Origin of the sequence: Planktotalea sp., assembly GCF_018607995.1 — a bacterium.
In the GTDB taxonomy this organism is placed as follows: domain Bacteria; phylum Pseudomonadota; class Alphaproteobacteria; order Rhodobacterales; family Rhodobacteraceae; genus Planktotalea.
Genome location: NZ_JABBAL010000015.1, coordinates 1 through 55,151, shown reverse-complemented (window position 1 = coordinate 55,151; position 55,151 = coordinate 1). Strand labels below are relative to the sequence as shown.

Genomic DNA, 55,151 nt, shown 5'->3' with positions numbered 1-55,151 from the left:
CCGTTTTGCAGCTCTGTAATTTCATCGATGTTCAAAGGCGTCGCCGTGCTTTCCGCTGCGATGTCGAGCGCTTGACCGTAAACCATTCCTGCAGCACCACTCGCGCGTGCAAGCGTCAAAGCCAGGGTTGAACGAACAAACGGGTCATCATGGCAGGCAGGATCGCTCACCAGCTCAAACGCCAGCGTTTGCAAAGCATCTCCACACAGGACCGCCGTGGCATCATCCCACTTCACATGAACCGTAGGCTGACCCCGACGCAGATCATCATCATCCATACAAGGCAAATCATCGTGCACCAATGAGTACGCATGAAGCGCCTCAATCGCACAGGCCGGCGCAATCGAGCACGCAACATCAGCGCCGCACACACGCGCACTTTCGCGCACAAGGAACGCACGCAAGCGTTTGCCACCTGTCGTCGCATAGCGCATCGCTTGCACGATTGGAACATCCGCGAAACCGCTAAGAACGCGCATAAAATGTTGGTCCACCTCCGCAGACCAACCTGCCATTTCAGATTTAAGTGTCACAGCCCTTCGACAGGCGTTGTCCCTTTGGCCGCGCCATCACCATCAAACGTGATCGCAGCAACCTTTTCTTCGGCCTCTTTCAGCTTGGCCTCACAGCGCTTTTTAAGCTCCGCGCCACGCTCATAAAGGGTAATGGATTGTTCCAAAGGCACATCGCCGCGCTCTAGCTGGCTGACCACTTGCTCCAGCTCGCCCATGGCTTGCTCAAAGCTCATTTCACTTACGTTAGTGTCGCCCATCCGCTGGCCTCCCTCAATGCATCCACATGCGCGGCCACAGCTTCGGCCAACGCATCCAAATCATAGCCCCCTTCGAGTGCAGAGACCACACGCCCTTCGCATATTTCGCCCGCTATTTTGCACAGCTCGTGTGTGAGCCATTTGAAATCGCCTGTGGACCAGTTGAGGTTCGCCAAAGGGTCGTCTTGGTGCGCATCAAAGCCAGCGGAAATGAAGATCATTTCAGGCTTGAACGCACGTAAACGCGGAAAAACTTCAGCCTCATAAAGCGCGCGCATTTGATCGCCTTTGCTTTCGGGCGCGATGGGCAAATTCACAACATTGTCGAACCCGCCTTTGTCAGAGCGTTCCCCAGTGCCCGGCCAAAGCGGCATTTGCTGGGACGTTATCGTCAAAGCACGCTTCTCGTTCCAAAGCAGGTCCTGCGTGCCATTGCCGTGATGTACGTCAAAATCAACGATCACTACACGTTTCAAGCCATGATGTTCAAGCGCATATTTCGCGCCAATCGCAACATTTCCGAACAGGCAGAACCCCATGGGCGTGGAGATTTCGCAATGATGCCCAGGGGGTCGGATCGCTGCGAAAGCATTCCCTGCCTCACCGTTCATCACCATATCTACGGCTTTGGTGACAGCGCCAACAGCACGAAAGGCGGCGTCGAGCGAACCAGGCGACATATGTGTATCTGCGTCCAGCTGACGATGCCCCACATTCGGCAGCGCGCTGCGCAAATCGGTGATGTGGCTCGCAGGATGGCAACGCATGATGTCATCTTCGCTACCCAACGGCGCTTTGACAAGAAGGAGGTCTTTGTCCTTGAGCGCACGTAGGATGTATTCGAGCCGAGCCACCTGTTCAGGGTGACCTGCGGGTGTGACATGCTCAAGGCATGCGGGATGTGTGATGAGGGCTGTGGTCATAGCGCTCTCCTAAAAGGGACGTTTAATCAGGCGCCAACATATACCCAGCGCCGCGCACGGTTTGCATGTAACGGGGTTGCTTCGGGTCCATCTCGATTTTACGCCTTAACCGCGTGATCTGAACATCCACCGCACGCTCTTGCGCTTGGCCGCGATCACGGCCCAAGTCTTCGACCAATTGCACTCGGCTAACAGGCACGCCCACATGTTTGGAAAAAATGCGCATGAGTTGAGACTCGGTCGCCGTTAGGCGGACAAGTTCATCGCCATGCCACATCCTACCATGCTCGATATCATAGCGCACAGGGCCTAGATGCAGGACTTTAGGGGTAGTATCTACTGCTTCCATTTCAGGCATGCGGCGCAGGATTGCGTTGATGCGGAGCAACAGTTCCTTAGGTTCAAACGGCTTGGCAAGGTAGTCATCGGCGCCCGCCTCAAGCCCTTCAATCCTATTCTCCGTCTCGCCCTTCGCGGTCAGCAGCAAGATCGGTGTGGTTGAGGTTTTACGAATATCACAGGTGAAGCTCACACCATCTTCACCCGGCATCATCACGTCCATCACTATCATATCGAAATCAAGGCCAGCCAATATGCGCCGCGCATGGGCAGCATCGCGTGCGGCGGTGACAAGAAACCCGTGTCGCATCAAAAATTTTTGCAAAAGCCCGCGAATGCGCTCGTCGTCGTCTACGATCAAAAGATGGGCGTCGGGATCATTCATGTGCAGCTTTCCTTAAGCGCACACGATTTGCGGCGCATGTCTTTGTCCATCATTGCCTCAAGTACGGCGCGAAATCCAGTGACGGCTTCCGCCCCCACATCACGATAAGCGGCGCGCATGCGGGCACGTTGCGCATCGGAGAGTTTGCGTTCCAGTTCCGCCCCTGCATCGGTAAGAAACAAATGGCGTTCACGTTTGTCAGTGCGACCCACTTTGCTTTCAACCAAGCCATCTTCGATCAAGGTTCGCAAAACCCGGTTCAGCGACTGCTTGGTCACGCCCAAGATACCGAGCAGATTGTTCACAGTCGTGCCTGGCGCGCGGTTGATGAAATGCACGGCACGGTGATGCGCGCGCCCGTATGCCATCTCTGAGAGGATGCGGTCAGGATCAGCTGTAAAGCCCTGATAGGCAAAGAACATCGCCTCAATCCCTTGGCGCAATTGTTCATCTGTGAGGAACAAAAGCATATCACTGTGTTGAGCTGCGCTGCGTTCGGACATGGCACACCTTTCCTTGGCTTTCGCAAATTATATGTCAGCTTTGTTGACTTTCCAACAACAGACTGCTAGCGATTCACAGTTTCGGCGCAATATTATGTCCGCTTCGGACATAATTTGCGCAACAAATGAAAAAATGGAAAGAGCGCACTATGACTGGATCTTATGCAGATCGCGACGGTAAAATCTGGATGGACGGCAAACTCGTCGAATGGCGCGATGCCAATGTGCATATCCTGACCCATGCGATGCACTATGCATCTTCGGTTTTTGAGGGCGAGCGCTGCTACTCAGGCAAGATTTTCAAATCGCGCGAGCACTCAGAGCGTTTGATCACCTCTGGCAAGTTGATCGACTTTGACATCCCCTACACGGTGGACGAGATCGAAGCAGCCAAGCAATCGGCACTTAATGCAAATGGTCTGAAAGACGCTTATGTGCGCGCAGTTGCGTGGCGCGGTGCGGGCGAAGACATGGGTGTCGCGTCGTCCAAGAACCCTGTCCACATGGCTGTGGCCGTTTGGGAATGGGGCAACTACTACGGCGACGCAAAGATGAAGGGCGCAAAGCTCGACATCGCCAAATGGAAGCGTCCATCGCCTGAAACAGCACCCTCGCAAGCCAAGGCTGCCGGCCTCTATATGATTGCGACCATGTCCAAGCATGCGGCGGAAGCCAAAGGATGTTCAGACGCGATGATGTTTGATTACCGTGGATACGTGGCAGAGGCGACAGGTGCGAACATCTTCTTCGTAAAAGACGGTGAAGTTCATACGCCAAAGCCTGATGCCTTCCTCAATGGGATCACGCGCCAAACGGTGATTGGCATGCTCAAAGAACGTGACATCACTGTGAATGAACGTGTGATCATGCCAGAGGAAGTTGAAGGGTTTGAACAATGCTGGCTAACAGGCACAGCAGCAGAAGTGACGCCAGTTGGCCAGATTGGCGATTATAATTTCGAAGTTGGCGCGCTGACGCGTGAGATTTCAGAAGCGTATGAGAAGCTTGTACGCGATTGATCAACCCGGAGAGATAAAATGAAAAAGCCGGCTCCTTACGGGATGCCGGCTTTTTTGATTTTGCGATAAGGCAGGATTAACCTGGGCTCATACCGCGTAACTTTTCGGAGCGGCGGCGCAGCAGTTCCACGACTGTCAGCAAGGCTATCGAGATAATAACAAGGATCGTCGCGACCGAGAGGATCGCGGGGCTGATCTGTTCGCGAATACCATTCCACATCTGACGTGGGATAGTTTGCTCATCGAGCCCCCCAACAAACAGGACGACGACAACTTCATCGAACGAGGTTACAAAGGCAAACAAGGCACCAGAAATTACGCCCGGCAAGATCAATGGCATTTGCACCTTAAAGAAGGTGCGTGTCGGGCTTGCGCCCATGTTAGCTGCCGCCTTGGTCAAGGAATGATCAAACCCAACCAGCGTTGCCGTTACGGTGATGATCACAAAAGGAATACCCAAGGTCGCATGCGCAAGGATCACCCCAAGATAAGGAATGCCCCAGTCTTGGATTTTGATCGCTGAGTAGAAGAAGAAAAGCCCCGTCGCCGTAATGATGATCGGTACAATCATAGGTGAAATCAGGATCGCCATAATGATACGACGGCCGGGCATCTCAGGGCGCGACAGACCTAGGGCCGCGATTGTACCCAAGGACGTCGCAATCACGGTTGAGAAGAAACCAATGATCACAGAGTTCTTAGTAGCATTAATCCACGCCGCATTGTTCCAAGCGTCCGCCCACCAGCTTGAATCGCGCGGGGCGTCGGGTTCGTTCATGCCAAACGTTAGCAGCAAATCATACCAACGGGTCGAGTAACCCGTCGGGTCAAACTTCAACATCTTTTCAGTGAAGGTGAAATAGGGTTCCGCGTTAAAGCTCAGCGGGATCACAATCAGGATCGGCAAAATCAGGAACAGAAAGATCAGCGCGCAAATTGTCAGATAGGTATAGTGCCAGACGCGTTCGAGCGTGGACGTATGTAAAGGAAGAGCCATATCGCGTTACCCCAGTTTCAGGTTGTCGATGCCGATAAGGCGATCATAGAGCCAATAGAGCAGCAGAACCGCCCCCAGCAGAATTGCAGCCAAAGCAGCGGCCAAGGACCAATTCAGCGACTTGGTCATGTGGAAAGCAATCAAGTTCGAGATCAGCTGACCATCCGCGCCACCCACCAACGCAGGGGTGATGTAGTAACCAACAGACAAGATAAAGACCAAGAGCGCACCCGCTCCAATCCCTGGAACTGTCTGTGGGAAATAGATTCGGCGAAACGCGGTCCAACTGGTCGCGCCCATAGAGCGTGCCGCGCGCACATAGCTAGGGTTGATCATGCTCATCACAGAGTACAAAGGCAGTACCATGAAAGGCAGCAAAATATGAGTCATCGCAATCACCGTACCTGTCTGATTGTACATCATCTGAATACGATTTTCATCTGCGAGGATACCCGTCGCCACCATAGCATCATTCAAGACACCCTGACTTTGCAAAACGATCATCCAACTCGTCGTGCGCACTAAAAGTGATGTCCAGAAAGGCAGCAAAACAAGGATCATCAACAAATTGGATTTGCGCATCGGCAACGTGGCCATCAAATGTGCTATTGGGAACGCCAGAAAGAAACAAATGACGGTGATCATCAGCGACAAGATCAAGGTACGTTTGAAGAGCGTCACATAGACCTGACGGTTCTCAGGCACCATTTCAACAGAGCCATCATCAGCCCGTTTGCGATCCAAAGCAGCAAGGTAGAAATTCACCGTCACAGCACTTGAGGCCGTGCGCATCGCTTGCCAAAGACTTGGGTCAGCCCAGTCCTCATCAAGATCAATGATCGATTCTTTGAATGGCGGTGCCAGTTTTTTAGCCTTACGCGCAGCTTTAGTGAACATGGAGCGCGAGCCAGACAATTCGTAATTGATGCGCGTGCCGGCTTGGCCCGGCGCTTTCAACTCACGCAGGACCAACAAGTCAGCAGCAAGAGCGGCATAAGCCGTTTCATCAGGGTCCGTGCCTTGGGGGTTTTCCTCAAACCATTCAGCAAGATTGGTCATGATCGGCGTACTGACGCCTGTGCCAAAGTCTTTAGAAATTGTGAAGCCGGTGTTGCTCACCGACTTATAGAGCATCTGCCCAATCGGAAAGATGAAGCTGACAACGATGAACGCCAACAGCGGCAACACCAAAAGGAATGCGCGTCTTTTGGCTCTGGATTGAGCATGCGCCAGCGCTTCTTTAAGCGGCTTGCCGCCTACAGTTGTCAGCATGCTAGGTCCCATCGTGTTGTAAAATTCTTTTGCTCAGCGTTTATATCGCCGAAGGAATAGCCCCGCCTGTCCAGTGCAGACGGGCGGGGCCAAAGATCGCTTACTTCGCCAACCAAGCGTTGAAACGCTCGTTCAGCTCTGCGTCTTTGTCGACCCAGAACTCGAAGTTGTTGACAAGAGCGTTGCCGAGGTTTTTAGCAGCCGTTGGCATGTGTGGTGCCATGTCTGTTATACCATCGGAGTACTTGCCAACCAAAGCGCCAGAAGACTTACGTGCTGGACCATAGGAGATCCAAGACGCCTGATCCGCCAAACGCTGAGTGTCTGTGGAAAACGCGATGAACTTCAAAGCTTCTTCTTTGTTTGGCGCACCCTTTGGGATGACAAACAAATCGAAGTCGAGGATCTGACCGTCCCAAACAACTTCCAATGGCTGGTTCTCAGCAATTGCCGCGTTGAAGATACGACCATTATACGCAGTGGACATCACAACTTCGCCGTCTGCAAGAAGCTGTGGTGGCTGTGCGCCTGCTTCCCACCAAACGATGTCAGCTTTGATGCTGTCGAGCTTAGCGAATGCGCGATCTACGCCTTCGTCTGTGTCGAGTACTTCATAGACTTCTGCCGCAGGAACGCCGTCCGCCATCAAAGCCATCTCAAGTGTTGCTTTTGCAGACTTGCGCACGCCGCGCTTGCCTGGGAAGCCAGCTGTGTTGAAGAAGTCATCAATGCTGTCAGGTGCTGTTGGGTTGTTGTCTTTGTTATACGCAAAAACAGTGGACCAAACGATGTTCGCAACTGCGCAATCCTGAAGCGCGCCTTCGATGAAGTCGTCTGCTGCAGATGTGCCGTCAGGTGCTGCTGGCAGCATGGACAGGTCGATCTCTTCCAAAAGGCCTTCGTCGCAAAGACGTACAGCATCAGAGAATTCAACGTCAGCCACGTCAACTGTGACGTTGCCCGCTTCAACCTGAGCTTTGATAGGTGTCGCTGGGTTGTCGGAATCAACAGAATTGATCGCGATACCTGTCTCGGATGTGAAAGGCTTGTGATATGCCTCGACCTGGCTCTTTGTATACGAACCACCCCAAGACATAACTGTGACTTCCTGAGCGGACGCCGCGAAAGCTACGCTGGTCAGGGCTGTCGCCAAGAGTGCTGTTTTAAGTTTCATTATAGTCTCCCTAGTTACCTATTCATTTATTCAAGGTTTGCGTCATAGGTGTTACTCAAACCCTTTGAAAACCGCGAGGCGCGAAGCGCTCCGCGGCACATCGAAAATTTATGCGTCCAAGGCGCGGCAGTCCTCTGCCATCCAGCCAATTTCCACTTGGCTACCCGGCTCAAGACGCACTTGATCCGGCGCGTTGCGCGATTTGATGATGAAGTCATCTTTGCCAGCAACCCGCAGACGTGTGCGGAAAATGTCGCCCATGTAGATAAACTCAAGCACTTCAGCTTTGAGCGTATGCGCTTCGGCACTCAAACGATCTTTGTTGAATTCAACGCGCTCTGGACGGATAGACACGCGCGTGCGCTCGCCTGCTTTGGTCACATTCACTGGTTTGCAATCAATCAGACCACCGCCATCAAGTTGCACTAATGCGATACCGTTCTTGATCTCTTTGACAGTCCCCTCAAGCGTGTTGTTTTCACCGATGAACTGCGCCACGAAACTGTTTTGCGGACTCTCATATAACTCATCCGGTGGCGCTAGTTGTTGAATACGGCCATCCTCAAACACAGCAACGCGGTCTGACATTGTCAGCGCTTCAGTCTGATCGTGCGTGACGTAGACCACGGTAATCCCTAGATCATCCGCAATGCGCTTTATTTCGAACTGCATCGTTTCGCGTAACTGCTTGTCGAGCGCACCAAGCGGTTCGTCCATCAGAACCAACTCGGCCTCAAACACCAGCGCACGCGCAAGGGCGATACGCTGCTGCTGGCCACCGGACAATTGCGCGGGACGGCGCCCGCCGAACTCACCCATTTGAACTAATTCGAGCACTTGCTTTACCTTCGCTTCGCGCTCTGTCTTTGGAATTTTGCGCACTTCAAGCGGGAAGCTCAGATTTTCGGCAACCGTCATATGCGGGAACAGCGCGTAGTTTTGGAACACCATACCGATGCCGCGCTTGTGCGGTGGAATATTGTTAATCGGCTGTCCATCAAGACGAATGTCGCCATGCGTTGCCGTCTCAAAACCCGCAAGCATCATCAGGCAAGTCGTTTTACCAGAGCCTGATGGCCCAAGCATCGTAAGAAACTCGCCCTTTGGCAGTGATAGATTTAAATCTTTAACTACGAGGTTTTCCCCATCGTAGCTTTTCTGTACGCGATCAAATTCAACGAACGCGTCTTTCGTATGACTATCAGCCAAAAGTGGCTCCCCATGTCTCTCCAGCAGGTTTTCCCTGCCTTTTGCGTTCACGATTTAAAACGCGACTCGCAGCGCAACGCAACCAATTTGCTGACTCGGTGTTCGATTTCACTGAAACGAGACCAATTCGACTGAAATTACGGCAAAACCGAAGTGAATCGCCTATGAATTCGACCGAATCAGGAGTTTATATTATAGTATGTGATATCAGTTCTGATGATTTAATCTGCCATGCTCTGCCCCCAAAGAGCACAGGTGCGCGCGCTTGGATGAAACCCGTCAGACACCATCGCCCCGAGGGTGAAAGGCAGATCGATCGTAACCAAATGCGTGTCAGCTTCGTTTGCAATATCTTCCTGCAAAGCGTCGTTCATGCGGGCAGCCTGCGCCCCTAAAATCCACTGCAACAGCGACGGAAGCACTGGGAAATGTTGCAGTGGATGCACTGCAGTTACAAAAATCTTGCGTACCTTGAAGCGCGCGTGCAATTGGTTGCGTAACTGCGATTGGTTCGCGCACCACCACGACACAAACAAAAACCGCACCACGTCATTCGCGCCAAGCGCAAGGACCGCGACATCATATGCAGTATCAGGTCCAGAGCCGAGCAGCGCGGTGGTAGATTTGGTTGTCGAACCGGTCTTCGCAACGAGCTTCCAGCTTACACGATGCGTCTTTTCCAAAGCTGCCACTAACTGACCACTCAGTGCATCCTTTTGACCCGAAACACCAACACCCGTGCCAGAGGAATCGCTAACGATCAAAACGCGCAAATCTGACCCTTTGCCGCTGCATCCCTCGCGCAGGCCGGCAGCCTCTGGCAGGATCAATGCTTTGCGTTTGATACACAGGCCGTGAAATAGCAGCCAAGGCGCCAGAGGCAGGCGCACTAACACGTCTAAAGGTGGCAGAAACCCCATCTAACCGCACTTTTTTCGCGCCCGAATGAGCGGGCCAATCCGCAGGCTTGTCCCCGTCTCTGTACGTGTGCGCGTACGCAGGACTGGCGTGTTCTCAGATGCATTCGCGCGCCCTTCGCGCAGCGTGATGTAGATACCACTGCCAATGATAATTGCTGCGCCCAAGATCGTGGCGCTGTCCATGGTTTCGTTGAACATCAGAACTCCAAAAACGCTTGCCCAGATGATCTGCGAATATTGCATCGGCGCGACCACCACCGCCTCCCCTTCCCTATAAGCTGCAATCACTAAGGAGGACGCAAGCAGCACCATAAGTGACATCAACGCGATGCTGCCCATGTGCTCAACCGGCATGGGTTTGTAGACAAACCCCAATAGCGCGCCCATGAGCACGAAATTTGCCATCATCGGGAAAATAAGTAACACAATGCTGCGTTCATCCTTGCCAATCTTGCGCACAATAATGGACGCAAATGCACTCCCGAATGCAGCCACCAAAGCCGCCGCATGGCCAAGCGTCGGATCTTGCGCCCCAGGTTTCAGCACGACCAGAACGCCGCCAAGCCCCACGAGAACAGCAACCCAACGGTGCGTTCTAACCGTCTCCCCAAGAATCGGAATAGCGAGAATTGTGATCAACAAAGGCGTCGCAAATAGGATCGCATAGACCTGCGCAAGCGGCAGCGTCGAGAAAGCGTAATAGGCGGACACACCCGTGAGGGTCGTCGCGAATGTGCGAAAGGCGGTCCAATAGGGATGACGCGGGCGCAAGTTTCCTGAATTTGCATCACGGATCAGCATCAATGTGACCCAAGGAAAGGCGAAAAGGACAGAGAAGACGATGATCTGGATCGGCGAATAATCAGCGCCAAGGATTTTCACGATCACATCATGCGTGGCGAAGATCGCGAACGCGAGCAACGCAAGCAATGCGCTTGTTATGTTGCTGCCCATGTTCCGGCCTCGTTCGCTAAATCGGAATTACCACAAACATCACGAGATTGGGATACTAAGGCAAGCGCTTAAGCCCGCCTTAGCTGCTTTCATTAACGAAACGCTTATAGCGATGCGTCGAGTGCTGCGAGGATCGCATCGCCCATTTCTGTTGTGCTCACAGGCGTGCCATCGTTGGCCTGCATCAAGTCCGCAGTGCGCACGCCATCGGCGAGCACTTTTTCAACAGCCGCTTCCAAACGATCCGCCTCTGCGCCCTGATCAAAGCTGTAACGCAGCGCCATCGCGAAGCTCAGGATACAGGCAGATGGGTTGGCTTTGCCTTGACCTGTAATGTCCGGTGCGGAGCCGTGTACCGGCTCATACAATGCTTTCGGACGACCATTTTCCATCGGCGCACCAAGGGAAGCGGATGGAAGCATACCAAGAGAACCCGTCAACATCGCTGCGCAATCGCTCAAGATGTCGCCGAACAGATTGTCCGTGTAGATCACATCGAACTGTTTAGGGGCACGCACCAGCTGCATCGCACCGTTGTCGGCATACATGTGGGACAGCTTTACCTCTGGATAATCCTTGGACACCTCTGTGACGACCTCGCGCCAAAGAATGCCGCTCTCCATCACGTTGGCTTTCTCCATGGAGCAGAGCTTTTTGTTGCGGCGCATCGCCAGCTCAAACGCAGAACGCGCGCCGCGCTCAATCTCAGCTTCCGTATAGCGCTGCGTGTTGATGCCAACGCGCTCGTTACCAACTTCAAAGATGCCGCGTGGTTCACCAAAATAAACACCGGACGTCAGTTCGCGTACGATCATGATATCCAGACCCGCGACCAATTCTGTCTTCAAAGACGAGAAATCCGCAAGCGCATCAAAGCACTGTGCGGGGCGCAGGTTGGAAAAGAGATCCATTTCCTTGCGAAGACGCAGCAAACCACGCTCAGGCTTTACGGAGAAATCCAGATCGTCGTATTTCGGACCACCCACAGCACCGAGTAGGACCGCGTCCGCTTCTAGCGCTTTGGCCATCGTGTCGTCGTGCAAAGGCATGCCGTGTGCATCATACGCTGCACCGCCCACAAGGTCTTCGCTCACGTCAAAATTCAGACCACGCTTGTCGCCGTACCATCCAATGATGCGCTGAACCTGCGCCATAACTTCGGGACCAATGCCGTCACCGGCCAGAATTAGGAGAGATGGGTTGCTCATAGCGTTGTTCCTGAATGGGTTAATCTGTTGCGCATCGCCCTAGCGAGTAGGGCGCGTCGGGTCAAGCTTTGGCCAGCTCGAAGCGCGCAGTGATCCCTGCCTCCAGCGAGTCCCAAACCCGTTTGATCCGAGGGGTAGATCGCATGGCCTCAGGTGCTGCAAGCCAGATAGGCAGCGTGGGCAAGTCCACCTCGGGCAACAATCGTTGTGCCGTTGGATCCGCACTCGCAAAGGACTGTTGCGTGAAGCCGATGCCGCATCCAGCACGCACCAATGCCCAATAGGTGTTCTGATCATCGCGATCATAGACAACGACCGTATGATCGAGTCAACTTCTCAAGCTGTGACATCAACATGCTTAATCAAATAGGCCAAATGAGGGAGAAACTGGTGCGAGATTGCGTCACTTTCAGTGCGTAAAAAAGGCGATTTAAAATCAATGCACTACATGTTTTATTTCATGTAGAAGTCATCCCTACAGCCTCGGCTTTCTGAAATATATGAAAAAAATCGCGAGGTGGTTTTCCTTAAACACGGTTAACCAAGGTAGGCTTGAGAGAGGCCACGCGCGGCAGCCTCTTTCTAAATTACTTCACTTAATGTGCGCTTAGACCCATGGGCGTGCAGCAGATGCCGACGCCTCAAACGTGTCAATTGCGCTAGCCTTTTCCATGGTCAGGCCAATGTCATCAAGGCCTTCCGCAAGGCAGTGCTTTTTGAAGCTATCAAGCTCAAACGAGAACACTTCGCCATCAGACGTGGTCACAGTCTGTGCAACCAGATCAATGTCCATACGCGCGTTCGCGCCTTTCTCCGCGTCCTTCATCAACACGTCCACTGCCTCTTGTGGCAGAACGATTGGCAAGATGCCGTTTTTGAAGCAGTTGTTATAGAAGATGTCCGCGAAGCTGGTGGAGATCACGGATTTAATACCGAAATCCGCCAGAGCCCATGGCGCGTGCTCACGCGAGGAGCCACAGCCAAAGTTGTCGCCAGCCACGATGATCTGCGCATCGCGGTAGGCTGGCTTGTTGAGAACGAAGTCCTCAATCTCGTTACCTTGGCGGTCAAAGCGCATCTCGTCAAAGAGGTTCACACCAAGGCCAGAACGTTTGATCGTTTTCAAGAACACTTTCGGAATGATCATGTCCGTGTCGATATTCACCAGCGGCATGGGTGCCGCAATACCTGAGAGGTTTTCGAATTTTTCCATTGTCGTTTCCTTTGTCGCATCTGCGCGGTCCGCAGTGCTGTTTGGAGTATCTTGTGTGCGTGGTTGCATGGCCTCTTTCAGATCGCGCGCTGCCGTTTGACTTGCTACGATGCTGCCCTCAGGACGTTGCCAAAACTGGCTCCGCGCCCAGCACCCTGATTTGGACGCCCTTGGATCGGACCAACAACACCTTGCTTTGACAGATTAACCATCAACGCATTCGCCTGATCAATTCCGAGGCCCAATTGCTGCGCCATGCTAAACACCGAGAAATTCACGCGGTGTTTAGCTTGATCCAGTGCCATCTTCATCGCCAAAGCAGGGTAAGCTGCTTTAGAAGCCATTCCCACAGCAGCCGCGCCCGCTGGTAGAGCAGACATAAGGGGCGCACTCATCGCACTCCCCAGCAATTGAAGAAAACCACGCCGTTTCATTTAGACCAGCTCACGAATGTCAGTGAGACGACCCGTAAGTGCAGCAGCCGCAGCCATCGCAGGCGATACAAGATGCGTGCGCCCTTTGTAGCCTTGACGGCCTTCAAAGTTACGGTTGGAGGTTGCGGCACAGCGCTCATGCTCAGAGAGCTGATCCGGGTTCATCGCGAGGCACATAGAACAACCTGCGAGACGCCAATCAAAGCCAGCTTCACGGAAAATATCCGCGAGGCCCTCTTCCTCAGCTTGAGCACGCACGAGGCCGGAGCCCGGCACGATCATCGCGCGCATGCCTTCTTTGATCTTCTTGCCTTTGACAACTTCCGCAACTGCGCGGAAATCCTCAATACGGCCGTTGGTGCAAGAGCCGATAAAGACTGTATCGATCTCGATATCCGTCAGCTTTTGTCCGGGTGTAAGGCCCATGTAATCAAGCGCGCGCTGCGCCGCTTCAACCTTGCCACCCTCGAAATCGGACGGGAACGGAACCACACCAGAGATTGGCAAAACATCCTCTGGGGATGTGCCCCAAGTCACACTAGGCTCGATATCCGCACCGTTCAAAGTCACGACTTTATCAAAGTGCGCACCTTCATCGGTAAAGAGCGTGCGCCAGTATGTTTCAGCCGCTTCCCACTCTGCGCCTTTTGGGGCGTGGGGGCGTCCTTTGCAATATTCGTAGGTTTTCTCATCAGGCGCGATAAGCCCTGCACGCGCACCGCCCTCAATCGCCATGTTGCAAACAGTCATGCGGCCTTCCATGGAAAGGTCACGGATCGCTTCACCGCAATACTCGATGACGTAGCCAGTACCACCAGCTGTACCAGTTTCACCAATCACGGACATGGTGATGTCTTTCGCGGTCACACCCGGCTTCAATTTGCCTGTGATCTCGACCTTCATGTTCTTGGATTTCTTCTGGATCAGCGTTTGCGTCGCCAGAACATGCTCCACCTCAGACGTGCCGATACCATGTGCCAAAGCACCAAACGCGCCATGCGTCGCTGTGTGGGAATCACCACAAACAACAGTCATCCCAGGAAGGGTCCAACCCTGCTCTGGTCCAACGATATGCACGATCCCTTGACGCACGTCAGAGACAGGATAGTAGTGAATGCCGAACTCTTTCGCGTTCGTATCAAGGGCGGCGACCTGAATGGCGCTGTCTTCTGTCATGTTCTTTGGATCATCACGACCTGCGGTTGTCGGTACGTTGTGATCCGGCACAGCGATTGTCTTGTCAGGTGCGCGCACCGTACGGCCCGTCATGCGCAAACCTTCAAAGGCCTGCGGCGAGGTCACTTCGTGCACAAGGTGGCGGTCGATATAAAGAAGGCATGTGCCATCTTCCGCTTCATGCGCGACATGCGCATCCCAGATTTTGTCATAGATCGTTTTGGGGGACATTTGGTCCACTCCCGTCATTGTTAGCTATAGGAATTTGGCGCAGCGCAAAAGCTGCCAGATCAAAGCGGACTTAGGGTAGTCGGGCCAGCACAGCGCGTGATGCGCCGTAAAAGCGTTCGCGTAAACGCGCGTGCTCGTTCAGATCGAAAACTTGTTTCATAAACTTCCAAATACACAGGCAAACCCCTTCGTTCAAGGGGGAACCTTTTGCGCGGGTAGGCTTACAGCCCCAACTGCCCACTAGTCCCCAAGGCCGACATACCACCGTCAATGGTGATGTCTTGGCCTTTGATCCAGCCACTTTCAGCGCTGATCAAATAGAGGATAACGTCAGCGATTTCTTCGGGGTAGCCGGGACGACCAACGCGCGCGACATTTTTTGTCATGCGATCCCCAAAGGCAGCTTCGAAATCATCCAAGATGCCCGTGCTCACCGCCGCCGGGCTAACGGAATTCACGCGCAGTGATTTAGCGAGCAAACGTTCTGTATTGGAGATGCCCCAAACGACGACCGCTTCTTTGGTGAGATCGTAGGCGCGAACGTAGTCGATATCTTGATTGGTAATGAAATCATCCAGCGCTGTCACATTTTCCAAGGCCATCAGCGCTTTCACTTGGTCGATGTTGGCACGCCAAGCAGCCCCTGCGCGCGAGGCAACATTCACGATTGCGCCCCTTTGTTTCAACATCGGCTCAACCGCGCCCGTCAACCGCACCAAGCCCAGATAATTCACTGCGAGAACCGTTTTCATAAGCCCCTCGCGCGGAGGCACACCTGCGTTGTTCACTAAGCATTCAAATGTGCCAGACAGCTTTGATACCGCTGTATCGATGGCGTCGGGATCAGACATATCCACTTTGATCCAGTGATCCACACCAGTGGGTTCTACAATATCAAACGCCGTGACTTCGTAGCCTGCTGCCTTGAGTTTTTGACTTGTCGCAGCCCCGATGCCAGTCGCTGCGCCTGTAATCAATGCTCGCATTTTTTGCCCCCTTAAGTGATGATCAACACTGGACCCCTTGCGCGTTTCTTTTGCAAGCGCTCTAGTAATACCTGCGACCATCCTCAGACGTAAAGCAATTATGACCATTAAAGCCACATGTTGCGGCGCATCACGCAATGCACCACCTCGAAACACGCCAAGCGCCAAGATCATCGCCGCCCGCACAGTTGATGACTTTGACACTGTTGCAATCCCAGCTGCGCGCAGCGTTTATGGAACTGCAACGCCGCAGATCCCCAATGATGGGGAAGCACCGTTGCGCAGCAAGCGCCTGCGCGGGTTTTCGTGTGGCGTAACCACAGTTACTAACGCGCAGTTCAAAGCGTTTATTGACGCAACAGGATATATGACCGAAGCCGAGGACTTCGGCTGGTCCTTCGTCTTTTACAGCGACATCGCGAAAGAGATCGGCCCGACCCAAGCTGTACCTGGTGTGGAATGGTGGCGCCGCGTTGATGGGGCAAACTGGCGCGACATAAATGGCCCCAACACTTATGCAGCAGCTTGGGATCCCGATCATCCTGTCGTGCAAATGTCATGGCGCGATGCGCGTGCATACGCGGCTTGGGTGGGTGGCCGCCTTCCGACAGAAGCCGAATGGGAACATGCGGCACGCGGTGGCTTGGGTGACGTAAAATTTCCTTGGGGCGATCAAGAGCCCGAGGAAAAAAGCTATACGCCCTGCAACATTTGGCAAGGCGATTTCCCCAATATCAACACGTGTGCGGATGGCTATCAACGCACGGCGCCTGCGCGTTCGTTTGAGCCGAATACCTATGGGTTGTTCAATATGGTCGGCAATGTCTGGGAATGGACCAGCGATGCCTACCATGTTCAGTCGCTCAAAAAGGATGTGAAGCGGCGGTTGGCGCAGATGAAGGGGTTCAAACTGTCGAAAGGTGGTTCTTTCCTGTGCCACAAAAGTTATTGCTATCGGTATCGCATCGCGGCACGCTCGGGCACATCACCCGATAGCGCAACGCCACATCACGGGTTTCGCATCGTTTGGGATGCGGTGTAATCGAGAAAAATCAGATCAGGGGCAAACCTATGAACGAATATGCAAATAAACCCTGTATCATCTGCGTTGCGATCACAGGATCTGTGCCCAAGAAAGCCAACAACCCTGCGGTTCCAATTACAGTCGCTGAGCAAATTGAAAGCACACATGAGGCCTTCGAAGCAGGCGCTTCGATTGCGCACTGCCATGTACGCAATGATAATGAAACACCCTCGTCTGATCCCGAAAAGTTCGCGGCCCTGAAAGAAGGTATTCAAAAGCACTGTCCAGGCATGATCGTTCAAATGTCGACAGGCGGGCGATCGGGCGCGGGTGAAGAGCGCGGCGGAATGTTGCCTTTAAAACCTGATATGGCATCGCTCTCTGTAGGGTCATGTAATTTCCCAGCGCGCGTCTACGAAAACAGCCCTGACTTAATCAAGTGGCTGTCCGCGGAAATGCACAAATACAAAGTGACGCCTGAAATCGAAGCCTTCGATCTGAGTCATATCTTACAAGCGATACAAATGCACAAAGACGGTCTGCTTTATGGCACGCTTTATGTGCAGTTCGTGATGGGTGTAAAAAATGCCATGCCTGTCGATAAAGAGGTGTTTGATTTCTACGTCAATGTGATGAAAGCCCGCGCGCCTGATGCACCTTGGTGTGCCGCTGGTGTTGGTGCCGGTCAGATCCTTGTGAACGAATGGGCGATTGCCGCAGGCGGTCACACGCGCACAGGGTTAGAAGACAACCTGCGTTTGGATCGCACCACACTCGCACCTTCCAACGCAGCCCTTGTTGCGCGCTCGGTTGCTATTTGTGAAAAATATGAACGCCCCGTTGCCACATGGGAACAAGCGCGTGATATCTTGGGTGTACCCTTGCGTTAACGTTAACTTGTGCTGTCGCCATTTGCGCGACACCCTGGGCTAAATACCTGAGCAGACGAGTTTTCGTCCAGTGAGCGACGCGCAATAGCAAGACACATCTGAGGCGACCAAGACGGTAGTTGCTGAAAAACCCTGCCCCGACGCCTTGGATAATCTACGCGACGCCGCATTTTCTTTTGCAGACATCGCACAGAACCTCAGCGAAAACCTACTGGAACCTTGGATTGCATATCAAATCGCCATCGCGATTGGCGTGTTTGTTGTCGCGTATTTTCTCACAACCCCACTTAAAGCACGCTTTCACAATTGGATGCGCGCGCGAAGGCTGGCCGACGTGGCGTATGCGTATCCTTGTGATGTTGCATCGCCGTTTGCTTTTGCTGGTCTATGTCTTGCTGATCTGGATCACTTTGCTGGTGATGCGCGAAATCACATGGCCCTCGCTCTCCTATTTGATCGGGATCATCGCAAATCTAACCACATTTGGTTTTTCGTCGCTTTCGTTAAGCGCTTTATTCACAACTCACTACTGCGCGCGATCACCCGCTATGGCACTTGGATTTGGGTAACGTTGAGCATCGTCAACCTGACGAACGAAACCCAAGAGCTGCTGGAAAACATAACGTTCGAGCATGGCACGATGCGCCTGTCGCTTTGGACCGTCGTGCAGGCATTGGTAATCCTTGCGATCCTGTTCGCGAGCGCGCAATTTATTTCAACTGTGTCCACCGCCACAATCCGCAAGAACGACGAAATTTCGCCGTCCATACAGGTGCTTGCGATCGAGTTCTTGCAAAAACTGCTTTATGGCTCTGCCTTTTTTATTGGTATACGCACGGTTGGTTTGGACCTGACTGGCCTCGCGTTTCAACATGCGCAATTGGTGTCGGCCTTGGTTTTGGTCTGCAAAAGATGGTCTCCAACCTTGTGTCCGGCATTATCATTCTGCTCGATAAATCGATAAAACCGGGAGACGTGATTTCAATCGGGGAGACCTTCGGCTGGATCAACGCGCAGGTGTACGATACGTCAGTGTGGTTACACGCGATGGTAAAAATTACCTGATCTCGAACGAACATCTGATCACCGGCCAAGTAATCAATTGGTCGCATTCCTCCGATTTTGTGCGGCTCGATATCTTCTTTGGCACAGCTTATGGCAATGATCCGCACAAAATACGCGCATTGCTGATTGAAGCGACGCAAACGGTAAACCGCGTGCTTGGAACGCCTCGCGCGCCTGTGTGTCATGTGGTTGGGTTCGGCGACAGCAGCGTTGATTACATCCTACGCTTTTGGATCATGGACCCGACGGAAGGTCTGACCAACGTGCGCGGTGCTGTGTTCTTGGCTCTGTGAGATACGTTGAAGTAAACGGGATTTTTATTCCGTTCGCTCAACGCGAGATTCGTACGTTGGGCGCAAATGCAGAATGATTATTAAGCAGAGATGTTCGCTTCGAGTCTAACTCACCCAGGCTGCATCGTGCGTGAATGACCGCTTTCGAGGTCAAGAAGGAGCAAGCTTTCTCTATTAGTCGACAGCACGATCGACTGAAATTTCGACAGAGGGACGGTCGTTTCCAATTCGTACTTCGTCATAGAAGGCAACCTGCGTCGGCATTGGCCTGCCATGGCGACTGACAAAACTGCGATATAGCCCGTATTTCACATAGTATTCTTGAGGGCGAAAACGTATGAAGCCAGTCGATCTTGCTTTGCGTTCTCCGTTCAAAAAGATTTCTAGAACTCCAGTCCCACGAGAGTCCAAGTGTACCATGACGTCTGTCCAACGTCCGCGCATGGCGTTCACGGTGGTCAGCGAAAAATTTCGGCAGACATCGCGAATATTGTTCTCTGGACCTGTTAATATGTGGAGACATGCATCGACCCGGTTTCCCCTAGCATCAATCTGCAGTAACGGCGGAAAAGATGGCAAGCCGCCCGCCGTACCTGTGGGACCACCTTTTTGATGAATCTGTCCGATAGTCGTATTAACGCGAGGCGAGCTATAAAAATCGCTTGGAAGATAAATGCTATAGGAAATCCAGCGTACTGTTTCCGGGAGAATTTTCTCGCCCACGACCAGCTCCGAGCGTTCGCGGTTATTTGCGCAATCGCTCCAGCCATCGTCTTGACCGCAATCACCTGGCCGCACCTCAAATCGCTGAGCTGTTTCACCAGCTCGTATCGGTGATGCGACAAACTGAAATCCATGTGGGGTATTGTTTAAACTGCGAAAAGTCTCCAGTCGGCCACTTCCTGTCACACAACCTGCAAGTAGTAATGCAGAGCACATAGAAAAGACGAGCGACCTACGCATAGAAAAGACCTTTTAACAGAGGGTAAAAAATGAACTTTAGCGCCTCTAATCTAGATGGCACAAGTCTTTCACGTCAAAAAAAAGCGCGTCACATTAAGTTGGCAATCGTACAATGTCCTTGCGTCGCAGTTCATGCGACGGCGACATACGAAAATCAATCAAGCACGAGGGGCGCAGCCCCTCAAAGCAAACGTTGGTTCATTTGCAGCGAAAGCTCACTTTGTCCGCGCTGCCGACCTTCGTTGCGTAAGGACGCTCTTAATTATGCTCCCAAAATTTGCTGCGCCTGCACAACTTGAGATTTTCCCAACGCACTGCTAAGTCCTTCAAACCCAGCACCGGGGCAGAATCGGTGTCTCGATAGGAGGACAGTGTTCTGTCTGTTAAAACCGAAGCGGCAGCGGCCGTTGATCAAGGGTCCGCGACAATAACCGGCCCCGATGACTCCAGTAGCGATGCGCTTCTGGCCTTTATCCTAAACTCGCTTGAAGAAGACAAAGCCGAAGACGTTGTGCAGATTGATCTGCGCGGGAAAACGGCGATTGGTGATTATATGATCGTTTGTTCTGGTCGATCCACGCGCCAAGTTGTGGCGATCTCTGAAAAGCTGTCTGACCGCATGAAGCAAGAGCTGGGGCGTGCCTCTAAGCTAGAGGGCAAGGGTAGCGGCGATTGGGTTTTGGTCGATACGGGCGATATCATCGTCCACGTCTTTCGCCCCGAAGTGCGTGATTTTTATCAAATCGAAAAGATGTGGATGGGTGGCGAAGAGCCTATGCCACGGCCAACGGCTTAACATAAGATGAAAGTACATATCTGTGCTGTCGGGCGTATGCGCGCGGGTCCAGAGAAGGTGCTGTTTGACGACTATCAAACGCGGTTTGATCGTACGGGTCGGGGTCTTAGCCTCGGCCCTTTGTCCGTTCTGGAGGTCGAAGACAAGAAGAACATTGGGATGAGTGCAGAGGCAGTTATGCTAAAACGCGTCATTCCTAAGGGTGCCCTCATCTGCGCAATGGATGAGCGTGGCACGGTCATGACCTCTTCCAAGTTCGCAAATAAACTTGGCGATTGGCGCGATGCGGGGCGTTCTGATCTCGCACTGATTATTGGTGGCGCTGACGGGATAGACCCAGAGCTATGCAAGCGCGCTGATTTCAAACTCAGTTTCGGGTCAATGGTCTGGCCCCACATGCTGGCTCGCGTGATGCTTGCCGAACAACTTTATCGAGCGGCATCAATCCTCTCAGGAAGCCCTTACCACCGCGTTTAGCTTTGCCTTGCCGCGCCTCTTTTCGTAGAAGGGGCAAAAGCCAAAGAAAGAGCCTGATATGAGCACCCCCAAACCTGTTGTTTTATGCATTCTTGATGGTTGGGGATTGTCTGATGACACGGCTGCCAATGCGCCTGCTTTGGCGAATACCCCCAACTTCGATCGCATTATGCGCAACGGGCCCTCTGCCCAGTTGATCACGCATGGTCCTGATGCCGGTTTGCCAAGCGGACAGATGGGTAATTCGGAAGTGGGTCACACGAATATCGGCGCTGGGCGCGTTGTTGCTATGGATCTTGGGCAGATCGATCTTGCGATTGAGAATGGCAGCTATTTTGAGGCGGAGCCCTTGGTTGAGTTTATTGGCAAGATGAAGGCGAGCGGCGGCACTGCCCATGTGATGGGCTTACTATCTGACGGGGGCGTGCATGGGATGCTAACGCACATGATCGCCTCACTAAACGTGATCGCCAAGGCGGGCGTGCCCGTTGCGCTACATTTGATCACAGATGGTCGCGATGTCGCGCCGTCTTCTGCGCATGGCTATCTTGAAACGCTTGAGAGCGCTTTGCCCACTGGTGTTCAAATTGCCACCGTTTGCGGACGCTACTATGCGCTGGATCGGGACAACCGATGGGAACGTGTGAGCACAGAGTTCTTTGCGATGGTGAACGCACAAGGTGCTGCACAGCCAGACGCGAAAAGCACCATCAACGCTGCGTATGCTAACAACATCACGGATGAGTTCATCGAAGCAACAGTAATTGGCGGTTATGCTGGTGCGCGCGATGGTGATGGTCTATTTTGCCTCAACTTCCGTGCAGATCGTGCGCGCGAAATCTTGGCGGCGCTTGCTGATCCGGCATTTGACGCCTTCACAACTGGCAAGCGCCCGGACTGGGCCGCGACCCTCGGAATGGTCGAATACTCCAAAGCGCATAACGCATACCTCGACACAGCCTTCCCACCACGCGACATCCCCAACACCTTGGGCGCATGGGTCGCGAAACACGGACTACGCCAATTCCGCTGCGCCGAGACAGAGAAATATCCGCATGTCACCTTCTTCATGAATGGCGGCGTCGAAGTGCCCGAGGCGGGTGAAGATCGCTACATGGCCCCCTCGCCCAAGGTCGCGACATACGACATGCAGCCAGAGATGAGTGCTGGTGAAGTCACTGACGCGTTTGCCGCCGCCATCGACGACGGTTACGATTTGATCATCACTAACTATGCCAACCCCGATATGGTTGGGCACACGGGTGATCTAGACGCAGCTATCAAAGCTTGCGAGGCGGTGGATCAAGGGCTTGGACGCGTGCTTGAGGCGTTGAAGAGTTCTGGAGGCGCGATGATAATGACCGCGGATCACGGCAATTGCGAACAGATGTTAGACCTTAAAACAGGTGGACCACATACGGCACATACGACGAACCCTGTGCCTGTGGCACTGGTTGGTGGCCCCAAGGATGCAACACTCCGTAACGGTCGTCTCGCTGATCTTGCGCCAACATTGCTTCAACTCATGACACTAGATCAACCCAGCAACATGACTGGCAAAAGCTTGATCAACTAATGCATATCCTGCGCGCTCTTTTGATTGCTTTTGCGTTCGCCACTCCGGCAGTAGCGCAAGATAATCCAGGGGCGACAGCGCAGGCCGCAGCGGATCGTTTACGCGCGGTTTCAAGCCAGTTGCAAACCGCCAAATCCGCGCATGATCGTGTGAAAGCCCTGAAATCAACAGTGCAAACGTTTGAGACAGGTCTTGATGCTATGCGTAAAGGACTACATCTTGAATCAACGCGCGAAAGCGTGCTGAGCCGTCAGCTTGCTGCGCAGGACGGTGAACGCGCTGAACTACTGGGCGTGTTGTAAACGATCTCGCGCACGCCTGCGCCTGTCCTGATAGCGCATCCCGACGGGCCTGCGGGGGCGGTACGCTCTGGCATGCTGGTCGCGGAAATGACGCCTGCACTGACAGCTCGTGCGAATGCGTTGCGACGCTATGTGGAAGAAATGGCGCTATTGCGATCCTTGCAGAAAACCGCAACGAATGAGCTGCGCACTGCTCTTGTTGGCGTTCAAGACGCGCGCGCCGCGTTGAGCCAAGCTTTGGCAGATCGCAAAGACCTACCAAAAAAGTTTGTCGAAGATCCGGTGCGCACCGCAATCCTGATTAGTTCGACCAAAACGCTTGATGCTTTTGCAGGGAGCCTGAGCAAGATTACAACCTCTGAAGCCCTCGGCCCTTTGCCTGATATTGGCACACTTAAGGGATCACTGCCTTTGCCCGTTGAAGGCGTGGTTCTGCGCCGCGCAGGCGAGGCCGATGCATCAGGTATCAAGCGACCCGGCATCCTCGTCGCTGCGCGCCCGCGTTCTTTGCTGACGACGCCCACAACAGCGACCATTCGATTTCGTGGACCGCTACTTGATCTTGGCAATGTCGTGATTTTAGAACCCCAAGCAGACCTTTTATTCGTCCTTACAGGACTTGAAACGCTCTACAGGGAGATCGGCCAAGTGTTGCACGCAGGCTTTCAAGTCGGCTTGATGAGTGGAAATACCGCGCAATTGGACCAGATATCGTCACAAGGGAGTGAAGGGGCTGGAAACACCCGCTCAGAAACGCTCTATATAGACGTAAGAGAAAAAGATAATTCCGTGGACCCGCTGAGTTGGTTCAAGGCAAACAAGGAATGAGCACATGAAAAAGTTTATCATGGCCGCAGTCGGGGGCACATTGGCCGGGATCATCCTGACCACCCAAGTCGCTGCCCCACTATTGGCCCAAGAAGCGGACAAAAAGGTAAATGTCTATGAACAGCTTGATCTGTTCGGCGACATCTTTGAACGTATCCGCGCGCAATATGTTGAGGAAGTCGATGAAGGAGATCTGATCAAAGCAGCCATAAACGGGATGCTGACCTCGCTTGATCCGCATTCTTCCTATCTGTCACCAGACGATGCCAACGATATGCGTGTGCAAACGCGCGGAGAATTCGGTGGTCTTGGCATCGAAGTCACCCAGGAAGAGGGCTTTGTCAAAGTCGTCTCCCCCATCGATGGCACCCCTGCTGATGAAGCCGGCATCGAGGCTGGCGATTTCATCACCCACGTTGACGGCGAAAGTATTCTTGGCCTTGCGCTTGATGGTGCGGTTGAGATGATGCGTGGCCCTGTTGGATCCGAGATCATCGTGACAATCGTGCGTGAAGGCGAAGCAGAGCCGTTTGATGTGTCGATCATTCGCGATACGATCAAGCTGACAGCTGTGCGTTCGCGTGCGGAAGGTCAGACCGTCGTTCTGCGTGTCACAACGTTCAACGATCAGACAACGCCGAACCTTGAAGAGAAGCTAGCCAAAGAAGTTGAAGAGCTTGGAGGCATGGACAACGTCAACGGCTTTGTCATTGACCTGCGCAACAACCCCGGCGGTTTGTTGACCCAAGCGATCCGTGTCTCTGATGCGTTTCTTGAGAAGGGTGAGATCGTTTCGACCCGTGGCCGCGATCCAGCGGATGGCGATCGTTTCAATGCAACACCAGGTGATCTAGCGATGGGTAAACCTGTTGTCGTTCTGATCAACGGTGGTTCTGCGTCCGCATCCGAAATCGTTGCAGGCGCGTTGCAAGATCACCGCCGTGCGATTGTGATTGGTACGAAAAGCTTCGGTAAAGGCTCTGTTCAAACGGTCATGCCTTTGCGCTCCAACGGGGCCATGCGCCTGACGACAGCGCGGTATTACACGCCATCGGGCCGTTCGATCCAAGCCTTGGGTGTTTCTCCTGACATCATTGTAGAGCAGCCCCGCCGTGCGCCTGAAGCAGAGGATGAGGCGGAGAAAGAGAGCATTTCCCGCCGCAATCGTTCTGAATCCGATCTGCGCGGCTCTTTGGATAACGACAGCCTGACAGAGGATGAGATCCGTCAAATCGAAGCAGACCGTGAGAAGGCCAAAAGAGCGGCGCAATTGCGTGATGACGATTATCAACTGGCCTATGCGATTGATATCCTCAAAGGCCTCAGCGCGCTGGGTTCGGACAAGTAAGCAGACGCGAATTCAAATCTAACGGGGCAGTTCTGAAAGGAGCTGCCCTTTTGCTTTCAAGATAACCTCTTGTAAGCTCTACGCTAACACTCGGGGACTCCAATGAAAACTGTCGCCCTCGCGCTTACTGGCCTCTCGGTCTTACTTCACATCTACATAGCTTGGTTTAAGATCTTTGCTTGGACGATAGTTGGCCCAGGTTTTTTCTACATGCTCCCAGCAGATCTATTTGAACAAAAAACCCAACTTGCCGCGAACCAAGGCATCTATAACGCCTTCCTTGCCTTCGGCCTCGGCTGGGTGCTCTTTATCAAAGATCCGAAATGGTAAAGGCACATCGCAAACTGCTTCTTAGGTTTCGTTCTCGTCGCCGGGGTCGTTGCAAGCATAAAAGTTGCCATCAAATCCGGATTACCCCAGTTCGTACCGCCTGCGATTGCACCGCTTTTCCTTAATTTCAGCAAGTCATCATCCGTAAACTAAGCAAGAATAGGTCCTGCATATGCGTCGCCTCATCACGTTTCTTACCACACACGCCATCGCAGTTGGCATCGGCTTTGCGCTCGGGATCTATCTTTTGCCTATTCTCACAGCCCCTAGCAGCCCTGATGCCTCGATGCTGGAAGAGAAAGCCCAAACCGCCCTCTTTACCGCAGAGCTAACGCGCAATTTGAAGGGCAGCGATTTTCTACATTGGGGTGAAGGTACCATTAGCGTCAGCAAAGCTGAGATCGTGCACGAAGGCAAGCTCGCCCCCGGCCCAGACTATTTTGTCTACCTCACCAATGAGTTTGTCGAAGATGAAGCCGGATTTGAAGCCCTCAAAGACCAAGCGCGCCGCGTTGGTCCGGTCAAAACATTCGGTGGGTTCTTACTAACTGTCCCTGAAGATATCGACGTGGGTGCTTATACAAACATCGTAGTGTGGTGCGAAAGCTTTGGTGAGTTTATCACCGCCGCAAAGTACCGCTAAGGGTTATCTTTTAAAACGCCCGCGTGCATCACTGCGCGCGCCCTCCGCAGGTACCAAATCAGCAACGCGCCCTAGCCCGTGGGGCGGAATGCCAGAATAAACGTTTTCATACTCACCCGCGCGCACCAGATAGGTCGCATGCCAAATGCCGACGTCACCACGGCTATGCTTCATACGTTTGTTGAACGCACGCCATGCCGGAAAAATGCGCGTGATCTAGCGATTTCGAATAGGCTTCGAGATGGACAAAACTGCGCTAATACTGCACGCTCAGTCCCGCACCCGAGGTTTATCCTAGAAAGCCCATCTCCTGAGGCGGTAAGGACTCCAGCTCTTTCCGCATCGCAGGCATGGTTTTCAGCAAGCGCAGCCATTTGTGGATCTTCCACTAGGCGTTCACCTTCAAGCCAATGAGGAAGACGACGAAATCGCCCTCAATCTGCGCTGTCATACGCTCGTTAATTATCTTTGCCACTACGCTGATCCCGCTAGTACAAAGCCTCGCCAACAGATACACAAGTGCCAACGCACACGCCGAAAGGTACATGATGACACCCAAACAAATCAACGCCCTCCCTTACCGCCCTTGCGTCGGTATTATGCTAGTGAATGAGGCTGGCGAAATCTTTACAGCCCAACGCCTCGATAGCAGCGCGAATGCTTGGCAAATGCCGCAGGGCGGGATCGACAAGGGCGAAGAAGCGGGCGTTGCAGCTCTGCGCGAGTTGGAAGAAGAAACAGGCGTCACGCCAAACCTTGTAACGGTGATCGGGGAAACAAAGGACTGGTTTCCCTATGACTTGCCTCACGCGCTTGTGCCAAAACTCTGGAACGGGCGCTACAAAGGGCAGGAGCAAAAATGGTTTCTCATGAAGTTTCACGGCAGCGACACGGACATCAACATCGACACGGAGATCCCCGAGTTCTCAGAATGGCGTTGGACCCCTGCGGATCAATTGGTCGCCAATATCGTGCCCTTCAAACGCGACGTTTATTCCAGTGTCTTGCAGGAATTTGCACCGCACTTCTAATCGCGGCTACACTGCATGTACTGTCTTGCTTACTCTATGTTCTGTCCGAAGCACTTGCGGAAATTGACGGGTCCGAAGACGGATACGTCGCCGTGACTGGCAAGCTGTCTTTTAACAAAAACAAGCTTCCTAAGCCCGACTTTGAGAACCAAGAGCACACGCCTGAATTGACAAAAATCAAAGCGCGTTTGTCTGACAAGGCGCTGTCGCGCTCAGGCTTTACAACTCCGTTCAACGCGCCAATCACATTGCAAGTGCGCTGCCTCGGTGAATGGTGCGCAGGTGTCGGTTAAACGCCTAATGCCCTCGTTTTCTTGAAACAAACAAATCAAGGATACACGCTAGACTTAAGTCCTTGCGGCGATCATCCCTTTTCCGAACCGACCAAGAAAGATCTAATAATTGTGCAACGATGCTACCTGAGCGAGCAATGTCCAGAACCCAATCAGCACTGATTGCATCCTATCTCTTAAAATATTCCCGCCGGAAGCATCAGCTCTTACATTCATTCCAAACGTTCAAGCAGGTTTAGCGACGCATAACCGTCGGGGATCATCCCCACGGATCGTTGAAACCCTTTGACCGCAGCAACCGAATCCGGGCCAATCTTGCCATCGACACCTTTGGTGTTAAATCCCGCCGCCGTGAGCAGCCGCTGCATCTTTTGCCGCTCTTTAAACGTCAAAGCGCGGTCTTCTCGCGGCCACTCCGCTTTGATCGGTTCCGCGCCACGAATGCGATCACTCAAATGGCCAACACCTATCACATACGCATCAGCTGCATTATACTGCTCGATCACTTTGAAATTATCAAACACAATAAACACAGCCCCACGCGCGCCTGCAGGCAACAGGATTGCACCAGCACCATGATCAGGCACAGGCTTTCCATCGACGCCAAGCACGCCCAAAGCGGCCCAATCAGCCGGCGCACGTTTAATCTTACGGTTCGCCAGATCATAGTTGAACTTGTTGGGCAACGTGACCTCAACACCCCAAGGTTGCCCAGTTTGCCAACCAAATTTGCTCAGGTATGCAGCCGTTGATGCCAATGCATCTGATGGATCATCCGCCCAAATATCGCGCCGCCCGTCGCCTGTGAAATCAACCGCGTAATCGAGATAAGAAGTTGGAATAAACTGCGTGTGTCCCATCGCACCCGCCCAGCTGCCTGTCATGTTTTCCGGCGTTATATCACCCGATTGAAGGATTTTCAGCGCGGCAACTAATTGGCTTTCAAAGAAGCGCCCGCGACGTCCGTCATATGACAAGGTCGCCAGCGCAGAGACGATGGGCGTGTCACCGCGAAATTCACCGTAGGCACTCTCTAGACCCCAAACCGCAACAACAACCTCTTTCTCCACACCATATTTCGCCTCAATCGCGTCAAGCTTGGCACGGTGTGCCTCAAGTGCGGCTTTGCCATTTGCGATGCGTTTGTCTGAGGCTGCGCTATCAAGGTAGTCCCAAATCGTTTTAGTGAATTCAGATTGATTTCGGTCCCGTTCGATCACTTTGGGCAGGTAAGCGACATCACGGAAGGACCGATCAAAGGCCGCAGGGCTTATCCCGGCACTTAACGTGCGTCTTCGAAAACCTGATGTCCAACGCTTGAAACCCACATTTGACGTGGCAGCAAGAATGGCTTCAGGCGTCACGGCGCGCTCTTTCTTATTCACGCTCGGGCGCGCGTTGGGGCGGATCTTGGAGATAAGCTTGGCCGTTTGCACTGCCGTCACTGCATCCGCGTTCGGGCGGCTTTCGGGGCGCATAGAGGTCTCAACGCTCTCCGCTACAGCCAAGCCAGAAAAGGACGTCATCACACAGAATACAAAGAGCTGAACGCGCATAGGTTTACCTTTTCAATCCACTTCCCTTCAGAGTAGCGCGATTGTTTCCAATACGGAAGAAATCAGGAGAACGGAGTGCGGGTATTTGCCGACGCAAAGGGATCATTGCGGATACGTTCGATGAATTCTCGCAAAATCTGCCCGTCGAAACCGCAGCACGCAGCCTTTTGCGCAACTTGGACAGATTACCCGCCTATGTCGTCCATGTAAGCGCCGCGATCTATCCGAGCGCGCAACCGGTCAAACTTAGCGTTGCCGCTTAACCTTGCGCTTCACCTTATCCGTCTTGAGTTTGGAGGTTTTCTCTTTGCGCCGGACGGGTTTGCCGCGACCACGATGACCGCCACCGCCACCTTTGGGCAGGGCTTGACCGTCAATCGTCAGCATCTCCAACTCGACCCCACCCGTTTGCGGTGTGGTTGAAGCCAGCTTGACCGTGACACGTTGCCCTAGCCCGATCACAAAGCCTGAATCGGATCCCATAAGGGTGGAGCTATCTGCATCAAAATGAAAGAACTCGCGCCCCAAAGAGCGGACAGGCACAAGCCCATCGGCCCCCGTCGCGTCAAGTTTCACAAAGACACCAAATTTGACGACACCGCTAATGCGCCCACCCAATTCTTCGCCAACATATTCGCTTAAGAACGCGGCCAGATAGCGGTCCGTCGTGTCACGTTCCGCCATCATAGAGCGACGTTCGGTTTGGGAAATATGTTCGCCCGCTTCTTTCAGACCATCCGCATCGTTTTGCGTCAGGCCATCCTTGCCCCAACCATGTGCAGTGACCAAAGCACGGTGCACAATCAGGTCCGCATAGCGACGAATGGGTGAGGTGAAATGCCCGTATTTGCGTAGCGCGAGGCCGAAGTGACCAAAATTTTCAGGGGAATAATACGCTTGCGTCATGGAGCGCAGGGTCGATATATTGATCAGCTCTACCTCGTCCGTATCGGCTGCTTGGCGCAAAAGCTGGTTGAGGTGCTTGGTCTGCAAGACCTGCCCCTTCGCCATGTTCAAACCCGCGCTTTGCGCTATTTCGCGCAAAGCATTTAATTTCTCTTGCGAGGGTTCTTCATGCACGCGAAACAAAAGCGGCTGCTTCTTTTCGATCAAAGTTTCCGCTGCGCAGACATTGGCCAGCACCATGAATTCTTCGATCAGGCGATGCGCATCAAAGCGCTCTGCAAAGGCAACGGACGTGACTTTGCCTTCGTCGTCCAAAATGATCTTACGCTCTGGCAAATCCAGTTCCAGCGGCTGACGCAGCGCCCGCGCCTTTTTCAAAGCACCGTAAGCGGCGTAGAGTGGGCGCAGAACTGGGCTGACAAACGGCGCTGTCTTCTGATTGGGATTTCCGTCCATTGCCTGCTGAACCTCGGTATAATTCAGTGAGGCATGAGACTTCATCAGGCCACGCAAAAATTCATGGGATAGCTTCTGGCCATCAGCATCAATGACAATGCGTACCGCGATACAGGCCCGCGACACGCCCTCGTGGAGCGAGCAAAGATCACCAGACAAGCGATCCGGCAGCATAGGCACAACGCGATCCGGGAAGTAGCTGGAGTTGCCGCGATTGCGCGCCTCTACGTCCAATTCGGACCCCGGCGTCACGTAATGTGCAACATCCGCAATCGCTACCCAAAGGATGTGACCACCGTTATTGGCAGGGCCCGTATCGGGTTCGGCATAGCACGCATCATCGTGATCGCGCGCATCGGAAGGGTCGATTGTGACGAGTGGGAAATCGCGTAGATCCTTGCGGCATTCTAGGCCAGCGGGGTTTTTCGCGTCTGCTTCTGCGATCACTTCATCAGGGAAATGATCGGGGATTCCGTGCTGATGGATCGCTATCAGGGAAACGGCTTTAGGCGCTGTTGGATCCCCAAGACGCGCGACCACCTGAACACGCGGTAGGCCCATGCGGGCCTTTGTGCCAATGAGTTCCGCTTCTACGAATTCGCCATCTTTCGCACCGCCAGCAGCGCCTGCGGGCACTTCCCATTCTTTGGAAGCTCCTTTGTCGATAGGCAGGATGCGCCCGCCTTCATGGCCTTGGCGGAAGACACCTAGGATACGTTCAGGATTAGCTCCGATATGACGAATAAGACGAGCTTCATAAAGGTTTCCTGCGCCTTTGATCTTGGTCACGCGCGCCAAGATGCGATCACCCGCGCCCAACGCTTTGTCGCCTTGTTTGGGGATGATCAGTATTTCAGGTTCTGCGCCTTTACCCTCCCACTCCATCGCTTTGGCCTTGAGATCGCCGTCGCTGTCAGGGCCGATAACCTGCAAGACAGAAACAGGCGGCAAGCTATCAGGATCGCGAACCGTCTTTTTACGTTTGGTGAGATGCCCTTCTGCTTCAAGCTCTTTCAGGATACGCTTGAGATCAATCCGCTTGGCCCCTTTGATGCCAAATGCCTTCGCGATATCGCGTTTGGCGGTTTGGGTTGGGTTGTCAGTGATCCACTGCAGGATCGCGGCTTTGTTGGGTAATTTGCTCATACGCGCGCTTTAACACGGGTGAGCGGAGAGCTACAGAAGTTTCAGATCATCCACTGTATCAACGTCCCGCAAGGTCGCAACATGAGCGATATTAACATCCCCCAAAGAGCGCGCGCTGTCTGTTAGCGCGTGCTCGGAAGACCAGCACACGTTGGTGAGAATATCGCGGTGTGGGGGACGGGCGCGCTTCATCCCAATGAGCCAATAGCCGCCATCTGGCGCAGGACCGAAGACTGCTTCGTGATTGCCCAACACTTTGAAAGCTTTCGCGATGTGAGGGCGGGTGATGTCGGGAATATCGGCACCAATGATGCAGACGGGGCCAGCGGGGAGACCTCGCAGGAGACGCGACATGCGGTAGCCAAGATCACCTCGACCTTGCGCGACACGGGGGAGATGGGCGGGCCAAATGCGGCTGGTGAGGCCCTCAACATCAGGGGCGACGGCGAGGATTGTGTCCCAGCGGGGGTCTTCGATCCGGCGCAACAAAGCGCCAATCTGATGACGAAACCACCATGCGGAAACGGTGAGGCCGATGTCGCGACCCAGGCGCGTTTTCACACGACCGGGATGGGGCTCTTTCACCATAATGACCAGCTTGGACCTCATAGAGAGAGCTCCATCATACGGTGATCGATGCCTGCGTCGTTGAACACCTCGCCGTAGGCTTTGAAACCGAACCCTTCGTAGAACCCAAGCGCATTAAGCTGTGCGCCAAGAACTGCGCGCGGATGGTTTTCGGCGCGCGCCCAGTCGAGGCAGGCTTGGATCAAGGCTTGGCCTTGATAGGTCCCACGCACCTCTTTCAGCACGCAAACGCGGCCAATTTTGGCAGAGCCATCTTTGATAGACACGCGCGCTGTGCCTACGGGTTTTCCTTCCACATAGGACAGGAAATGGAAAGAGCTTTCGTCCATCCCATCGACTTCATCTTCGGTGCTCACACCTTGTTCATCAGTGAAGACAATTTTACGGATAAGCTGACACGTCGCAATGTCAATCGTCTGGACGACACTCATGCGAAGTAGTCTTTCAGAATGCGTTCGTAGATACTTTTGAGCTGCGCGATTTGCTCGATTGGGACGTTTTCATCAACTTGATGCATGGTTTTACCAACGAGGCCGAACTCCACAACAGGGCAATGGTTTTTTACGAAGCGTGCATCAGATGTGCCGCCTGTGGTGGACATTTCGGGGGTTACACCTGTCTCTGCTTCGACGGATTTGGCGATGAGATCGGAAAGTGGGCCGGGTGGCGTGATAAAGCTTTCACCGCTGATTTTGATTTTGAGGGTGACAGGCGTGTCGAACTCGGATGCGACATTGTCCGCTGCGGCTTGAAGCCACTCGGACAGGCTTGCGCCGGAGTGAAGGTCGTTGAAACGGATGTTCACAGTGGCGCGGCAATTAGCGGGGATCACATTGGTCGCAGGGTTGCCCGTGTCGATCGTGACAACCGCGAGGGTGGAAGCATCAAAGTGATCTGTACCTTGATCCAGCTCATGGCTGGCAAGACGATCCATTAGGCGTGCAAGTGCAGGCAAAGGGTTTTTGGCGCGGTGTGGATAGGCGGAATGGCCTTGTTTTCCCGTGACCTCAAACCAGCACGTCAGCGAACCACGACGGCCGATTTTCATCATTTCGCCCATCTCGTTCGGGCAGGTTGGCTCCCCAACCAAACACACGCTCATCCGTTCGTTTTCACGCTCCATATAGTCGAGCAGGGCGGTCGTACCATCGAGCGCATCGCCCTCTTCATCGCCGGTAATCGTCAAGATCACCGCGCCGTCTGGTGGTGTCGTTGCGACGAAATCAATCGCAGCAGCTGCAAAAGCAGCAACGCCAGACTTCATATCGGTCGTGCCTCGCCCATACATTATGCCATCGACGATATCCGCACTGAACGGCCCGTGCGTCCATGCTGTTTGATCGCCAATCGGCACAACGTCAGTGTGTCCATTAAAGCCGAAGGTCTTCGCCGCGCCCTTACTCCCCCAACGCGCAAACAGGTTGGAAATACCAGCACGATCGACGCGCGAACACTCAAAACCTGCATCATCCAACAACTTTTGCAGAAGAATCAAAGCACCGCCTTCTTCCGGCGTCACAGACGGGCAACGGATAAGATCGGCAGTAAGTTTGACGGGATCGATGGGTTGCATAAGCATTTCCTATGGGGCGAGCGTGGTTGGAACCTTGCTACCGCCCCGCGCTAAGTGATGCAATTGGTTGAAATAATTGTGACCAAAAAGGGACGCCTCACCCGCATACACCCACAAATTGCCGATAACACTGTTCCTGTGTGCCAGCGGTCCATTTTAGCGTTTCGTTAATAAATTGACCCGAGGCAGGGCAAACAGCAGTACAGTTCCAACGTGGCCACCCAAAAATGATCCGCAAAAATGCGGGCGTAGAGCAGTTTGAACTGTCTCAATACGAAAGGTATTGAGGCATGCCAGCAACCGGCGCAGAGCTAGGTTACAACACAAGCGCATCCGTGTTGGCGATGGCGAATGCCATCTTTGGCAGCGGTGTGACCGTCACAGGCGCGAGCTATTCAGGCGACAATAACAGTTCGGCGATATATTCGAACGGCGACGCCTTATCCCCTGATGCAACACCAGGTGACACAGGAGTTATCCTATCCATAGGTCGCACGGACCGTTTCACACAAAGCAATGGCGATCCAAACCGCTCGACGAACACCTCTGGCGTTAACAACGATTCAGATTTCAACGCAGCTGCAGGTGCAAATACCTATGACGCGTCTTTTCTTGAGGTGGATTTTACCTCGCCAACTGCTGGTTTCATGACGATGCAGTTCGTTTTCGCATCCGAAGAGTACCCAGAATATATGAATCCGCTTTATCAAGATATGATCGGCGTTTGGATCAACGGAGCCCAAGTCAACCTGACAGTTGGCGATGGGGACGCTGATCCCAGCAACTTAAACGCCAGCGATAACAGCAACCTTTTCATCAGTAACACCAATTAACGCAGGCACAAATTCGATCAAGATCGGCGCCGCAGATGTTGCGCAAACATAAAGCGGATCTTCTGTTGGGGCGTGTCGCGTAATGGGATGGCTTGCCTATAGGGGTGGACGCGACACAGCGGCTGCACATGCATCGATCACTCCAGAAATCATGATTGAAACAGCGGCTCTAGTGCTTGAGGCACCCTTGCCGTCTAATCGGCGTGCCGCCACGCTTTTGGAAGTTGCGAGCCTGCATCCCGAACCTTCCTTGCTACGAATTCAATCAATTCCGGACGAGGAATTTTCCATTTTGATCAGCTCGGGCGCGTCAGTGTTTCACGCGCTGATCTCTCACACGTTGCAATCACGTACGGATAGTTTCCGCCTAACCCTGAATTGGAATTCGACGTCCGGTGACGGCTTTCTATCCATTAAATATCCCGACGATGACGCGTTGTTCACCCACGATTTAGCCGGATGCATCCCAATGCCTGGCGCGCTTATTCTTGAGGCACTTGCGGAAACGCGCAGTGCAGAGGTGGCGCAAAACCTACCCTATATCGGCTTTCATCAAGGTCCAATTCATGTTGCTCCCTCGTCAACCCTAGATTACCACACGCCAGTTCTAAAACCTCTATGCTATCGCAAGATTGGTATGATGAAGCCCGGGGATACAGCGATCAGCACCGGCGGCGACATTGTTCCTGTGTTGGGTGTGTTCAAGAACACCACGCCAGCCTTTGGCAGCTTCGCGCCTGTGCGTCTACGCGCGCCTTACTTCGTATTGCAATCCGATTTGGTCATGGCGGGCGCCCAGCGTTTGATCTTTGGTGGCTCTAATGCCGAATACACATTCGGCTGCGACGAAGTCCTTATCCCCGCGTAACACCTGATCAATGGCACCGCCAGCTATTGCACAGCCTGCAACTGGCACAATGACATATTTTCAGCTTTTGTTCTCTGAAAACGAGGAGTTTATCGCAAGTGAGCTCTGTTTGGAAATCCTGTTCATTGGACGTCTGCGCAGACGCAAAGATATCTTTCAACGCACATCTTTGTCCACTTTGCCGCACAATTTTTTGCCAGAGCACACAGCGTCTGCAACCCAGATCTTGCGCCCCTATGAGGCCATTACACTAGCTGCAATGCGCGCCGCTTAATGCGCAGGCTTATCGTCAAACAAAGGCGTCATCTGAGCGATGATAACGGAATTCTCATCAAGCGCGCGCTGTATCAATGCGCGTTCATCATCAGAAATGTCGTGCCCTTCGGCCATGCGTTCGTCGAGCGTGCCGTATCCGGTGACATCCAAAGGCGCGACATCCGCCTGCTTTAAGATGGCGACGGTCTCGCGCACGGCTTCCGCTTCATCAACACCGGAGGCGTAAATCATTAGGGCCGCCCCGCTTGAACCTTCGGGAAAACCGTCACCGCTAGAGCGACCAGCTTGCACCAAAAGCGTGAAGACTTGTTGCTTTTTGCGGGGTTTTTTGGGCTTATCAGACATTAGTTAGGGCGTATCTGCTGCACTTCCTTGCGTCAAGCATCGCGGTTGGTTGATGAATGGGGTCTAAACCTATCAGTCTCGCGCGAGCTCTCACACTACGACGGACCCTGCACCAATGGCATATTTGAAACGCATTGCTCTGACCTTTTTGACGCTTCTCTCTTTGGCTGTGTCAGTAGCGGCGTAATCGGATGACCCGTTGGTCTTCGCAACTGTACACCGCCCTCCTTTCGCGGATACACCTGAATTGCGCGGGTTCAGCATAGACCTGATGCGCGCAATCGGGGAGGATATCGGACGCGACATTGTGGTTGAACCGCAAGATTTGTTCGGCCAAATTCTCACCAAGGTCAAAACAGGTGATGTGGATGGGGCGATTGCTAATATTTCCATCACGACAGAGCGCGAACGCGAGATGGATTTCACCCAACCCATTTTCGGCAGCGGTATCAAAATTATGATCCCAAACGAAGGATCGGGGGCCAGCACCTTTGCTGCTTTATTCACTTGGGATATTGCGCTCATCGTTATAAACGGCTTGGCCTTGTGGTTTTTTGAGCGTCGCGTACAAACCTATTTCGACGAACCCGCGCGCGAAGCGTTGTTTCCCTCATTCTAGTAGGCGCTCAATCGGTCGTTAACGGGGAATTTGAGGAACGCGTGCCGTGCTCAACGTTCGGGGGCATGCTCGCGGTGCTGTTGGTCCTGTCAAGCTTGTTTATCGTGTCGATTTTTGTCGCCTCCAGCACCGCTACGATCACCGTAAACGTGCTTAGCTCCAATGTACAAAACCTGCGTGATTTAGAAAATCGCCGCGTCGCGAATGTGACGAACTCAACAAGTGCTGCGTTCCTCACTGCAAATGGGTTGGTGTTTGCCGATTATGCCTCACCCTACGAAATGTTCAAAGCGTTTGAGGCTGGTGTAGCTGACGCCGTCTTCTTCGACGGGCCCATCCTTGCCTACTAACAACAGTACAACGCCAAGGCAAAGCCCGCGTAATAGAGCGCACGTATCGTCCTAAGAATTACGGAATTGTTCTAAGCAGCGGCAGCCTGCTGAAAGAAGAGATCGATCAGGTTCTGTTGAAATTCCGCGTGGATGGAACCTACGACGACCTGCTCAGAAAGTGGTTCGGCAATATTTACTCACCTAATTAAAGGCTAGACAGCAAAGGCACCGATCACAGCGCCTTTGCCTTTGTTGATTTAGTCTCGCAGCAACTCGTTAATGCTGGTCTTGGAGCGCGTCTGCGCATCAACACGCTTCACAATCACCGCACAATACAGGTTCACGCCATTCTTGCTTGGCATGGAACCCGCAACAACGACCGAGCCCGCTGGCACTTCGCCATATGTGAATTCACCTGTTTCACGATCAACGATCTTGGTGGACTGGCCGATAAATACGCCCATGCCAAGGACGGAGCCTTCGCGCACGATGCAGCCTTCAACAACCTCAGAACGCGCACCGATGAAGCAGTTATCTTCAATGATTGTTGGACCCGCTTGCATTGGTTCCAAAACACCACCAATGCCGACACCGCCGGAGAGGTGCACGTTCTTGCCGATCTGTGCGCACGACCCGACGGTAGCCCAAGTATCAACCATCGTACCTTCATCGACATACGCGCCGAGGTTTACGAAAGATGGCATCAAGACCGCACCCGACGCGATGAAGGCGGACTTACGAACAATACAGTTTGGAACAGCGCGAAACCCCGCTTCTTTCCACTGATCGTCGCCCCAGCCTTTGAACTTGCTATCAACCTTGTCCCACCAGCCAGCGCCTTGTGGGCCACCACTTTGCTGCTCCATATCTTTGATACGGAAGCCAAGGAGAACGGCCTTCTTGGCCCATTGATTCACGTGCCAGTCGCCACTCGCCTGCTTTTCAGCAACGCGAAGCTTACCACCATCAAGTGCGTTCAGCGTATCTTCAATCGCCTCGCGCTGCTCGCCTGTGGTGGCGGGTGAAATGGTGTCGCGTGCCTCCCAGGCCGCTTCGATGGCAGTTTCTAGCTGTGCATTAGACATGGAATTCCCTCGCTACATTGAATTTGCGGCTTTAGACAACAAAGTCCCCCTTGGCGCAATCGCGATCGTGTCTGGCAAGGTGCACAATGGCTCGTTAGACATGACATAAGCCGATTTAAAGGACGTGAGACATGAAAGACGATAAGAAAAGCCCCTTCCGCGATGCAGGCACAGACCGCCAAGCAACCGAGCAAGTGCCAGATACGCCACAAACCCGCGCACCTGCCTACAAGTTGGCTTTTGCGGATGAGGATTTCTTGTGTCGCGACGAGCTACGCTCTGTGCGTTTGCAATTGGAATTGCTCAAGCCTGAATTGATCATGGATGAGCGCGGGATCGAAAGCACGATTGTGCTCTTTGGTGGCGCACGTATTCCAGAGCCTGCGAATAAGAGCTCTGCAAGGACCAAGACTTTGGCGGGCCTGTCAAAGTACTACGATCAAGCGCGCAAGTTTGCCCGTGTAATGACCGAAAAATCGATGAAGTCCTATGGCAAAGAAGATGTTATTGTCACAGGTGGTGGACCCGGTGTGATGGAAGCGGGAAACCGTGGTGCGATGGATGCGGGTGGTTCGTCCATCGGTTTAAACATCGTACTACCCCACGAGCAGGCCCCCAATGAATACGTCACGCCGGATCTGTGCTTCAACTTCCACTATTTCGCGATCCGCAAGATCCATTTCCTTATGCGCGCTAAAGCGATTTGCGTGTTTCCAGGTGGGTTTGGCACACTGGATGAAACCTTTGAGGCTTTGACGCTCATTCAGACGGGACGCATGCAGCGGGTTCCTGTTCTGCTTTTTGGTCGCCAGTTCTGGGAGAACATTATCAACTGGAATGCTTTGTCCGAAGCGGGTACGATTTCGGCAGAAGATCTCGACCTGTTCCGTTTTGTTGAAACAGCTGAGGAAGCAATTGACGCGATTGAGAACTGGGATGGCGCGGGCGAGCGTCGCGGCGAAATTCCAGGGAGATAAGAGATGTCCGAGAATGACTATGAAACGGGTCGTTTGAACCTGCCCTTCGTGGGTATTTCGACCTTTGCCAAGAAACCTTATGTGGCGGATTGGGATGCGATTGACGCGGACGTAGCTGTTCTTGGAGCGCCTTTTGATTTCGGCACCCAGTGGCGCCCGGGAGCGCGTTTTGGGCCACGTGCTGTGCGCGAAGCGTCGACTTTGTTCAGCTTTGGCCACGCGGGTGCCTATGATCACGAGGATGACGCCACATATTTGGGTAGTGACGTGCGCATCGTGGATATTGGCGACGCGGATATTATTCATACCAAGACCACCGAAAGCCATGCCAACATTGAACACGGCGTGCGCAAGGTTTTGGAAGCGGGCGCACTGCCGGTGACCATTGGGGGTGATCATTCGATCAACATTCCCTGCATTAATGCGTTTTCTGAGCAAGAGCCATTCCATGTCGTTCAAATCGATGCGCATTTGGATTTCGTTGATGAACGCCACGGCGTCACCGAAGGCCACGGCAACCCCATGCGTCGCGCGATTGAGAAGCCCTATGTCAGCGGCATGACCCAACTTGGCATTCGCAATGTGTCGTCCACCGCGAAAGAAGGCTATGAGGATGCACGCGAGCGTGGGTCTGACATTTTATCTGTGCGACAGGTGCGCAAATTGGGTACAGAGGCTGTTTTGAATCGCATCCCAAAGGGTACGCGGATCTATGTCACAATCGACATTGACGCCTTTTGCCCCTCTATCGCCGCGGGAACGGGCACGCCAAGCCATGGCGGGTTCCTTTACTACGACGTCCTACAGATCTTACAAGGATTGGCCGCGCGCAATAAGATTATAGGGATCGACCTTGTTGAAGTTGCGCCCGCTTATGACCCAAGTGAGAGTACGCAGATTTTGGCGGCGCAACTATTGTTGAATTTTCTCGGATTTATCTTTCATGCCAAAGCGCAGCGCTAGGAATGATATGAGAATTTGAGTTTAAAGGGCATGATGAAGCCTACAGTGTTCTGAACATCACAAGCGCATCAATCATCCCGTCCTTGGGGTGCTTGAATGCGTGCGGTAAGCGGCCCACAGTGTCAAAACCAGCGCGCGTCCAAATGTCGATGGCGCGGGTATTGTTGGACAGCACAAAATTGAATTGCATCGCCTGATAGCCTTTCGCTTTCGCGCGGGTGAGCGCATCGGTGAGCATTGCGCGCGCGACGCCCTTGCCAGCAGAGTTCGGCGCGGTGATGAAGCCACAATTACACACATGAGCGCCACCGCCTTGGGCATTGGTTTTCAAGTAGTAAGTGCCAAGTCGCTCGCCCTTCTCTTCAATCACTAAGCAACCTGCATCTGCTCCCGTCCAGTAGCTTAGCGCGTCTTGCTCTGAAATTTCTGGGTCAATGGCATATGTTTCGCCACTTCGAAACACGGGTTTCAGCATCGTCCACAGGTGGTGGTGGTCTCGTTTCTCAACAGCTCGGATTAGCATTGTTCTTGCTTTCTTGTTTCTGCTGGATCGGTACGGTTTTAAGAGATGCTTGATTTAAATCCAAAACGGCGCAAATGTGAAGCTATGACCGATCAAACTCCCATTCCATTGCATCCTAGTCCTGCGCACATGCAGGTGGCTTTTCATCGCACCGAACTCGGACTAATCATGTCGCTATACGGGCAGATGGTCGCGGCTGGCGAATGGCGCGATTACGGGATTTCTTGCCTAAAGGACTTGGCCGTGTTTTCCGTGTTCAAACGCACTGCTGAGAACCCACTTTATCGGATCGAAAAGTGCCCCAAACTTCGCAATAAACAAGGGCAGTATTCAGTCGTTGGGATGGACGGGCAGATCCTAAAACGCGGCAATGATTTGCGCGTAGTGTTGCGCGTGCTTGAACGCAAACTCATCCGTGCGGTTGACTAAAGACGCACATGACGCGTGACGTCGCCGTCGCCTTGGGCGGCAATACGCGCAAGCGCAACATCCAAACCCTCCAACACCACAGACATATGATGTGCATTCGCGTGGATCAGCGTTTTAGTGTCCGCCAACATCGCTACATGGCCTTTCCAAAACAGCAGATCGCCCGCCTTTGGATTGCCGCTGGCTGTGCACCCAAGACTTCGTTCTTGCAAATCACTATCGCCAGCGCAGTCTATCCCACAGGCCATCAACGCGACTTGAACCAGCCCCGAACAATCAATCCCAAAGCGACTGTTGCCACCCCAAAGATAGGGCGTTCCCAGAAACAGACGCGCGATTTGCGCTGGGCTGCGCTCGACCTCGCCAATCTCTTTCAAATGTCGTCTTGGTATATAGCCCTGCGACGTTTGCGCAAAACGTGCGTGCATTTCTATGACCGCGATCTTGGTACCAAAGCTTAGCGCATCTTGGTCACGGGACTTGAATTTTCCTTCTTCATAAAGATGGCTGGAGGGCGCATTGATCCAATGGGTCGTGGTCTCTATAGCACTGATTTGCGCGCTCTGAAGGTATCCACAATAGCCATCTTTGTCGGCTTGCACAAAAGACCAGCCTTCCCGATCTTCCAACACGTTCAGTGTTTCGCCCATCAGCAACTGGCGATCCCGTGGGCCATCCGGCGCGCGTAAAAGATCGGCAACTGGCACCGATACCTGACGCACCGCCCCTTTGACATAAGCGTCGGCAGGAACCGTATCGCGCAACATTTCAGCGGCGACACGACCATTTGCAGGGGTAAGGCGTGGATCGCTCACAGGTCTAGCAATTTTGGCAGTGCCGCGAGTAGCGCCCGAGACGCTTGGCCTACGCCACCTTTGGGGCGTGCTGGCGCGCTGCTGGGTTGCCAGCCGTAAATATCAAAATGTATGTAGTTAGGTGTTTCAGTTGCAAAGCGACGCAAAAACAAGGCCGCCGTGATGGAGCCTGCAAATCCACCCTTAGGCGCATTGTCGAGGTCCGCGATGCCAGGTTCGATCATCTCCTCGTATGGATCCCAAAACGGCATGCGCCAAACCGGATCCTGCACCTGCTTTGCAGCAGTTTCCAAGGCCGCAGCGCTAGCGTCGCTTTGAGCATAATAAGGTGCAAGATCGGGGCCCACTGCGACGCGGGCCGCGCCCGTCAGTGTTGCCATTGAAATAATCGCAGTAGGGGTGTCTTCATCCGCCAAGGCCAGCGCATCCGCCAAAACAAGGCGGCCTTCCGCGTCTGTGTTGTTGATCTCAACCGTGAGCCCTTTGCGTGAGGTCAAGATATCCTGTGGGCGAAACGCATCCGCACTGATGGAGTTTTCAACCGCGGGCACAAGCACGCGCAATTGCAAAGGCACATTCAGCGACATGATCATATGCGCAAGTCCAAGCACGGTGGCCGCGCCGCCCATATCCTTCTTCATCAACCCCATGGAACTGCCCGGCTTTAGGTTCAAACCGCCCGTATCAAAACACACACCTTTACCAACAAGCGTTAGCTTTGGCCCTGCCTTGCCCCAGCGCATATCAATGAGCCGAGGGGTACGTGACGCCGCGCGACCAACTGCGTGTATCATCGGGAAGTTCTGCGCGAGGAGATCATCGCCCTCGATGACAGTGATGTCAGCGGCATGTGATTTCGCTAAACTTCGTACGGCTTCTTCTAGGTCAGGCGGCCCCATGTCAGAGGCGGGCGTGTTGATCAGATCTCGCGTCAGCGCTTCGCCTGCTGCAATCGCTTCCAACTCTGTTGCGTTTGCTGAATCAGGGCATATCAGATCGGCTTTTGCACCGCTTTGAGATTTGTAACGATCAAATGTGTAACCTGCGAGGAGCCAGCCCAAAAGTTCAACATTCAGGGCGTCGTCATACAAATCTGTGACCAAATGAAATGTCTGCTCAGAAAGCGACATACGTGCACGCGCTAAAGCAAAGCGGGAGCGTGATCTTGCAGTTTGCGTTCCATATCCGACAAGAGCGCCAGCACTCTCCCCCGCCTCAGATGGATAAGTCACAGATGCCCCAAAACCGGCTGTAAAGCCGCTTGCACGTACCCAATTTTGAACTTGGCCTGGCTGATCTGCCAACCACTTTTTCAAACCATCGCCAGAAACCAACGTTAAGGGCAAACTGGGTGCATCGGGCTTTGCAAATTTCAGGGACATGGGTGCATTCTCATGATGTTTACGAATGCTGCCAAGCTATCTGCTTCGCCCTGCCCTGCAAGCACCGAATTCAATGCGCGCCAAATCTTGCCAATCCTTGCGCCTTAAATCGGAATATCCTGCATGTCCCAGATAGCTATCAAAGACTGATCAGAGTTGCGCAAAAGTCGCGAGGATGTCGCGCCTAGAGCCACCCAGTCATTCATGTCGATGCAGGTTATGACATCTTTTGAGACCCGCGAGAGCGTGTTCAACCCGACCTGATCCGCAATCGTAATCAAGGATCGAATGGTCCGTCGCAATTCTAGTGTCGCGCCTGCCGCATATAGCTTTTTGCTTTGCTTGATGCGGATCGCCATTTCTTCCATTGCGCGGCAGAACACATTGTCCGCCACATCCTCACCCAGCTTTGTATAAAGCAGTTCAAGTTGTTCTGCATCTAAGCGCACGCTTTCGCGCGGCAGCATTGGTGTTATCTGTTCCATTGGCTCACCCCGAATTCGCCCCCACGGCCAAACCTCTATGAGACAACGTTCTTCCCAAAAGGTTTAGGCAGCGCGCTTTTTTCTCTCGAAATTCTTTCAAATTCAGCGTATCGCGGATGAAACGTGAATGAAGGGGCGTTACCGATGAGCTATGCTAAACCGCTACCCAGTTACCTTGTCCAACGCTATCACGGCTGGAAAGCGACGACCCACTCGGAAAATCGTGCCTGGTACAAGCGACTTGCGAATGAAGGCCAGCGCCCGCGTGCAATGGTGATTTCATGCTGCGATAGTCGTGTTCATGTGACGTCAATTTTTGGCGCAGACCAAGGTGAATTTTTCATCCACCGTAATATTGCCAATCTCGTACCCGCCTACGCACCCGACGGTGATCATCATGGCACGTCCGCAGCTATTGAATATGCGGTCACTGCGCTGAAAGTGGCACATATTATCGTACTTGGGCATTCCAACTGCGGTGGCATTCAAGGCTGTTTAGACATGTGTACTGGGAATGCGCCCGAGCTTGAGAAATCGAGTAGTTTCGTTGGCCGGTGGATGGATATTCTGCGACCTGGTTACGAGCGTGTGAGCCAAGAAAACGACGCAGCTTCATTGCCGACCGCGTTGGAAAAAGAAGCCGTTGTCGTGTCACTAGAAAACTTGATGTCCTTTCCTTTCATCGAGGAGGCCGTCACATCTGGAGAACTTACCCTTCATGGGCTTTGGACTGAGATTGGGGAAGGTACTTTAGAATGCCTTGATTCAAATACGCGAGAATTTTCACCGCTTTAATTTTTCATTCTCTTTTACAAGTACCATTTAGCTAAAAATCACCTGAAAAAGGTATTTGTGCGCATTAGGAGTTCTGTTGATTGGTGCGTTCTTGATCGGAATAATCACCGGTGAAGACGGCCTGAAAGAGATCGCCCCCCTCTTGATTACGCCATTCAAAGGTGTGCTTTGCCCCCTCCTTCTTGATATGGGCTTTATCGCAGGACGGGGCCTGCGCAAAGGGCGCGGCGTGCTTGATGCGGGCGCGATCGCCTTTGGTATCGTAATGCCAATGATTGGAGCCATATTCGGTCTTGGCGCAGCTGTGTTGCTTGTACTTGCCCTAAGCAGTGCACTGTTGCTGATGGTGCTAAGTGCATCCACCTCCTACATCGCGGTGCCCGCTACAATGCGTATCGCTCTGCCTGAGGCAAACCCATCAGTTTATCTCACGCTCTCTCTTGGTGTGACCTTCCCTTTCAATCTTATCATTGGCATTCCACTTTATCTTGCGCTTGCCGCTATCGTTATCGGAGGCTGATGCGATGCAAACCCACGAAGCAAAACGCGTTGTTATTATGATTGAAAAAATCATGCTCTCGCGCCTGACAGATGCGATAGAAAAAGCAGATGTTTCTGGCTATTCTATTTGTCTTTGGCGGATCTGGTCGCTCTGGCACTTGGACACGCGAAGACAACATCGGGCGCGGCGATGGCATGGTGCAGGTTGCCTGCACCATCAAGCCTGAGCGCTTGGATACGTTGCTCGACTCAGCATTTGAAGTGGTTGACGCCATATCGGTGTCGTGACGATCACCGACTGCGAAGTGCTACGGCAGAGCGTTTCTAGGGCGCTGCTATCAAAGAACGTTTCAGTTCCAACAAACGAATCCACTGCGATAGTGTTCTGCTTTCTTGCAACAAAAACGCACGCGCTTCACTACTGTCCTCAGCCACCACACGACGGTCAATTTCATCGATCTTATATTGCGCCTGTTCGATATCATCTGTGAGTTCGTGAAACTCCAATCCATTGCTGTTAGCAGCTTGTAGCGCGCTCATTTGCGAAGCAGGGCAGACGGGCCGAAGCTTGTTGCCTTTCTTACCCTCAGAGAAGGCTTTCGCAGGAACACAATATGCTGGCAGCCCTCTTTGGCGTCCTTTTTCCCAAAGACTTTGAACTGGACTTACTCCCGTTTTCGAACAGGCCTTCGCATGCTTTTGCAAGTAATCACTGGTGCGCCCATTGGTTCCGTCGCGAAACCCAATTTCTTCCCAATTGTCGTTCAAACATTCTTCTTTGCTGATGGTCGCACAGGCTGAAAGGCTTAGAAGAAGACTTATGATAAATGGGACTCGCATGGGCTGTCCTTGCATTAGTGAACACGCGCTTAGCCAAAACCACTTTGCAGTTGTTATGCAATATCACCGGCTTTGAAACAGCATCGGTCACAAAAAACCCCGCCTTAAAAAGGCGGGGTCCTCAGGAATGCTCTTAAGAGCGTTCAACCCTTCTTCAGCACACGATTGCCAAGCGTTTCGGCGATCTGCACCGCGTTCAGGGCAGCACCCTTGCGCAGGTTGTCAGACACGCACCACAGGTTCAAACCATTGTCGATTGTGCTGTCTTGACGAATGCGCGAGATAAACGTCGCATAGTCGCCAACGCATTCAACGGGCGTGACGTAACCACCGTCTTCACGCTTGTCGATCACCATGACGCCAGGCGCTTCACGCAGGATGTCGCGGGCTTCGTCTTCATCAAGGAAATCCTCAAATTCGATGTTCACAGCTTCAGAATGGCCAACGAACACTGGGACGCGCACGCAGGTCGCTGTGACTTTGATGGAAGTGTCGACGATCTTTTTCGTCTCCGCGACCATCTTCCATTCTTCTTTAGTTTCACCGCTGTCCATGAACACGTCGATATGTGGGATCACATTAAACGCAATCTGCTTGGTGAAAGTCTGTGGTGGTTTGTCATCTGTAGGATTGTAGATCGACTTGGTCTGATCCCACAGCTCGTCAGCACCGGATTTACCAGCGCCAGACACCGATTGATACGTGCTCACTACAACGCGCTTGATGCGCGCGCGGTCATGCAAAGGCTTCAACGCCACAACCATCTGCGCCGTAGAGCAGTTGGGATTCGCAATGATGTTCTTCTTTGCGTAGTCGTGAATCGCCTCTGGGTTCACCTCTGGCACGATCAAAGGAACGTCAGGATCATAGCGATAAAGCGAGGAATTATCGATCACAACGCAGCCCACTCTCGCAGCGACAGGTGCGTATTTCTTGGTCGCTTCAGAACCAACCGCAAACAGCGCCATATCCCATCCCGTGAAATCGAACGTGTCTAAGTCTCTCGTCTTCAACGTTTTTTCACCAAAGCTGACTTCCGTACCCATAGATTTACGGCTTGCCAATACGGCTAGCTCATCCACTGGGAACTGACGCTCATCCAGGATGTTCAACATTTCACGGCCCACATTACCGGTGGCGCCAACGACGACGACTTTATACCCCATCGGGTCTCTCCTTTACGGGTTGTGAAGGCACGCGGGCGCGTACCAACGGGGTCGCTATACGCGTAAGTGTGACCTTGGAAAAGAGGGGATGCCCTGCGATGTAGAAATTGTGACTTTAATCGATGCGATCTTCGCTAAACGCATAGATCAAAATGCCGATGGCAAGCATCGCTGCGAAGAATAGGAAAATCATCTGATAGGGATCCGCAACATTAGCCGCATTTGGTGCCAAGGACGCGTGCATTCGGCCGGAGATCAATTGCCAAATCCCAACACCGCCAATGCCAAACAAGTTCATCAAAGTCACGCCACGCCCTGCTAAATGCGCAGGAACGAACGCGCGTCCATGTGCCATCAACAAAGGGAAGGACACGCCGAAGAAACCAGCCGCTGCAAAGAGCGCAACCGCGCTCCAATAGCCTTTCGCGATGCCAAGACTCAGCAACAACACAAAAAGAAAAGCCATCGCATTGCCAAACAGCGCCACCCATTTTCGCGTGCCAAACATACGGTCAAGTGGTCCATATGCGAAGGTTCCAACAATCATCGCAACACCCATCCAAAGGCTCGCAAAGCCAGCATCACCGCCAAAGACATCCGTGACATAGGGCCCAATCCAAAGCCCTCTCATCGCGCCAGCAGGAGCGTAGTAAACCACCATCAGCGGAAAGATGAACCAAAGCGCGCGGATCTTGAACAGATCCAATACCGAACCTTTTTCATCACTCTCCATAACAGGTGGATCTTTCAGCACTAGCCAAAGGCCCACGGCAATTAAGACTGTCACCGCCGCTAACGCCCAAAGCGTCTCCCGCCATCCAAACACGTCAACCGCCCAGGTCAAAGGCACAGACCCAGCAAGATTTCCAAGCGATCCAACCCCGATCATCACAGCACCCAAGGTCGCGAACATCTTGGCCGGATACATCCGCGCGAAGACAAAGAAGCTGGCCATCAAAACAGGCGAACACCCAATACCGATCAAGAACATCGCTATGTTGATATGCGTTGGCGTTGTAGCAAGCGCGAAAACAGCCGCACCCCCTGCGCCGCCCAAAAGCAACAAAGTAGCCGAGGTGCGTCGCGGCCCGTGCGTGTCAAGCGCCCAACCCACGGGAATTTGCATCACAGCGAAGGACAAAAACCACAATCCAGATGCTGTCGCCAACATATCAGGCGTCGCCCCGATATCAGCGCCCAAAACATCCGTAAGGACCGCCAGAAATGCACGATAGAACTGGCTTAGCACATAGGCCAAGCATAAGAGAACCAACCCAAATCTCATCAATCTTGCCCCTTCAGCCACCACCAACACGTCAGTGACAGATTAGCGCGCAGCCAACAAGAACCTGTACTTCTTTGCTCCATAAATAACTCGGGCAGTGCGAGGGGCTGGCCCCTCGCCTACATCGGATTGCCAAAGTCAATTCGAATACCAACTACGCGTCATCCTCGCCCAATTTGGGCGAGGCCCGATGCAAAGCTAATTTTGCATCCGAAAACACAAAGGGCGATCGCACAGACGGAATGCCATCCAACTCAATCTGCATGCCGCGCGCTTTGATTTGCGGATCGTCTAGCATCTCACCCATATCATTGATCGGCCCGGCGGGCACGCCGTGTGCTTCGCAAGCGGCTAGCAGGTCCGCTTTTGATATCTCGGACGTGCGCACAGTCAAAAGCCGCGTCATTTCATCCCGATTGGCGATACGATCGGCATTGGTCGCGAAACGCGCTTCAACACCCATCCCTTCAACACCAAGCAGCAAACACAAACGTTGGTACTGCGGGTCATTTCCTGTGGCTATGATAATGTAACCATCCGCGCAATCGAACACTTGATAGGGTGTCAGGTTCATATGCGCATTGCCCATCATCCCTGGCGCGTCACCCGTCGCGAGATAGTTCATCGCTTGGTTCGCAGTCACCGACGCTGCGACATCCAACAAAGACATATCAATATGCTGCCCTTTGCCTGTCGTTTGGCGCTGAAAGACCGCCGCCAAGATACCAGAGACAGCATAGACGCCAGTAAAAATATCCGTAATCGCAACGCCTGATTTTTGTGGCTGACCACCCGGCTCACCCGTGATGGACATCAGTCCAGACATACCTTGGATGATAAAATCATAGCCCGCACGATGTGCATATGGACCCGTCTGGCCAAACCCTGTCACAGAGCAATAGATCAATGCGGGAAACTCTTCCTTCAAGGTTGCGTAGTCCAAACCGTATTTGGCCAAACCACCGACTTTAAAATTCTCAATCAGGATGTCCGCGTCAGCCAACAGCGCTTTTAACTGCGCTTGGCCGTCTTCCGTACGAAAATCAATTATGACTGACTTCTTCCCGCGATTACAAGAATGGAAATAGGCGGCAGAGGTATCGCCCTCACGTTCGATAAACGGTGGACCCCAGCGACGTGTATCATCGCCTTGAGGCGCTTCCACTTTTGTCACTTCTGCGCCGAGATCAGAAAGGGTCTGGCCAGCCCAAGGGCCAGCCAGTATGCGCGCCAATTCGACGACTTTCAGGCCCTTAAGAGGAGCGTTCATTCCGCCAATTTTTCCTTGATGATCGCGGAAAAATCAGCGTAGTTCATGTTTGAATACGGTTCACCATTGATCAAAAATGATGGGGTCGAGCGTACATTGTCACGCTCTGCGTTCTCTTGATACCAAGCGACCAAAGCCTGCGCGTTGTCTGCGTCTTCAAGGCATGCATTCAACTGCGCCTCGTCCATTCCACCTTTGAGACCGATCTTGCGAAGCTCCGCGACAATCGCCGCAGGATCACCCGCGCGCGACCAAAGTGATTGTTCTTTGAACAGCAGGTCCGTCATGCCGAAGAAACGATCCGGTCCCGCGCAGCGCGCGATCATTGACGCCCAAAGACCGAAGCGATCGAAATAGACTTCGCGAAAAACAAATTTCACTTTACCCGTGTCGACATAATCCTTCTTCAAATCCTTGTAGGGACCTGCATGGAAAGACGCGCAGTGTGGGCAAGTGTAGGATGCGTATTCGATGATCTCGACTTTCGCATCAGAGCTGCCTTGCATCATGTCGGCGATGTCGCCTTCTTGTGCAGTTGCCATGCTTAGGCTGAATAGAACCGCAGCAGCGGTGGTGACTAGGGTGCGAAGCATTCGGCTTCTCCTCAATTTTGTGATTTGGTTAATACGTTTTGCGCAAGCCGCTCAAGGGCGTTGCGCAAATCATCGCTTTTTACACCGCCAGCTGATTGCGCAGCGGCGGCTTTGATTTCGGGGGACGGCTCTGGTTTTCTAGGGGCCACTGGGCGATCAAATACAGCGCGCCCCTCTGCAAAACCAGTCGGGGCAGTTTGCGTGATTTTCACGCGACTGATCGCGTTATAACCATAGACTGCATTCACTTTGGCGCGGATCTGTTCCTTTTGCATTTCCAACATCGGCGCTTGGGCACCTGTCGTGAGAAGCGTCAAAGTCGCGCCAAACCCTTGGCGGCCGAAGCTCACATTCACAGGGCGCGCAATGGATGAAACGTCTTCGCCAACCACCTCTTCCCAATGGGTCAAAAGACGGGACTGCGCAAAGCCACGGGACTCGGACGCTTTGCGAATGCGCTGCGTCAGAAGGCTCGACGTACGAGCAAATCCTTTTGAAGGTGCGCGGCGCTGCGCCATCGAATCTGTCCTACCTTGCATTTTATCTCTCTCCGCTATCTTAGAGGGCGACGCGCTGGGTTCCAGCAAAACCGAACAAACAGGTATATAAACATTGCGTGAGATCGCCGACCCCTCGACGCTTTTAGAATGGTATGACCATAATGCGCGCCTCATGCCGTGGCGCGTTAGCCCACAAGACCGGCGTGCGGGAGTACAACCTGACCCTTACCGCATCTGGCTGTCAGAGGTGATGTTGCAGCAAACAACCGTGGCGGCCGTCAAGGAATATTTCGTGCGTTTCACGCAACGCTGGCCGAGCGTGACAGATTTGGCCGCTGCCAAAGATGCCGATGTCATGGGCGAGTGGGCCGGGCTTGGGTATTATGCGCGAGCGCGCAATCTGTTGAAATGCGCGCGCATAATTGCGGATGAGTACGATGGTATTTTCCCAAATACGCACGCAGAGCTTTTGACGCTTCCGGGCATTGGCCCTTACACCGCAGCTGCCGTGTCTTCTATCGCTTATGATCTTCCTGAAGCCGTGCTCGATGGAAATGTAGAACGTGTGATGTCGCGGCTTTATGATATTCACACGCCGCTTCCGACATCTAAGCCCGAGTTGATGGAACTTGCCCAAGCGCTTACGCCACAAAAACGCGCGGGTGATTATGCGCAAGCTGTGATGGATCTTGGGGCGACAATTTGCACGCCAAAGAACCCTGCTTGCGGGTTATGTCCATGGCGTAATCCTTGCATTGGTCAAGCGGCTGGCACGCATTTGGGGCTGCCAAAGAAGGTACCAAAAAAGGCCAAGCCGATCCGCAAAGGCATCGCTTATATTGCGAAGCGGGTGGACGGTGCATACTTGCTGGAAACGCGCCCCAATGCAGGGCTACTTGGCGGTATGCTCGGCTGGCCCGGCACTGACTGGATCGAGGGCGAACCTACAGAGAAACCCCCAATGAAGGCGCAATGGAAAACGCTTGCTGGCGAGGCACGTCACACGTTCACCCATTTTCATCTGCGCTTGGTGGTTAAAACTGCGCTGGTACCGATGGATCGTGCATCAGAAGCTGGCGATTTTGTGCCTTTGGAGGATTTTTGCGTGTCCGATTTACCAACCGTGATGCGCAAAGTCTTTGATTTGGCCTCAGATGCGCCTAAAATCGGCCGTACGCTCAGCGCTAAGAGCAAAACGACATGATCTCATCTGAAACAGCCGCAAAAATGCAAAGCGCATTGCCCTTTTGGTTGTCGTTCTTGTTGATCCCCGCGATCTGGCTTGTGGCGTTTTCTGGTGGATGGTGGGTTTTGGTGATCCCTGTGATGACACGGTATCTGTTCACCGCGCTTGATATCATTGGCGGGCTGAACCTTGAGAAGGTCGGTCTTGGAACTGAAGAGGAACAGCTGTCGTGGTATGTCCTGCTAATGCAGTGTTTGGGTGCCTATCCAGTTTCTGACAATCTTTGGCTTGATCTATTATGTTGGCCAAACCGAGCATTTGGGGACTTGGGAAAAGATCGGTCTTTTCCTTAGCGTCGGTGTCGGCTCAGGCACGATCGGGATCAACTACAGTCACGAGTTGATGCACCAAAAGAACAAACGCGAGCGTTGGTTGGGCGATACTCTCTTGGCGATGGTGCTTTATTCGCATTTCCGGTCAGAACATCTGCTGGTGCATCACCGCTACGTTGCGACCCCGCGCGATCCAGTTACTGCGCGTTATGGGGAAGGGTTCCATCGCTTCTTTCCACGTGTTTTGCGCGAATGCTGGCACTCAGCCTTCAATGCTGAAAAGGTAATGCTTGCGCGGAAGGATTTGCCTTGGACGGACCTAAGTAACCCGTTTTTCAAATATTGGGCGCTTCAAATTGGATTCTTGCTATTGGCCTGCCTGCTTGGTGGCTACGCTGGTCTTGCCCTATTCATTTTCCAATCTTTCGTGGCGATCTGGCAGTTAGAGCTGGTGAATTACGTTGAACACTATGGGTTGACCCGCAAACATCTGGGCGAGGGTAAGTACGAACACGTACAGCCGCGCCAATCTTGGAATGCAGCACATAAGACATCGAATTGGTTGTTGATCAATTTGCAGCGCCATTCGGATCATCGCTACAAACCTGACCGTCGCTTTCCGTTGCTGCAGAATTATACCAAGGCTGATGCGCCACAACTGCCTTACGGCTATCCCGTGATGACAATGGCGGCGATGTATCCGCGTTTGTGGAAGAGGATCATGAACCTACGAGTGCAGCGTTGGCGGGAGATTTATTATCCCGAAATTACTGAATAGCGCGCGTATAACAAAGCGTTGAGCATGATGCCGAAATAGGGATTGCGCCGCGTGCCGCGCCGCTATGTTAGGGGCACTGCCCCTTTTGACCAAAGGCCAATTCAACCCCGGGATATTTAAGGAAAAGGGCAGCTTGGGGTTCAAGCGTTCAGGATCAGATCGCTTGCCTTTTCACCGATCATGATTGCAGGCGCATTTGTGTTGCCACTGACGATTTCCGGCATGATCGAGCAATCAGCAACGCGCAGCCCCTCGATCCCATGCACACTTAGCTTGTCATCTACGACCGACATAGGATCACAGCCCATTTTGCAGGTCCCTGTCGGGTGATAGATTGAGGCCGTGTTGTTGCGCACCCAATCCAGCGTTTCATCGTAGTTGTCGATATCGAGGGATGCATGCGGGCGGAACTCTTCGGAGATCTTAGAAGCAAGCGGTTCTTGCCGCGCGATGGTGCGCGCGATGTTGACGCCTGCCACGGCTGTGCGGCAATCGGTTTCCGTCGAAAGGTAATTCGGATGGATCGTCGGATACGCCATCGGATCGGCGCTTATCAGTTTGATCTCGCCTTTGGATTCAGGACGCAATTGGCAGACAGACATGGTGAAGGCCGAGAACTTATCCGCGCCTTTGCCGGGGTTCTCAGCAGAAAGTGGCTGGACGTGAAACTGGATATCAGGCGTTTCCAAATCATCGCGGGTTTTCAGGAACCCGGTCGCAAGGCTTGCTGCCATCGTCATTGGCCCAGAACGTGATGTGATGTACTTGAGGCCAATCTTGGCCTGCCCAAACATGGAACCGACCTCATCATTCAACGTTGGTTCGTGAGACTTATAAACAAGGCGCGCTTGCAGGTGATCTTGCATATTCTTGCCAACACCTTTGAGCGGCGCAACGACCTCGATACCGTGCTCGGCCAGTTGTTCAGGATCGCCAATGCCGGACAACATCAAAAGTTGCGGCGAATTGATCGCACCACCAGAGATCACAATCTCTTTGCGCGCTTTGACAATCTGATCTTTACCAGAGCGGTCTTTGTAGCGGATGCCCGACGCGCGCTTCCCTTCAAAAAGGATATTCTGCGCTTGGGCATGTGTGATGATGGTCAGGTTTTCACGCGATTTTGCCGGACGCAGAAACGCGGCAGCGGAAGAACACCGCAAACCATTTTTAGCTGTCAGCTGAAAGAAACCAACGCCTTCTTGATCGGCCCCGTTGTAATCTGGATTGAACTTGTAGCCTGCTGCTTGCGCGGCTTCGACCCAAGCGTCTGTGATTGGGCGCTGGATGCGCATGTTGGAGACCGAAAGTTCGCCTTGATCACTATGAAACGCATCTGCACCACGCTCATTCGCTTCTGAGCGTTTGAACAAGGGCAGTACATCGTCCCAACCCCAGCCGACATTGCCCATCTGACGCCAGCGATCATAGTCCTGCGATTGTCCGCGCACATAGAGCAAACCGTTCAGCGAAGAAGAACCACCTAATACCTTACCACGTGGCCATTCGATGGAACGCCCGTTCAAGCCTGCGTCAGGTTCTGTTTTATAACACCAATCAACCTTAGGATTATGGATGGTTTTGAAGTAGCCGACTGGAATGTGGATCCAAGGGTTCGAATCTTTGCCACCTGCTTCGAGCAAAATAACCTTATTCTTAGGGTCTGCGCTTAGGCGATTTGCGAGAACACAGCCTGCTGAGCCTGCTCCAACAACAATAAAATCCGCTTCCACAGGAGGCCCTCCAAAGATCAATTCAAAAAAACTCTATGCAAATTCGATATTGTAAGCTAGCCTTTTTTTGAAACAAAATGTCTCATTAATTAGCAAACCGGGAGATAGCTATGAGCACAAGTAACAAAATCAACCACCTAACACGTCGGGACCTGTTTAAGGTTGCCGGTCAGTACGGCATGAGCTCCACGCTTATGGCAGCAGGTGCCTTCGGCGGCGCGATGAGCCTTGCAAACTTGGCGTCTGCAGCTGAGTCCACATACGAGAAGCGCTTCGCAAAAGAGCCTAAGCACACGCTTAAGTTCGGTGCGGCTGGCTTTAACGCACGTAACCTTTTGATCGAGCGTGCTGGCGCTCTGGAATTTGCGCGCGATCTCGAATCACGTTCCGACGGTGAGATTCGTGTTGAGTTCATCGGCGACAACCAGATCTGTGGTCAGG

At 53.1% G+C, this 55,151-nt stretch carries 62 protein-coding genes and 6 pseudogenes (1 of these 68 running past the window's edge); 31 read left to right on the top strand and 37 right to left on the bottom strand.

The window, feature by feature from the left end; all coding sequences use genetic code 11:
- The 5 genes in view from QZ280_RS04210 to QZ280_RS04190 are tightly spaced (at most 22 nt apart) and all read right to left on the bottom strand, a layout consistent with a single transcriptional unit that may run on beyond the window.
- Positions 1 to 515: the 5' portion of a polyprenyl synthetase family protein gene (locus QZ280_RS04210; RefSeq protein ID WP_293441684.1), read on the bottom strand. The gene continues 340 nt to the left of window position 1, outside the view; the window shows 515 of its 855 coding nt (coding positions 1-515); the start codon lies at positions 513 to 515; its stop codon lies beyond the left edge, outside the window.
- A 14-nt stretch (positions 516 to 529) separates the two neighbouring features.
- Entirely contained in the window at positions 530 to 772 is a 243-nt protein-coding gene (locus tag QZ280_RS04205) for an exodeoxyribonuclease VII small subunit (RefSeq protein ID WP_293441285.1), read from the bottom strand.
- Entirely contained in the window at positions 754 to 1,695 is a 942-nt protein-coding gene (locus QZ280_RS04200) for a histone deacetylase family protein (protein WP_293441284.1), read from the bottom strand. Before QZ280_RS04200 ends, QZ280_RS04205 begins: the two co-directional genes overlap by 19 nt.
- A gap of 22 nt (positions 1,696 to 1,717) precedes the next feature.
- A complete protein-coding gene (locus QZ280_RS04195; protein WP_293441283.1) occupies positions 1,718 to 2,419 on the bottom strand; it encodes a response regulator in 702 nt (233 codons plus the stop codon).
- On the bottom strand, positions 2,416 to 2,922 hold the full coding sequence (locus tag QZ280_RS04190; RefSeq protein WP_293441282.1) for a MarR family transcriptional regulator: 507 nt from the start codon (positions 2,920 to 2,922) through the stop codon (positions 2,416 to 2,418). The genes QZ280_RS04195 and QZ280_RS04190 overlap by 4 nt, the downstream gene beginning before the upstream one ends.
- Before the next feature lie 149 nt (positions 2,923 to 3,071).
- On the opposite strand from QZ280_RS04190, the gene QZ280_RS04185 reads away from it, so the two are divergent.
- A complete protein-coding gene (locus QZ280_RS04185) occupies positions 3,072 to 3,941 on the top strand; it encodes a branched-chain amino acid aminotransferase (protein WP_293441281.1) in 870 nt (289 codons plus the stop codon).
- Positions 3,942 to 4,017: 76 nt separating this feature from the next.
- Here the strand turns inward: QZ280_RS04185 and QZ280_RS04180 are convergent, their stop codons facing one another.
- The 12 genes and pseudogenes from QZ280_RS04180 to QZ280_RS04125 all read right to left on the bottom strand — a co-directional run bounded on the left by QZ280_RS04180 (position 4,018) and on the right by QZ280_RS04125 (position 15,715).
- Positions 4,018 to 4,938, bottom strand: a complete 921-nt coding sequence (locus QZ280_RS04180; RefSeq protein WP_293441280.1) for an ABC transporter permease — start codon at positions 4,936 to 4,938, stop codon at positions 4,018 to 4,020.
- Between the two features lie 6 nt (positions 4,939 to 4,944).
- Entirely contained in the window at positions 4,945 to 6,210 is a 1,266-nt protein-coding gene (locus tag QZ280_RS04175) for an ABC transporter permease (protein WP_293441279.1), read from the bottom strand.
- 100 nt (positions 6,211 to 6,310) lie between these two features.
- Positions 6,311 to 7,384 carry an ABC transporter substrate-binding protein gene (locus QZ280_RS04170; RefSeq protein ID WP_293441278.1) on the bottom strand — a complete coding sequence of 358 codons (1,074 nt, stop codon included), beginning with the start codon at positions 7,382 to 7,384 and terminating at the stop codon, positions 6,311 to 6,313.
- Positions 7,385 to 7,492: 108 nt separating this feature from the next.
- On the bottom strand, positions 7,493 to 8,593 hold the full coding sequence (locus tag QZ280_RS04165) for an ABC transporter ATP-binding protein (protein WP_293441277.1): 1,101 nt from the start codon (positions 8,591 to 8,593) through the stop codon (positions 7,493 to 7,495).
- Between the two features lie 221 nt (positions 8,594 to 8,814).
- On the bottom strand, positions 8,815 to 9,513 hold the full coding sequence (locus tag QZ280_RS04160; protein ID WP_293441276.1) for an SGNH/GDSL hydrolase family protein: 699 nt from the start codon (positions 9,511 to 9,513) through the stop codon (positions 8,815 to 8,817).
- Positions 9,514 to 10,467, bottom strand: a complete 954-nt coding sequence (locus QZ280_RS04155) for a DMT family transporter (protein ID WP_293441275.1) — start codon at positions 10,465 to 10,467, stop codon at positions 9,514 to 9,516. It lies immediately after the preceding gene.
- 104 nt (positions 10,468 to 10,571) lie between these two features.
- Positions 10,572 to 11,675, bottom strand: coding sequence for a 3-isopropylmalate dehydrogenase (gene leuB, locus QZ280_RS04150; RefSeq protein WP_293441274.1), 1,104 nt, complete (start codon positions 11,673 to 11,675; stop codon positions 10,572 to 10,574).
- 61 nt (positions 11,676 to 11,736) lie between these two features.
- Positions 11,737 to 11,961: pseudogene (locus QZ280_RS04145) on the bottom strand (LysR substrate-binding domain-containing protein); the annotation flags it as partial.
- Positions 11,962 to 12,282: 321 nt separating this feature from the next.
- Complete coding sequence (gene leuD / locus QZ280_RS04140; RefSeq protein WP_293441683.1) at positions 12,283 to 12,888, bottom strand: 3-isopropylmalate dehydratase small subunit; 606 nt, start codon at positions 12,886 to 12,888, stop codon at positions 12,283 to 12,285.
- A 104-nt stretch (positions 12,889 to 12,992) separates the two neighbouring features.
- The gene (locus QZ280_RS04135; protein WP_293441273.1) at positions 12,993 to 13,283 is read right to left on the bottom strand and encodes a hypothetical protein; all 291 of its coding nucleotides are present in this window, start codon (positions 13,281 to 13,283) and stop codon (positions 12,993 to 12,995) included.
- Between the two features lie 39 nt (positions 13,284 to 13,322).
- Positions 13,323 to 14,729 (bottom strand): 3-isopropylmalate dehydratase large subunit, encoded by a 1,407-nt coding sequence (gene leuC, locus QZ280_RS04130; RefSeq protein WP_293441272.1) that lies wholly within the window; start codon positions 14,727 to 14,729, stop codon positions 13,323 to 13,325.
- A gap of 221 nt (positions 14,730 to 14,950) precedes the next feature.
- Positions 14,951 to 15,715 (bottom strand): SDR family oxidoreductase, encoded by a 765-nt coding sequence (locus QZ280_RS04125; protein WP_293441270.1) that lies wholly within the window; start codon positions 15,713 to 15,715, stop codon positions 14,951 to 14,953.
- Between the two features lie 100 nt (positions 15,716 to 15,815).
- On the opposite strand from QZ280_RS04125, the gene QZ280_RS04120 reads away from it, so the two are divergent.
- The 5 genes from QZ280_RS04120 to QZ280_RS16225 all read left to right on the top strand — a co-directional run bounded on the left by QZ280_RS04120 (position 15,816) and on the right by QZ280_RS16225 (position 18,987).
- Positions 15,816 to 16,757, top strand: coding sequence for a formylglycine-generating enzyme family protein (locus QZ280_RS04120; RefSeq protein ID WP_293441268.1), 942 nt, complete (start codon positions 15,816 to 15,818; stop codon positions 16,755 to 16,757).
- A 29-nt stretch (positions 16,758 to 16,786) separates the two neighbouring features.
- On the top strand, positions 16,787 to 17,629 hold the full coding sequence (locus QZ280_RS04115; protein ID WP_293441267.1) for a 3-keto-5-aminohexanoate cleavage protein: 843 nt from the start codon (positions 16,787 to 16,789) through the stop codon (positions 17,627 to 17,629).
- A 145-nt stretch (positions 17,630 to 17,774) separates the two neighbouring features.
- Positions 17,775 to 18,593 carry a hypothetical protein gene (locus QZ280_RS16235; protein ID WP_365734297.1) on the top strand — a complete coding sequence of 273 codons (819 nt, stop codon included), beginning with the start codon at positions 17,775 to 17,777 and terminating at the stop codon, positions 18,591 to 18,593.
- Positions 18,542 to 18,694, top strand: coding sequence for a mechanosensitive ion channel domain-containing protein (locus tag QZ280_RS16230; RefSeq protein ID WP_365734289.1), 153 nt, complete (start codon positions 18,542 to 18,544; stop codon positions 18,692 to 18,694). The genes QZ280_RS16235 and QZ280_RS16230 overlap by 52 nt, the downstream gene beginning before the upstream one ends.
- The gene (locus QZ280_RS16225; protein WP_365734184.1) at positions 18,664 to 18,987 is read left to right on the top strand and encodes a hypothetical protein; all 324 of its coding nucleotides are present in this window, start codon (positions 18,664 to 18,666) and stop codon (positions 18,985 to 18,987) included. The genes QZ280_RS16230 and QZ280_RS16225 overlap by 31 nt, the downstream gene beginning before the upstream one ends.
- 174 nt (positions 18,988 to 19,161) lie before the next feature.
- On the opposite strand, the gene QZ280_RS04105 is transcribed toward QZ280_RS16225, so the two are convergent.
- Positions 19,162 to 19,926, bottom strand: a complete 765-nt coding sequence (locus tag QZ280_RS04105; protein ID WP_293441682.1) for a polysaccharide lyase — start codon at positions 19,924 to 19,926, stop codon at positions 19,162 to 19,164.
- Positions 19,927 to 20,377: 451 nt separating this feature from the next.
- Between QZ280_RS04105 and rsfS the strand changes: the two genes are divergently transcribed.
- From rsfS to QZ280_RS04070, 8 genes are all read left to right on the top strand, one after another.
- Positions 20,378 to 20,746 (top strand): ribosome silencing factor, encoded by a 369-nt coding sequence (rsfS, locus tag QZ280_RS04100; RefSeq protein ID WP_293441681.1) that lies wholly within the window; start codon positions 20,378 to 20,380, stop codon positions 20,744 to 20,746.
- A gap of 6 nt (positions 20,747 to 20,752) precedes the next feature.
- Positions 20,753 to 21,223 (top strand): 23S rRNA (pseudouridine(1915)-N(3))-methyltransferase RlmH, encoded by a 471-nt coding sequence (gene rlmH, locus QZ280_RS04095; RefSeq protein WP_293441266.1) that lies wholly within the window; start codon positions 20,753 to 20,755, stop codon positions 21,221 to 21,223.
- Positions 21,224 to 21,281: 58 nt separating this feature from the next.
- Positions 21,282 to 22,799 carry a 2,3-bisphosphoglycerate-independent phosphoglycerate mutase gene (gene gpmI / locus QZ280_RS04090; protein WP_293441265.1) on the top strand — a complete coding sequence of 506 codons (1,518 nt, stop codon included), beginning with the start codon at positions 21,282 to 21,284 and terminating at the stop codon, positions 22,797 to 22,799.
- Complete coding sequence (locus QZ280_RS16220) at positions 22,799 to 23,101, top strand: hypothetical protein (protein WP_365734182.1); 303 nt, start codon at positions 22,799 to 22,801, stop codon at positions 23,099 to 23,101. The genes gpmI and QZ280_RS16220 overlap by 1 nt, the downstream gene beginning before the upstream one ends.
- Before the next feature lie 72 nt (positions 23,102 to 23,173).
- On the top strand, positions 23,174 to 23,929 hold the full coding sequence (locus QZ280_RS04085; protein ID WP_365734180.1) for a hypothetical protein: 756 nt from the start codon (positions 23,174 to 23,176) through the stop codon (positions 23,927 to 23,929).
- A gap of 4 nt (positions 23,930 to 23,933) precedes the next feature.
- On the top strand, positions 23,934 to 25,277 hold the full coding sequence (locus tag QZ280_RS04080) for a S41 family peptidase (protein ID WP_293441264.1): 1,344 nt from the start codon (positions 23,934 to 23,936) through the stop codon (positions 25,275 to 25,277).
- A 102-nt stretch (positions 25,278 to 25,379) separates the two neighbouring features.
- Positions 25,380 to 25,607: a DUF1304 family protein gene (locus QZ280_RS04075; RefSeq protein WP_293441263.1), complete on the top strand. Its 228-nt coding sequence runs from the start codon at positions 25,380 to 25,382 to the stop codon at positions 25,605 to 25,607.
- A gap of 172 nt (positions 25,608 to 25,779) precedes the next feature.
- Positions 25,780 to 26,250, top strand: coding sequence for a DM13 domain-containing protein (locus tag QZ280_RS04070; protein ID WP_293441262.1), 471 nt, complete (start codon positions 25,780 to 25,782; stop codon positions 26,248 to 26,250).
- Between the two features lie 3 nt (positions 26,251 to 26,253).
- Here the strand turns inward: QZ280_RS04070 and QZ280_RS04065 are convergent, their stop codons facing one another.
- Positions 26,254 to 26,457 (bottom strand): DUF4188 domain-containing protein, encoded by a 204-nt coding sequence (locus QZ280_RS04065; RefSeq protein WP_293441680.1) that lies wholly within the window; start codon positions 26,455 to 26,457, stop codon positions 26,254 to 26,256.
- A gap of 341 nt (positions 26,458 to 26,798) precedes the next feature.
- Between QZ280_RS04065 and QZ280_RS04060 the strand changes: the two genes are divergently transcribed.
- Positions 26,799 to 27,281 carry an RNA pyrophosphohydrolase gene (locus tag QZ280_RS04060; RefSeq protein ID WP_293441261.1) on the top strand — a complete coding sequence of 161 codons (483 nt, stop codon included), beginning with the start codon at positions 26,799 to 26,801 and terminating at the stop codon, positions 27,279 to 27,281.
- A gap of 92 nt (positions 27,282 to 27,373) precedes the next feature.
- On the top strand, positions 27,374 to 27,574 hold the full coding sequence (locus QZ280_RS04055) for a hypothetical protein (RefSeq protein WP_293441260.1): 201 nt from the start codon (positions 27,374 to 27,376) through the stop codon (positions 27,572 to 27,574).
- Positions 27,575 to 27,786: 212 nt separating this feature from the next.
- On the opposite strand, the gene QZ280_RS04050 is transcribed toward QZ280_RS04055, so the two are convergent.
- The 5 genes from QZ280_RS04050 to dapE all read right to left on the bottom strand — a co-directional run bounded on the left by QZ280_RS04050 (position 27,787) and on the right by dapE (position 33,799).
- The gene (locus QZ280_RS04050; protein WP_293441259.1) at positions 27,787 to 29,130 is read right to left on the bottom strand and encodes a lytic murein transglycosylase; all 1,344 of its coding nucleotides are present in this window, start codon (positions 29,128 to 29,130) and stop codon (positions 27,787 to 27,789) included.
- Positions 29,131 to 29,376: 246 nt separating this feature from the next.
- Positions 29,377 to 31,638 carry a ribonuclease R gene (gene rnr / locus QZ280_RS04045; RefSeq protein ID WP_293441258.1) on the bottom strand — a complete coding sequence of 754 codons (2,262 nt, stop codon included), beginning with the start codon at positions 31,636 to 31,638 and terminating at the stop codon, positions 29,377 to 29,379.
- A 30-nt stretch (positions 31,639 to 31,668) separates the two neighbouring features.
- Positions 31,669 to 32,247, bottom strand: a complete 579-nt coding sequence (locus QZ280_RS04040) for a TIGR04282 family arsenosugar biosynthesis glycosyltransferase (RefSeq protein WP_293441257.1) — start codon at positions 32,245 to 32,247, stop codon at positions 31,669 to 31,671.
- Positions 32,244 to 32,657: a GNAT family N-acetyltransferase gene (locus QZ280_RS04035; protein ID WP_293441256.1), complete on the bottom strand. Its 414-nt coding sequence runs from the start codon at positions 32,655 to 32,657 to the stop codon at positions 32,244 to 32,246. The genes QZ280_RS04040 and QZ280_RS04035 overlap by 4 nt, the downstream gene beginning before the upstream one ends.
- Entirely contained in the window at positions 32,654 to 33,799 is a 1,146-nt protein-coding gene (gene dapE, locus QZ280_RS04030; protein ID WP_293441255.1) for a succinyl-diaminopimelate desuccinylase, read from the bottom strand. Before dapE ends, QZ280_RS04035 begins: the two co-directional genes overlap by 4 nt.
- Before the next feature lie 290 nt (positions 33,800 to 34,089).
- Between dapE and QZ280_RS04025 the strand changes: the two genes are divergently transcribed.
- The 3 genes from QZ280_RS04025 to QZ280_RS04015 all read left to right on the top strand — a co-directional run bounded on the left by QZ280_RS04025 (position 34,090) and on the right by QZ280_RS04015 (position 35,774).
- The gene (locus QZ280_RS04025; protein ID WP_293441254.1) at positions 34,090 to 34,632 is read left to right on the top strand and encodes a choice-of-anchor L domain-containing protein; all 543 of its coding nucleotides are present in this window, start codon (positions 34,090 to 34,092) and stop codon (positions 34,630 to 34,632) included.
- Positions 34,633 to 34,714: 82 nt separating this feature from the next.
- Positions 34,715 to 35,500 carry a hypothetical protein gene (locus tag QZ280_RS04020; protein WP_293441253.1) on the top strand — a complete coding sequence of 262 codons (786 nt, stop codon included), beginning with the start codon at positions 34,715 to 34,717 and terminating at the stop codon, positions 35,498 to 35,500.
- A gap of 10 nt (positions 35,501 to 35,510) precedes the next feature.
- Entirely contained in the window at positions 35,511 to 35,774 is a 264-nt protein-coding gene (locus tag QZ280_RS04015) for a hypothetical protein (RefSeq protein ID WP_293441252.1), read from the top strand.
- Here QZ280_RS04015 and QZ280_RS04010 read toward each other — a convergent pair.
- The gene (locus QZ280_RS04010; protein WP_293441251.1) at positions 35,771 to 36,121 is read right to left on the bottom strand and encodes a hypothetical protein; all 351 of its coding nucleotides are present in this window, start codon (positions 36,119 to 36,121) and stop codon (positions 35,771 to 35,773) included. The genes QZ280_RS04015 and QZ280_RS04010 overlap by 4 nt on opposite strands.
- Before the next feature lie 199 nt (positions 36,122 to 36,320).
- Between QZ280_RS04010 and QZ280_RS04005 the strand changes: the two genes are divergently transcribed.
- The 3 genes and pseudogenes from QZ280_RS04005 to QZ280_RS16215 all read left to right on the top strand — a co-directional run.
- Positions 36,321 to 36,740 (top strand): transporter substrate-binding domain-containing protein, encoded by a 420-nt coding sequence (locus tag QZ280_RS04005; RefSeq protein ID WP_293441250.1) that lies wholly within the window; start codon positions 36,321 to 36,323, stop codon positions 36,738 to 36,740.
- A gap of 41 nt (positions 36,741 to 36,781) precedes the next feature.
- Complete coding sequence (locus QZ280_RS04000) at positions 36,782 to 37,090, top strand: transporter substrate-binding domain-containing protein (RefSeq protein WP_293441249.1); 309 nt, start codon at positions 36,782 to 36,784, stop codon at positions 37,088 to 37,090.
- A 26-nt stretch (positions 37,091 to 37,116) separates the two neighbouring features.
- Positions 37,117 to 37,281, top strand: a pseudogene (locus tag QZ280_RS16215) (transporter substrate-binding domain-containing protein); the annotation flags it as partial.
- Between the two features lie 48 nt (positions 37,282 to 37,329).
- On the opposite strand, the gene dapD reads toward QZ280_RS16215, so the two are convergent.
- Entirely contained in the window at positions 37,330 to 38,157 is an 828-nt protein-coding gene (dapD, locus tag QZ280_RS03995; protein ID WP_293441248.1) for a 2,3,4,5-tetrahydropyridine-2,6-dicarboxylate N-succinyltransferase, read from the bottom strand.
- A gap of 131 nt (positions 38,158 to 38,288) precedes the next feature.
- On the opposite strand from dapD, the gene QZ280_RS03990 reads away from it, so the two are divergent.
- Together QZ280_RS03990 and speB are read left to right on the top strand one after the other, a co-directional pair.
- Positions 38,289 to 39,134 carry a TIGR00730 family Rossman fold protein gene (locus tag QZ280_RS03990; protein ID WP_293441247.1) on the top strand — a complete coding sequence of 282 codons (846 nt, stop codon included), beginning with the start codon at positions 38,289 to 38,291 and terminating at the stop codon, positions 39,132 to 39,134.
- Positions 39,135 to 39,137: 3 nt separating this feature from the next.
- On the top strand, positions 39,138 to 40,097 hold the full coding sequence (speB, locus tag QZ280_RS03985) for an agmatinase (protein ID WP_293441246.1): 960 nt from the start codon (positions 39,138 to 39,140) through the stop codon (positions 40,095 to 40,097).
- Positions 40,098 to 40,137: 40 nt separating this feature from the next.
- Here speB and QZ280_RS03980 read toward each other — a convergent pair whose 3' ends face one another.
- On the bottom strand, positions 40,138 to 40,620 hold the full coding sequence (locus tag QZ280_RS03980) for a GNAT family N-acetyltransferase (RefSeq protein WP_293441245.1): 483 nt from the start codon (positions 40,618 to 40,620) through the stop codon (positions 40,138 to 40,140).
- 84 nt (positions 40,621 to 40,704) lie between these two features.
- On the opposite strand from QZ280_RS03980, the gene QZ280_RS03975 reads away from it, so the two are divergent.
- Positions 40,705 to 41,049, top strand: a complete 345-nt coding sequence (locus QZ280_RS03975; RefSeq protein WP_293441244.1) for a DUF2794 domain-containing protein — start codon at positions 40,705 to 40,707, stop codon at positions 41,047 to 41,049.
- Here the strand turns inward: QZ280_RS03975 and QZ280_RS03970 are convergent.
- The 3 genes from QZ280_RS03970 to QZ280_RS03960 all read right to left on the bottom strand — a co-directional run bounded on the left by QZ280_RS03970 (position 41,046) and on the right by QZ280_RS03960 (position 43,731).
- The gene (locus tag QZ280_RS03970; RefSeq protein ID WP_293441243.1) at positions 41,046 to 41,864 is read right to left on the bottom strand and encodes an NlpC/P60 family protein; all 819 of its coding nucleotides are present in this window, start codon (positions 41,862 to 41,864) and stop codon (positions 41,046 to 41,048) included. The two genes, QZ280_RS03975 and QZ280_RS03970, sit on opposite strands and share 4 nt — an antisense overlap.
- A complete protein-coding gene (locus QZ280_RS03965) occupies positions 41,861 to 43,246 on the bottom strand; it encodes a leucyl aminopeptidase family protein (RefSeq protein ID WP_293441242.1) in 1,386 nt (461 codons plus the stop codon). Before QZ280_RS03965 ends, QZ280_RS03970 begins: the two co-directional genes overlap by 4 nt.
- A gap of 104 nt (positions 43,247 to 43,350) precedes the next feature.
- Positions 43,351 to 43,731, bottom strand: coding sequence for a hypothetical protein (locus QZ280_RS03960; RefSeq protein WP_293441241.1), 381 nt, complete (start codon positions 43,729 to 43,731; stop codon positions 43,351 to 43,353).
- A gap of 144 nt (positions 43,732 to 43,875) precedes the next feature.
- On the opposite strand from QZ280_RS03960, the gene QZ280_RS03955 reads away from it, so the two are divergent.
- The 3 genes and pseudogenes from QZ280_RS03955 to QZ280_RS03945 all read left to right on the top strand — a co-directional run.
- Entirely contained in the window at positions 43,876 to 44,526 is a 651-nt protein-coding gene (locus tag QZ280_RS03955) for a carbonic anhydrase (protein WP_009830820.1), read from the top strand.
- A gap of 70 nt (positions 44,527 to 44,596) precedes the next feature.
- A pseudogene (locus QZ280_RS03950) lies at positions 44,597 to 45,046 on the top strand (sodium-dependent bicarbonate transport family permease); the annotation flags it as partial.
- A gap of 4 nt (positions 45,047 to 45,050) precedes the next feature.
- Positions 45,051 to 45,341: pseudogene (locus QZ280_RS03945) on the top strand (transcriptional regulator); the annotation flags it as partial.
- A 10-nt stretch (positions 45,342 to 45,351) separates the two neighbouring features.
- Here the strand turns inward: QZ280_RS03945 and QZ280_RS03940 are convergent.
- The 6 genes from QZ280_RS03940 to QZ280_RS03915 form a co-directional block, all read right to left on the bottom strand.
- Positions 45,352 to 45,795 (bottom strand): DUF2799 domain-containing protein, encoded by a 444-nt coding sequence (locus QZ280_RS03940; protein WP_293441240.1) that lies wholly within the window; start codon positions 45,793 to 45,795, stop codon positions 45,352 to 45,354.
- Positions 45,796 to 46,010: 215 nt separating this feature from the next.
- Positions 46,011 to 47,033, bottom strand: a complete 1,023-nt coding sequence (locus tag QZ280_RS03935; RefSeq protein WP_293441239.1) for an aspartate-semialdehyde dehydrogenase — start codon at positions 47,031 to 47,033, stop codon at positions 46,011 to 46,013.
- A 115-nt stretch (positions 47,034 to 47,148) separates the two neighbouring features.
- On the bottom strand, positions 47,149 to 48,318 hold the full coding sequence (locus tag QZ280_RS03930) for an MFS transporter (protein WP_293441238.1): 1,170 nt from the start codon (positions 48,316 to 48,318) through the stop codon (positions 47,149 to 47,151).
- Between the two features lie 154 nt (positions 48,319 to 48,472).
- Positions 48,473 to 49,588, bottom strand: coding sequence for a CaiB/BaiF CoA-transferase family protein (locus QZ280_RS03925; RefSeq protein ID WP_293441237.1), 1,116 nt, complete (start codon positions 49,586 to 49,588; stop codon positions 48,473 to 48,475).
- Entirely contained in the window at positions 49,585 to 50,130 is a 546-nt protein-coding gene (locus QZ280_RS03920; protein WP_293441679.1) for a DsbA family protein, read from the bottom strand. The genes QZ280_RS03925 and QZ280_RS03920 overlap by 4 nt, the downstream gene beginning before the upstream one ends.
- A 62-nt stretch (positions 50,131 to 50,192) precedes the next feature.
- The gene (locus tag QZ280_RS03915) at positions 50,193 to 50,699 is read right to left on the bottom strand and encodes a DciA family protein (RefSeq protein WP_293441236.1); all 507 of its coding nucleotides are present in this window, start codon (positions 50,697 to 50,699) and stop codon (positions 50,193 to 50,195) included.
- A 94-nt stretch (positions 50,700 to 50,793) separates the two neighbouring features.
- Between QZ280_RS03915 and mutY the strand changes: the two genes are divergently transcribed.
- Positions 50,794 to 51,885: an A/G-specific adenine glycosylase gene (mutY, locus tag QZ280_RS03910; RefSeq protein WP_293441235.1), complete on the top strand. Its 1,092-nt coding sequence runs from the start codon at positions 50,794 to 50,796 to the stop codon at positions 51,883 to 51,885.
- Positions 51,882 to 52,977 (top strand): annotated as a pseudogene (locus QZ280_RS03905) (alkane 1-monooxygenase). The gene mutY and the pseudogene QZ280_RS03905 overlap by 4 nt, the downstream one beginning before the upstream one ends.
- A 140-nt stretch (positions 52,978 to 53,117) precedes the next feature.
- On the opposite strand, the gene QZ280_RS03900 reads toward QZ280_RS03905, so the two are convergent.
- Entirely contained in the window at positions 53,118 to 54,710 is a 1,593-nt protein-coding gene (locus QZ280_RS03900) for a choline dehydrogenase (protein WP_293441234.1), read from the bottom strand.
- Positions 54,711 to 54,820: 110 nt separating this feature from the next.
- Between QZ280_RS03900 and QZ280_RS03895 the strand changes: the two are divergent.
- Positions 54,821 to 55,151, top strand: a pseudogene (locus tag QZ280_RS03895) (TRAP transporter substrate-binding protein DctP); the annotation flags it as partial.

Coding starts and splice junctions, on each gene's coding strand:
- QZ280_RS04205 (WP_293441285.1), bottom strand. CDS start 772: ATGGGCGACACTAACGTAAGTGAAATGAGCTTTGAGCAAGCCATGGGC.
- QZ280_RS04200 (WP_293441284.1), bottom strand. CDS start 1,695: ATGACCACAGCCCTCATCACACATCCCGCATGCCTTGAGCATGTCACA.
- QZ280_RS04195 (WP_293441283.1), bottom strand. CDS start 2,419: ATGAATGATCCCGACGCCCATCTTTTGATCGTAGACGACGACGAGCGC.
- QZ280_RS04190 (WP_293441282.1), bottom strand. CDS start 2,922: ATGTCCGAACGCAGCGCAGCTCAACACAGTGATATGCTTTTGTTCCTC.
- QZ280_RS04185 (WP_293441281.1), top strand. CDS start 3,072: ATGACTGGATCTTATGCAGATCGCGACGGTAAAATCTGGATGGACGGC.
- QZ280_RS04180 (WP_293441280.1), bottom strand. CDS start 4,938: ATGGCTCTTCCTTTACATACGTCCACGCTCGAACGCGTCTGGCACTAT.
- QZ280_RS04175 (WP_293441279.1), bottom strand. CDS start 6,210: ATGCTGACAACTGTAGGCGGCAAGCCGCTTAAAGAAGCGCTGGCGCAT.
- QZ280_RS04170 (WP_293441278.1), bottom strand. CDS start 7,384: ATGAAACTTAAAACAGCACTCTTGGCGACAGCCCTGACCAGCGTAGCT.
- QZ280_RS04160 (WP_293441276.1), bottom strand. CDS start 9,513: ATGGGGTTTCTGCCACCTTTAGACGTGTTAGTGCGCCTGCCTCTGGCG.
- QZ280_RS04155 (WP_293441275.1), bottom strand. CDS start 10,467: ATGGGCAGCAACATAACAAGCGCATTGCTTGCGTTGCTCGCGTTCGCG.
- leuB (WP_293441274.1), bottom strand. CDS start 11,675: ATGAGCAACCCATCTCTCCTAATTCTGGCCGGTGACGGCATTGGTCCC.
- leuD (WP_293441683.1), bottom strand. CDS start 12,888: ATGGAAAAATTCGAAAACCTCTCAGGTATTGCGGCACCCATGCCGCTG.
- QZ280_RS04135 (WP_293441273.1), bottom strand. CDS start 13,283: ATGAGTGCGCCCCTTATGTCTGCTCTACCAGCGGGCGCGGCTGCTGTG.
- leuC (WP_293441272.1), bottom strand. CDS start 14,729: ATGTCCCCCAAAACGATCTATGACAAAATCTGGGATGCGCATGTCGCG.
- QZ280_RS04125 (WP_293441270.1), bottom strand. CDS start 15,715: ATGCGAGCATTGATTACAGGCGCAGCGACTGGCATCGGGGCTGCGACA.
- QZ280_RS04120 (WP_293441268.1), top strand. CDS start 15,816: ATGACCATTAAAGCCACATGTTGCGGCGCATCACGCAATGCACCACCT.
- QZ280_RS04115 (WP_293441267.1), top strand. CDS start 16,787: ATGAACGAATATGCAAATAAACCCTGTATCATCTGCGTTGCGATCACA.
- QZ280_RS16230 (WP_365734289.1), top strand. CDS start 18,542: ATGGTCTCCAACCTTGTGTCCGGCATTATCATTCTGCTCGATAAATCG.
- QZ280_RS04105 (WP_293441682.1), bottom strand. CDS start 19,926: ATGTGCTCTGCATTACTACTTGCAGGTTGTGTGACAGGAAGTGGCCGA.
- rlmH (WP_293441266.1), top strand. CDS start 20,753: ATGAAAGTACATATCTGTGCTGTCGGGCGTATGCGCGCGGGTCCAGAG.
- gpmI (WP_293441265.1), top strand. CDS start 21,282: ATGAGCACCCCCAAACCTGTTGTTTTATGCATTCTTGATGGTTGGGGA.
- QZ280_RS16220 (WP_365734182.1), top strand. CDS start 22,799: ATGCATATCCTGCGCGCTCTTTTGATTGCTTTTGCGTTCGCCACTCCG.
- QZ280_RS04085 (WP_365734180.1), top strand. CDS start 23,174: ATGCTGGTCGCGGAAATGACGCCTGCACTGACAGCTCGTGCGAATGCG.
- QZ280_RS04080 (WP_293441264.1), top strand. CDS start 23,934: ATGAAAAAGTTTATCATGGCCGCAGTCGGGGGCACATTGGCCGGGATC.
- QZ280_RS04075 (WP_293441263.1), top strand. CDS start 25,380: ATGAAAACTGTCGCCCTCGCGCTTACTGGCCTCTCGGTCTTACTTCAC.
- QZ280_RS04070 (WP_293441262.1), top strand. CDS start 25,780: ATGCGTCGCCTCATCACGTTTCTTACCACACACGCCATCGCAGTTGGC.
- QZ280_RS04060 (WP_293441261.1), top strand. CDS start 26,799: ATGACACCCAAACAAATCAACGCCCTCCCTTACCGCCCTTGCGTCGGT.
- QZ280_RS04050 (WP_293441259.1), bottom strand. CDS start 29,130: ATGCGCGTTCAGCTCTTTGTATTCTGTGTGATGACGTCCTTTTCTGGC.
- rnr (WP_293441258.1), bottom strand. CDS start 31,638: ATGAGCAAATTACCCAACAAAGCCGCGATCCTGCAGTGGATCACTGAC.
- QZ280_RS04040 (WP_293441257.1), bottom strand. CDS start 32,247: ATGAGGTCCAAGCTGGTCATTATGGTGAAAGAGCCCCATCCCGGTCGT.
- QZ280_RS04035 (WP_293441256.1), bottom strand. CDS start 32,657: ATGAGTGTCGTCCAGACGATTGACATTGCGACGTGTCAGCTTATCCGT.
- dapE (WP_293441255.1), bottom strand. CDS start 33,799: ATGCAACCCATCGATCCCGTCAAACTTACTGCCGATCTTATCCGTTGC.
- QZ280_RS04025 (WP_293441254.1), top strand. CDS start 34,090: ATGCCAGCAACCGGCGCAGAGCTAGGTTACAACACAAGCGCATCCGTG.
- QZ280_RS04020 (WP_293441253.1), top strand. CDS start 34,715: ATGGGATGGCTTGCCTATAGGGGTGGACGCGACACAGCGGCTGCACAT.
- QZ280_RS04015 (WP_293441252.1), top strand. CDS start 35,511: ATGGCACCGCCAGCTATTGCACAGCCTGCAACTGGCACAATGACATAT.
- QZ280_RS04010 (WP_293441251.1), bottom strand. CDS start 36,121: ATGTCTGATAAGCCCAAAAAACCCCGCAAAAAGCAACAAGTCTTCACG.
- dapD (WP_293441248.1), bottom strand. CDS start 38,157: ATGTCTAATGCACAGCTAGAAACTGCCATCGAAGCGGCCTGGGAGGCA.
- QZ280_RS03990 (WP_293441247.1), top strand. CDS start 38,289: ATGAAAGACGATAAGAAAAGCCCCTTCCGCGATGCAGGCACAGACCGC.
- speB (WP_293441246.1), top strand. CDS start 39,138: ATGTCCGAGAATGACTATGAAACGGGTCGTTTGAACCTGCCCTTCGTG.
- QZ280_RS03980 (WP_293441245.1), bottom strand. CDS start 40,620: ATGCTAATCCGAGCTGTTGAGAAACGAGACCACCACCACCTGTGGACG.
- QZ280_RS03975 (WP_293441244.1), top strand. CDS start 40,705: ATGACCGATCAAACTCCCATTCCATTGCATCCTAGTCCTGCGCACATG.
- QZ280_RS03965 (WP_293441242.1), bottom strand. CDS start 43,246: ATGTCCCTGAAATTTGCAAAGCCCGATGCACCCAGTTTGCCCTTAACG.
- QZ280_RS03960 (WP_293441241.1), bottom strand. CDS start 43,731: ATGGAACAGATAACACCAATGCTGCCGCGCGAAAGCGTGCGCTTAGAT.
- QZ280_RS03955 (WP_009830820.1), top strand. CDS start 43,876: ATGAGCTATGCTAAACCGCTACCCAGTTACCTTGTCCAACGCTATCAC.
- QZ280_RS03935 (WP_293441239.1), bottom strand. CDS start 47,033: ATGGGGTATAAAGTCGTCGTCGTTGGCGCCACCGGTAATGTGGGCCGT.
- QZ280_RS03930 (WP_293441238.1), bottom strand. CDS start 48,318: ATGAGATTTGGGTTGGTTCTCTTATGCTTGGCCTATGTGCTAAGCCAG.
- QZ280_RS03925 (WP_293441237.1), bottom strand. CDS start 49,588: ATGAACGCTCCTCTTAAGGGCCTGAAAGTCGTCGAATTGGCGCGCATA.
- QZ280_RS03920 (WP_293441679.1), bottom strand. CDS start 50,130: ATGGCAACTGCACAAGAAGGCGACATCGCCGACATGATGCAAGGCAGC.
- QZ280_RS03915 (WP_293441236.1), bottom strand. CDS start 50,699: ATGGCGCAGCGCCGCGCACCTTCAAAAGGATTTGCTCGTACGTCGAGC.